Here is a 54,597-nt window from a genome sequence, read left to right as displayed (position 1 = left end):
TCCGTGTGGTTCATGTCGATGACGAGGACCTCGCTGGCCGAATAGTGCTTGTGCACCCAGTCGTCGTAGCCGGACCACAGCGTCCGGTAGTACGCGACGAGGCTCTCGTCCTGTTCGAAATCGCGGCCGCGCAGCCCGATGCGGTGCAGCACCGTCTCGAAGTCCGCCTTGAGGTAGACCATGAGATCGGGTGCCTTGCGGTACGGCAGGCCGTCGATCTCGCGCATCATCTCGTCGAGCAGCCCCTCGTACACCCGCATCTCGAGAGAGCTGATCCGGCCCAGGTCGTGATTGACCTTGGCGAAGTACCAGTCCTCGTAGATGGACCGGTCGAGGACGTTGTCGCCCTGCTTGTACGCGTCCTTGATCGAGGCGAACCGCGTCTGCAGGAAGTAGAGCTGGAGCAGGAAGGGGTAGCGCTTCGCCTGGATCTCCTCGGGGCTCGCCGTGTAGAAGAGCGGAAGGATCGGATTGTCGTCCACGCTCTCGTAGAAGACCTCGCTGCCCAGCTCCTTGGCGATCAGTTCGGCCACACTCGTCTTGCCGATGCCGATCATGCCTCCGACGCAGATCACTGGCATACCTCACTTCTCCCTGGGGGTCTTCTGTTCACGGGCGGGTGAGCCGGGCGCCCCACACCAATGAGACGCCCGCCGGCGGTCACGCGATTCCCCGGGATCTTCATGATGAGCGTCATGTGGTCCCCGTCCGGACCAGGGCCCTGACGCAGGCCGCTCTCCTCGACCGGCCGAACCGTTCCGCAGTCGCCGCGCACAGCGACGCGCCGCAGCCCAGCGGCCGCCTTGAATCTTAAATGACGATCCGCCCCGCGCAGGCCAGGGGAGCGGCGTACGGCAGATGGCGGACGGTACTTGTGGAGCTGCCCTGCGGTCAGCACGCTTGATCCATGACCACCCCCGCCCCCGGTCCGGTCCGGCCTCCTGCGACGGTCCGGGCGGACGACGCGCGCCGGGCCCTGGTGGCGGGATCCGTCGGCAACTTCATCGAGTGGTACGAGTTCGGGATCTACGGCTACTTCGCCACCGTCATCGCGGCCCAGTTCTTCACTCCGGAGGGCGGCAGCGAGGTGGAGGGGCTCGTCAAGGCGTACGCGTCGTTCGCCCTGGCGTTCTTCTTCCGGCCGGTCGGGGCCGCGGTGTTCGGGCGGTTCGGTGACCGGGTGGGCCGGCGGCCCGCCCTCGTCCTGGTCGTCGCTCTGATGACCGGTGCCACGGCAATGATCGGCGTGCTGCCGACGTACGCCTCGATCGGCGCGGCCGCGCCGTGGCTCCTGACATTGCTGCGGATCCTGCAAGGGCTGTCGGCGGGCGGGGAGTTCGGCGGGGCGGTCTCGGTCATGACGGAATGCGCGCCACCGGGCCGCCGGGGCCTGTACGGGGCCTGGCAGTCGTTCACGGTCGCGCTCGGCCTGCTGGCGGGCGCCGCCGTGGCAGTGGTCCTGGCGAGCGTACTGACAGCGTCGCAGCTGCACGGGTGGGGCTGGCGGGTGCCGTTCCTGCTGACCCTGCCCCTCGGGCTCGTCGCCCTGCGGCTGCGGTTGCGGCTGCCCCCGGAAGAGCCGCCCGCCCTCGCGCCGCCCGCCCTCGCGCCGCCCGCCCTCGCGCCGGGCGGCCGTCCCACGGGCGGCGGCGCCGGGCCCGACGGCCGGCCCCGGCCGTCTTCCCGGGAGACGGCCCGGGCCGTGGTGCTGGGCGTCGGACGGATGATGGGCTGGTCGGCGGCCGGCTACACCTTCCTGGTGGTCCTGCCCTCCTACCTGCAGAGCACGCTCGGGACCACCTTCCAGCAGGCACTGCTCGGCACCGTCCTGGCGAACCTGGGATTCGCCGCGTCGATCCTGCCCGCCGGCAGGCTGAGCGACCGGATCGGACGGCGGACGGTGATGGTGGCAGGGGCCCTGCTGGTGGCCGTCCTCGCGCTCCCGCTGCTGCACCTGGTGCAGGACCCCGGCGGGCCGGCGTACGCGAAGGGAGCGGCGCTGTTCGCCGCGGGGGCCGGCGTCGGCCTGATGGCGGGACCGGGGCCCGCGATGCTGGCCGAGATGTTCCCGGCCAGGGTGCGCTGTACCGGGCTCGGGCTGGCGTACGCGCTGTCCAACGCCGTCTTCTCGGGCTGTGCGGGACTGATCATCACCGAGGTGGTCGAGCGCACGGGGAACGTCGACGTCCCCGGGTACTACGCCGCGGCGACCTGCGCAGTCAGCGTCGCCGCGCTGCTGACGCTGCGCGGCGACGATCACCGGCGGGCGCTGCGGTGAGCGCCCTGCGCGTGGTCGGGCTGATGTCCGGCACGTCCTACGACGCCATCGACGCGGCCGCCGCCGACCTCTGCCTCGACGGCGACACGCTGCTGCTCACGCCCCTGGGGATGATCAGTACGGCCTACGACGACGATCTGCGGGCGGACCTGGCCGCGGCCCTGCCGCCCGCCGGGGCGGACCTGGCCACGGTGTGCCGGCTCGACACCCGCATCGGACGGGCCTTCGCCGCGGCGGCGGTGCGGGCGGACGAGGAGCTGTGCGGCGGACGGGCCGACCTGGTGGCGTCGCACGGGCAGACGGTCTTCCACTGGGCCGAGGACGGCCGGGTGCACGGCACGCTCCAGATCGGCGAGGCGGCCTGGATCGCCGAGGCGACCGGCCGGCCCGTCGTCTCCGGCTTCCGCACCCGCGACGTGGCGGCCGGGGGGCAGGGTGCGCCGCTGGTCAGCATCGTCGACGTGATGTGGCTGCGGGGACGGCCCGGAGTGCCGGTCGCGCTCAACCTGGGCGGGATCGGAAACGTGACGGTCGTGCCGGGCGGAGCCCACGGGGCCCACGGGGCGGAGGGGACCGGGGCCGAACCGCTGGCCTTCGACACCGGTCCCGCCAACGCCCTGATCGACGCGGCGGTGCGCGCGCTGGCGGGACGCGACGCCTCGGGCGAGGCCCGCTCGATGGACGCGGGCGGAGCTCTCGCCGCGCGGGGCACGGTCCACCCGCCGCTGCTGCGAAGGCTGCTGGACGAGCCGTACTACGCCCGTCCCGCGCCGAAGACGACGGGCAAGGAACTCTTCCACCTGTCCTATCTGCGCTCGGCGCTGGACTCGTGCGGGCCGCTGCCCGCCGAGGACGTCGTCGCCACGCTGACCCGGCTCACGGCCCGGACCGTCGCCGACGCGATCCGGCCCTTCGGGGCGACCGAGGTGATCGCGTCGGGCGGCGGGACGCGCAACCCGGTGCTGATGGACTGGCTGCGGGAGGAACTGGGCGGGGCCGGCGGGTGCGTGGTGCGGTCCTCGGACGAACTGGGGCTGCCTGCGGGGGCGAAGGAGGCGTACGCCTTCGCCGTTCTGGGCTGGCTCACCGCGCACGGTCTGGCGGGCACCGTCCCCTCGTGCACCGGCGCGCGGCACGCGAGCGTCCTCGGCTCGATCACGCCCGGTGGTCCGGGCCTGCGCCTGCCGCGGCCGCCGGCGACGGCACCGGTCCGGCTGACCGTCGGCGGCGGGGCCGGCACGGACCGGCCGGGCCACGCACGGTGACTCAGCCGGCCCGGTGGCGTCCGTGGCGGGCGCGCCAGCGCGCCAGGAGTTCGGCCGGCGTGCGGGGCGAGGGTGTCGGCTCGGCAGGCCACTGCTCGCTCCGCGTGAGCGGCAGGAACGGCATGAGGTAGCGCGCTCCCCCGATCTCCATGACGCAGAGCGGTTCGCCGCCGGGGATGTCGGGGCGCCCGACACGGACCGTGAAGGGGCGCGGGGCGCCGCCGCCGGGGAGCTCGCCGCGCAGCTCCGTCGCCGCGCGCCGCTCGGTTCGGGTGGAGGACACCACCTTGCCGTCGACGAGCAGCTCGGTACGGCCGCGCCCCGGACCGCGCACGACGGTGATCGAGTGGCCGTCCTGATCGAGGTGGAAACGCTGGTGGGCCCGAGCGTGCACGGCCACCTCCTGGATCCGTCCCGCGACACCAGCGTAGTGCGCGGGGCGGCACCTCACTCGGCCGGCAGCGGCGGCCGGTGCTGCGCCCACGGCCGGACCGCCTCCAGCTGCGCCGCCACCCGCAGGACGCTCACCTCGTCGTCGCGACGGCCGACCAGTTGCACGGCGAGGGGCAGCCCGTCCGCGCCGACCCCCGCCGGGACGGACGCGGCCGGGTGCCCGGTGACGTTCCACAGCGCGGTGTAGGCGACCATCGGGCGCGAACGCACCATGGCCGTCAGCAGTCCGGCCCCGTCCAGCGCGCCCGCCGGGCGGGGGCGCTCCGCGATGACCGGGGTCAGCAGCAGGTCCATGGTGGTGAACATCCGGTCGGCGCGCTCCGCCAGCCGCTCACCCGCCCTGATCCCGCGCTCCACGGCCGATTCGGGGACCAGCCTGGCCAGTGCGAGGACGCTGCGGGTCCGCCGCTCCAGCAGCTCGGGGCGTTCCACTGCGGCGGCCTCCGCCCGGACGCCCCCGCAGAACTGGGCGACGAAGGGGGCCGTCGCGTCGGGGTAGCGGGGGTCGACCTCCCGTACGTCGTGGCCCAGTTCGCGCAGCACCCGTACGGTCTCCAGCAGGGCTTCGACGTGCGCCGGATGCGGGCGCACGCCGGGCACGGCGGGCTTCGCCGAGTAGCCGATGCGCAGCCTGCCGGGCGGGGTCTCCAGGGCACGTACCCAGCCGGTGGCCGCGGGGCCGGGGCCGGCGCTCCATCGGTCGGAGGGGGTGGTGCCGGCGAGGACGTCGTAGAGGAGGGCGGAGTCGCGCACGGTCCGGGTCAGCGGGCCGACGGTGCCGAGGGCGTACCAGAGGTGGGGGTGGGGAGCGGTGGAGACCCGGCCGCGCTGGGGTTTGAGGCCGAACAGACCGCAGCAGGCGGCCGGAATGCGGATGGAACCACCGCCGTCGCCGCCGAGCGCCGCCGGGACCAGGCCGGCCGCGACGGCGGCGGCGCTGCCACCGCTGGAGCCACCGGGGGTGCGGGTGGTGTCCCACGGGTTGAGGGTGCGGCCGTACGCGGCGGATTCGGTGAAGGGCCACTGGCCGAACTCGGGCATCGCCGTCTTGCCGATGACGACGGCTCCGGCGGCGCGCAGGCGGCGTACGGCCTCGGAATCGGCGGTGACGGGGGTGCGGTTGGCGGCGCCGCCGAACGTGGTGACCTGCCCGGCGACGTCCAGTTCGTCCTTGACGGCGACGGGTACGCCGTGGAGGGGGCCGGCGGGCTCCTGAGCGTCGCGGGCGTCGGCCTCGGCGAGCGCCTGGTCGGCCAGGACGATGCGGAAGGATCCGAGGTCCGGGTCGGTGCGGGCGATACGGCGCAGCGCGGCTTCGACGAGGGCGCGGGAGGTGATCTTGCCGGCGCGCACCTGTTCGGCCTGCCGCTCGACTCCGAGGAACATCAACTCCGTGTCGTCCCGGTCCTGTTCCCGGCCCCGGGCCCTGCCCGCCGCGTCGTCCCTGTCGATGGCCACCACGTGTCCCCTCACCCCTTACCTGCCGGTAACTCCGGCCAAGGCTGTCGCTCCGCGACCCGCGCGTCAAGCGTGCGGAGCCGGACTCGGCCCATGGCCGCCGGGGCGGTCGCGGGGGCAGGACGCGGACCCGTACCGGGACGGGGAACGGCGGAATCGCACGCTTGGCTTAGGCTGACCCCATGGTGGGGCACTCAAGTACACGGCAGCGGCTCGTCGTCGCCCTCGTCTCCTTCGTCCTGGCGACCGTCGCGACGGTCGTGGCGGCGGCTTCGTCCACCGGTCAGGCGTCCGACGCGGCCGCACGCCCCGACGGCGGATTCCAGCGGCCCCCCGAGCCGCCCAAGGAGCACGATCTGCGCCTCGGCGTCTCCTACGGTGACACCCTCACCTGGAAGTCCGACGACGGCCTGGCCGCCGCCCTCAACGACGCGGTCGGCCTGGGCACCACCTGGATCCGGGTGGACCTGTCCTGGAACAACATCCAGCCGGACAGCCCGCGCACCTACCAGTGGCAGCGCTTCGACCGGATCGTCAAGGCGGCCCGCGACCGCAACCTCGACGTCCTCGCCACGGTCGCCTACACCCCCGAGTGGGCGCGGGCCGCGTCCTGTTCAGGGCACCGTCCCACGTGTCCGCCGGCCGACCCCAAGAAGTTCGCCGCGTTCGCGAAGCTCGCCGCCCTGCGTTACGCGCCCCAGGGCGTGCACACGTGGGAGGTCTGGAACGAGCCCAACATCCCCCAGTTCTGGTACCCCGAGCCCGACGCGAAGGCGTACACCACCCTGCTGAAGTCCACCGCCGCCTCGCTGCGCGAAGCCGACCCGACGGCGTACGTGCTGATGGGCGGTCTGGCTGCCGTCGGCACCTGGCCGTCGATCAAGTACGTCTCCCACCTGGACTTCCTGGAACAGGTATCCCGGCTCGGCGGCAACAAGGTGGTCGACGCGCTCAGCTACCACCCCTACGCCTGGCCCCAGCTCCCGCACGACGGCAAGGTGTTCAAGGAGATCAGCAGCGCCGGGGAGAACCTGGTCGGCGTCGCAGAGCGGCACGGGACACCCGGCCTGCCGGTGTGGCTGACGGAGACGGGTGCGCCGACCAACGGTCCCGGCAACCCCGCCGCCGACGAGAAGACCCGCACGGAGAACATCACCCACGTCACCGAGGAGTTCCAGGCGCGGATCGCCACCGACACCGTGCCGACCGCCGCGAAGGAGAAGTACGTGGCGGCCGCCTTCTGGTTCGCCCATCAGGACACGGCCACCGGCGACGACAAGAGCCATTCCAAGTACTACGGGCTGCGTCGCTACGACGGTTCCGCGAAGCCCGCGTTCGCCGCGCTCCGGGCGGCCGTCGAGGAGTACGGGAAGAAGCAGCCCCGGTAGCCGCCACGGCCCCCGGTCCGCGCACGGGGCACGGGGCCGGCCGGCGGTCACAGCGAGCGGAAAAGCGCCACGTACCGGGCCAGGAGGCCGTCCCAGGAGAACCGCTCACGCGCGGTACGCAGCCCCGCCTGCCCCAGCCGGTCCGCCAGATCGCCGTTCTCCAGGAGCCGCCGGCAGGCCCCCGCCAGGGCGCCGGGGTCGCCGGGAGGCACCAGCAGACCGGTCCGCCCGTCCTCGACGACGTACGGGATGCCGCCGACCCGCGAGCCGACCACGGGGGTGCCGCAGGCCATGGCCTCCACGAGGACCATGCCGAACGACTCGGCCTCGGTGACGGAGGGCAGGACCAGCACCGCCGCTTCGCGCACCACCCGGGCCAGGTCGGGTCCGGTCAGTTCGCCGGTCGCGGTGACCCGGTCCGCGAGGCCGAGGGACGCGGCCAGGGCGAGGTGGTCCTCGACCGCGTCGCCGCCGCCGACCAGGCGCAGCCGGGCCCCGGGCACTTCGGCCAGGGCGCGGACGAGGACGTCGACTCCCTTCCACGCCGAGGACCGGTCGATGCGGCCGACGTAGAGGAGCGTCGGCGGGCGGGTGGAGGGCGGCGGCCCCGGCGTGAAACGGCCGGTGTCGACGCCCGGACTGATCTCCAGGGCTCCGGGCCGTCCGGCGGCCAGGGAGACCGGGGACACGGCGACCAGGGCGCGGGCCCGTGCGAACACCCGGGGCAGCACCCGGCGTTCGTACACCCCGATGAGGCGGTCGGCGGCGCCGGTGCCGGGGCCGCCCTTGAGCATCGAGCCGGCGTGGTAGGTGAGCACGGCGGGGCGGCGTCCCGCCACGGCCACGGCGATGTCGCCGAGGCCCGGTACGGGGGCGTGGGCGTGGACCACGTCGGCGCCCGTGCGGCGCAGCCAGTACCGGACCTGGAACGGCCACAGGGGACTCAGGGGGGTGTTGGAGAGCCGGAACCAGGCGCCGAGCCGGACGACCCGCACGCCGTTCTCCACGGAGGTGCGGGTGCGCAGCCCGGGGCGGCTGGTGAGGACGACGGCGTCGAGACCGGGCGCGTCGTGCACGGCGCGGGCGACCCGGGCCGCGTACTGCTCGACGCCCCCGAGGTGCGGCGGGTAGTAGGGGGTGACGACGGCCACCGTGCGGGGGTTCACAGGGCGGCCCGCAGCAGGCCGGGGAAGCCGCCTGCTTCGGCGACGTAACCGGGCAGGCGGCGCTGCAGCTGCTCGCGGTAGCCGGAGTCGTCCTGGAGCAGCGGGCCGACGAGCGCCCACAGCCGGGGGTGTGTGACGTCCTCGATGGGCAGCACGTGGGCGCCGAGGCCGAGGTCGGCCATGATGCCGCGGGTCTTGTGCTCGTACTCGATGGCCACGCAGGGCACACCGCTGGTCAGGGAGAAGATCACCGAATGGAAGCGGGTACCGATCAGCAGGGCGCACTCGCGGTAGACGCCCTTGAGTTCGCGGTAGTCCACCCGGTCCTCGATCAGCAGGGGCGCCGTGGTGCAGTGGGCAGCGATCCGGCGCTCCACGATGCGGTCGTCGTCGCCCAGGTAGTCGGTGCTGACCTGCGGGATCAGCACCACGCGGGCTCCGGTGGCCTGGACGGCGTCGATCGTCGCGGCCAAGGCCCGTTCGTACGCGTCCTGAGCGGCCGGGGCCAGCCAGCGCCTGGCCGTGACCCCGACCAGCCGCTGCTCCGGTCCGACGCCGAGCCGGGCCCGCCAGTCGCAGGACGGCGGCGGGTCGAACGCGAAGCCGGAGTCGACGCCCCGGGTGACGACCGCGTCGGCGAGGCCGCAGCCGCGCAGCTGGGCCACGCTGACGTCCTCGCGGGCCAGGACGAGCGGGGACCGGCCGAGGGCGCGGGCGACGAGGCGCCGCTGGATCGACGAGGGGAACGGGCCGTAGGACTGCGGGGCGAAGACGACGGGCACGCCGGCGCGCTGGGCGAGCAGGACGGGCAACAGGACGAAGAAGACGTTCTGGTGGCCGTCGAGCCCCGGGCGGGCCAGGACGTACGCGCCTCCGGTGGACACCACCAGGTCGGCGCCGGTCAGGGCCTCCGCCTCGCGCCGGGCCTCGGCGGGCAGGACCCTGCGCAGGAGAGCGGCCGCGGCGCGGGGCAGCAGGAGCAGGCCGGCGCAGGCCGCCCCGACGTACACCTTCCGCAGTACCCGGCGGGACAGCGACGCGGTTCCGTCGGCGACGTGGCGGCGGATCGAGCCGAGGTTCGGGGCGTCCTCGAACGTGGGGTGGACGGCGGGGTCCTCCATGCCGGCGACGGACACGTCGGCGCCGGGGAACGCCTCACGGATCTGGCGCAGGCAGACGGAGAGCAGCGCGGCGTCGCCCGCGTTCTCCCGGACGTAGGCGTTGATCACCACGATCTTCACGGGCGGTACCTCTCGGCAGGTGATGCGGCGGCGGACGGCGGGGGTTCGGCCGTCGGCCCGGGCAGGCGCACGGCGCGCAGTGGGAGGGTGTCGACGGGGGACCAGCCGGGTCCGGGGTCGACGTCCGGTTGCGGAGGCCGGGGCGCGGAGGGCCGGCCGCGCAACAGGGCGACGGTGGCGAACAGTCCGGCGGCCAGGTTACCGATGCCCCAGGCGCAGCCGACCCAGACCAGCCCGCGTGGTGCCCACCACGCGGACAGGCCGATGGTGGTGCACGCGAGGATGGTGTTGGCGGTGATGAGCTGCTTCATCCGCTGGGCCAGCTTCAGCCCGAAACACGCCCAGGTGTTGAGGGCGACGGCGAGGGCGGCGACGGCGAGCACGCTGAGCAGCCCGCTCGCGGCCGCGGGGTAGCCGCCGCCGAACATCAGCAGGAGCAGCCCGCTGCCGGCCGCGACGACGGCCACGGCGGGCACCTGCACGGCGGCGATGATCTGCGCGGAGCGGCGCAGGAGTTCACCGAACCGGGACGGGTCGGAGGAGACCTCGGCGAAGACGGCCTCGCCCACGGCGGTGGAGACGGAGTTCAGGAGGGCGGCGATCTGGAAGGCGACGAAGTAGTAGCCGGCTTCGGGGGCGCCCAGCTTCTGGAGGACGATCAGCGGAGCGACGAGGACGGGCGCCAGGTTGATCAGGCTGGAGACGTAGCTGGCGACGGAGAAGCGGAGCTGTTCGCGCAGCCGGGTGCCCCGGGCGCGGAAGTCGAACCGGAAGCCGAGGCGGCGCCGCAGCAGGAGCAGGGCAGCGGCTCCGGCGACCGCGTAGCCGATGCCCGCCGAGCCGAGGATGCCTGCCGCGCCGAACCCGGCGAGGGCGACGGGCGCGGCGAGTTTGGCGAGGCCTTGGAGGAACCCGTCGAACAGCACGTTGTACTGCGCCATGCGGGCGCTGATGAAGACCGACTTGACCAGGAGGTTCAGCGAGGCAAAGGCGCAGGACAGGACGAAGAGGGCGGCGAGGTGCGGGTGGTCGCGGACGAACAGCAGCTTGTGTCCGTACCAGGGCAGCCCGAGCAGATAGATCCCGGCGGCCGCGCAGGAGACCAGCAGCACCAGGGCCGTGGACTGGGTGATCTGGCCGTTGCGGGCCCCGCCTTCGGCCGGGAACCGGATCAGGGTGCTGTTGAGCCCGAACATGCTGAGGTAGGACAGCAGCGAGGTCGCGGAGATCAGCGAAGTGGCCAGACCGACCTGCTCGGGCGGGTAGAAGCGGGCGACGACCACCCAGAAGAGGAAGCTCAGCCCGGCCGTCGTGACGGTGGACGCCAGCAGGAAGAACGAGCTCCGGAACATCTGGTCCGCGGGCCGGGCATGCCTACCCACGGCCGGCGTCCCGATAGTGCCCGAGCAGCGCCGTGACGTGCCGGTCCCAGCCGAAGGACGCCTCGGCGAACGCGCGGGCGGCGGCTCCCATCACGGCCCGCCGGCCGGGGTCCGCGACCAGGCCGTCGAGCGCGGCGCGCAGCGCGGAGGTGGTGCGGGGCACCAGCAGGGCGACATCGCGGTCCAGGCCGTAAGGGGCGTATCCGGGGTCGTCGGTCGTGACGACGGGCAGGCCGGAGGCCATGGCCTCCTGGACGGTCAGCGGGAAGCCCTCGGCGGTGGAGGGCAGGGCGAACACGTCGCACGCGCGGTAGGCGTCGGCGAGGTCCCCGGCGGACAGGGCGCCGAGGCGGTGGACGCCGGAGCGTCCGGCGAGGGCCCCGCCGTCCCCGTCCCCGTCACCGGCGAAGACGAGGTCGTACGCGGCGTCCCCGGCGTGGGCGTCGAGGAGGAGGCCGTACCCCTTCTTGGGGACGAGCCGGCCCGCGAAGAGCACCAGGGTGCGTCCGGCCGGCAGACCGAGCCGCGCACGGGCCGCGGCGCGCTCCGCGGGGTCGGCGGGCGGCCGGAACAGGCCGGTGTCCACGCCGTTGGCGAGGTGGTGGCGGGCCTCGGCGCGGGCGCCGAGCCTCCGGACGAACGCGGCGACGTCGGCGTTGACGGTGAGCACCCGGCGGGCGCGGCGGAGCTGAGGCCTGCCCGCGACGGCGTAGACGGCCCGCTGGACGGCGCGTACCAGGGCCGAGGGGTGTGCCACCAGGCCGACGTGCTGGGTCACCACGGTGGGGGTGCGGGTGGCGGCCGCGGCGAGTCCGGCCGCCCAAGAGGAGGCGTAGAGGCAGTCGTGGACGTGGACGACGTCCGCGTGGCGGGCCCAGCGAAGGGCGGCGGGCAGCAGGGCGGGCGAGAACAGCGGGAACGGGACGCCCGACCGGCGCTCCACCACGTTGGACGCGGCGACGCGTACGACACGGACGCCGTCCTCGTGGTGGGTCCCGGCTCGGTCGCCGCTGGTCAGGACGGTGACGTCGGCGCCGTGCCGGGCCAGGTGCAGCGCCTCGTTGCGGACGACGTTCTCGATGCCGCCCAGGTGCGGCGGGTAGTAGTGGCTGACGAGCAGGACCCGGGGCCGGCGCTGGACGTGGTTCACCGGTAGATCACGGCCCCTTCGTTGCTGTAGATCAGGTTCCGTGTGGTGTCGAGGAGGTTGCGCGGATACCGGTACGTCACGAGGTCGCCCCGGAAGAAGACGGTGACCTCGTCCTTGCGGGTGGGGGTGGACCCGAGCAGTACGTAGGACTGGGACCGCAGCAGCGTGGGGTGGACGCTGTCCTGCGTGCGGACGGTGAAGAGGGTCTGCAGACGGCTGAACGAGTACCGGTCGGTCTGCACGACGAGGTCGTCGCCCGCCGCCCGCTGGTTGAGCCACATGGCGGCCCGGCGGTCCTCGGCGTGCGGGTAGTAGATGTCGTAGGAGGGGCCGGAATTGCTGAGCGCGAGCTGCGCGGGGTACCCGCCGAGCGCCTTGGGGACGACCCCGGTCAGGTCGAGCAGCAGCCCGGCGACGAGGACGCACAGGAGGGGGACGGCCCGGCGGCCGGCCCAGCGCACCGCCCACAGGGCGCCGGCGGCGATGAACGGGGCGAAGAACAACAGGCCCTGCTGGAAGGCGCGGAGCACGCTGTAGTCGACCGACAGCTGCGGCACCAGGGTGAACAGGCCCATCATCGCCAGGGCGCCCGTGGTGAGGGTGGTCTGATCGCGCAGGGGCGTGAACGGGCTCCCCCGGCCGCGCAGGGCGATCACGAACCCGACCAGGACCAGGACCTGGAGCAGCAGGGCGGCGGCCTGGCGGAGCACCCCGTTGAGGGCGGGCACGCTCAGGCCGGTGGCGTCCAGCACCCGGCCGACGGGGGTCAGCGGCAGGTTCTCCTTCTCTGCCACGGGCGTGGGGTACTTCGCGAGGCCCTCCAACGACGGGTACGTGCCGGCGGCGCGGTCGGCCCGGGTGTAGCCGAGGGTGTCCTCGCGGTATTCGGCGAGCCGTTCCTCGGGGGTGACCCCGGCGCCGCCGAACAGGCTGTAGCGGGTGTCGGAGGAGCCGCCGCGGGCGTCGCCGGACCCGAACAGGTCGCTCGCGACGACGCGCAGAGTGCTTTCGAGCTGGCCACCGGTGTGGGTGAGGGGACCGGCCCAGAGCAGCGCGAGAACGGCCGGTACGGCCACCGTCCACCAGGTCAGGAAGGTCCGCCTGCGGTCCTGGCCGCGGGCGCGGTGCGGATGGGCACGACCCCGGCGGGAGGCCAGCCGCCAGACCTTGTCCACGGTGAACGCCGTCGCCAGGGTGCCGACGATCACGTAGATCGTCGAGTAGTGCGACAGGACCACTCCGGCCAGCAGCACCGTGAACACCACGCGCCGCAGGGGCAGCGGGCGCCGCGCATCCGTCAGGACGAGCATCGCGCAGGCCAGGAGCAGGAAGGCGATGGCCTGCCGGCCCAGGAACGGCATGTCGGTGAAGAAGGTGGGGAACGCCATGAAGAACACGGCGGAGAGCAGCGCCACGAGCGGGGGCGCCACATTGCGGACCGCGCGGTGGACCAGCACCGGAGTCAGGGCGAACAGCAGCGGCAGGACGGCCTTGAAGACGTAGACGTCCTCGATCCCCGTGAGCCGGAACACGCTGACCGGGAGCAGGGTGATGCTCAGACACGCGTTGTACGGGTCGGTGTAGGCGGAGATGTCCCAGAACCCGCCGCCGAGGGTGAGCCGGTAGTAGAGGTACTCGCGCTGGATGTCGTGCCCGGTGATGTACCAGCCGCGCAGGGAGGTGAGCAGCAGCAGGGTCGCGGAGGCCACGTAGATCCCGGCCTCCAGGACGGCCGGGGAGCAGCGGCCGTGGCGCACCAGCAGGAGCACGACCAGCGCTGCGACGAGGACGAGGGCGGCCGTGCTGACGCCGCCGCCCAAGCCGTTGTTGAGCCTGATCGGACCGGCCACCGAGAGCACCAGAGCGACTCCGGACACCCAGGCCACCGGGCGGGCGCCGCGCAGGGGTGCGCCGCGCACGAGGGGACGTCGTGACTGGGGAGCGAGGGTTCCGAGGACGAGGAGCACCGCGGTGGTCGCCGAGGCCAGCACCAGCCGGGTCAGGGGCCGTCCCACGCCGAGCAGCGGCAGCACGGTGTTGACGCCCAGCGCCACCAGGATGTCGAGGAGCACGGCGAGGCCGGCCGCCAGCAGGAGGGAGCCGCTGCGGGTGGAGACCACCTTGTCGGTGAGGCCGCGCAGCAGCAGTACGGGTGCGGCGAAGAGCAGCCACAGGCCGACCGGCGCGAGCAGGAGGGCGGGGACGCCGGGCAGCGTCTCGACGGCGCAGGCGGGGCCGAGGCTCAGCAGGACGCCGAGCCGTCCGCGGAGCCAGGGGGGCGGGTTCATATCCCCGCCTTCCGGTACACGAGCTCCACCTGCCGGGCGACTTCCTCCCAGGTGTGGCGGCGGGCCCGCTCGGCGCTGCGGCCGGCCAGCCGGTCGCGCAGACCGGGGTCGGACGCGAGGCGGTCCACCGCCGCGGCGAGCGCGGCCGGGTCCGGTGCGGCCAGCAGACCGACGCCGCGGAGCAGCTCCGTGTTGCCGGGGACGTCGGTGGCCAGGACCGGCAGGGCGCCGGCCATGGCCTCCAGCGCGGCGAGCGGCATGCCCTCGCGGTCGGAGGGCAGGACGAAGGCGTCGGCGTCCGCGTAGGCGGCGAGGAGGTCCCCGCCGTGCAGGGGCCCGGTGAACTCGACGCGCTCGCCCAGGCCGAGACGGGCGGCCCGGGCGCGCAGTTCGGCGTCGAGCTCGCCGCCGCCGACGACGCGGAGCCTGACCGGGGCGTCGACCAGGCTGATCGCGTCGAGCAGGCGCGCGAGGTTCTTCTGGGCGCTGAGGCGGCCGACGTAGAGCAGGCGCAGGGGCCGGGTGGCGGTGGACGCGCCGGCCGGGGCGGCGGCGGGGGCGGGCCGGAAGAACTGCGGACCCACTCCGTTGGGCACCACGTGCACGCGCGCGGGCGGCACCCGGTAGGCCTCCTCGACGAAGCGGGCTTGCTGCTCGGTCAGGACGATGACCGCCGCGGCGGCGCGTGCGACGCGTCCGAAGACGTGCTTCTTGTAGGCGGGCAGGAGTCCGCCGAGGCGTCCGCTGGCGTCCACGTCGAGGTGGAAGTGGAGCACGAACGGCTGTCGGCGCAGCCGGGCGGCGAGCGCCACCGTCTCCGGCAGGAGGGCGTGCGCGCAGTGCGCGTGCAGGACGGCGCCGCGCGGCGCGGCCAGGAGCGAGCCGAGGAGCCCGGGCGCGATCGCGGTGTGCGCGAACTCGGTGGCGCGGTGCCTGCGTACGGCCACGCCGTCCTCCCGGGCCCGCCGTGGCGCGCCGCCGGAGCCCAGCGTGGTGGTGACGACGCGGACGTCGTGGCGTTCGGCGAGGCGGCGCGACAGTTGCAGCACGACGCGCTCGAGGCCGCCGAGGTGCGGGGGATAGTACGGGGTGATCTGGAGAACAGTGCGCATCAGAGTTCCGGGGGCGGGCCGAAGCGGAAGTGGAGGGTCTGGGGATGCCCGGTCAGCGAGACCCGGACCAGGGCGACGTCGGTCCCCTTGGCGCGGATCCGCGCCGTGACCGGGACCGCGGCGCCCTGGTGGGGTTCGACCGGGTAGGTTCCGGTCGCCAGCACCCTGCCGTCCGCAGCCTCGACGGTGAGCGTCGCGACCAGTGACCGGGCCCCGGAACCACGGTCGTTCACGGCGAAGGGAACGAGGACGCTCGCCCCGTCGAAGCGGGGGTTCTCGGTGAAGTAGAGCTCGATGAAGGCGGCTTGCCGGCGGGTGAACGAGTCCAGGAGGACCGTCCGCACGGGCGGCAGCGACCAGGCGCCCGCGCACAGGCCGGCAGCGACGGCGAACACCAGGGCCGCTCGGATCAGACGCTTCCTCATGCCGGGGTGTGCCGCCGTTCGTAGCGCGCAGGGCGGTCCTCACCGGGCCGGCGGAAGCGGTGTTCGAAGAGCTGGCGCAGGTTGGCCATGCCGTCGGGCAGCGCGTTGAGCTTCACCTGGCCCTGACGGTCGCGGTATTCGATGGGCACTTCGAGGTACCGGTAGCCGGCCCGGGTGGCGGCGTTCTTGATCTCCTGGGAGAAGGCCATGCCCGTCGACTTCACGTCGACGCCTTCCCAGACGTAGCGCCGGAAGACCCACATACCGGACTGCGAGTCGCGCAGCCCGTTGCGGAACAGGGCCCTGCTCAGGGCGCTCAGCGCGTAGTTGGCGATGGTGTGGGACCACTTCATCGCCGAGCGGTTCTCGCGGCGGAGCCGGTTGGTCGTCATGAACTCGACGTCGGCTTCGGTCAGGGTGCCCAGCAGCTCGGGCAGGGAGTCGAACGGGTAGGTGCAGTCGGCGTCGCCGGTGGCTATGACGTCGCCCTTCGCCGCGTGGAACCCGGCGTGGTAGGCGTTGCCGTAACCGCGCTCCGGCTGCGAGACCACGGTGGCGCCGAGCGAGGCGGCCACCGCGGCGGTGTCGTCGGTGGAAGCGTTGTCCACGACGATGACCTCGGTCTCCCAGCCCAGGGCGCGGAGCGCGCCCGTGGGCACCGAGTTCACCACGGTGGGCAGGTTGGGCGCCTCGTTGAGCGCCGGAATCACGACGGAAAGCGTATTCAATTCATCCCCCGGTGCCGGACTGGAACGACGGCCGTGCGAGCGCCGCGGCAACTGAGGGCCTTCACATCGTGGAGTCTCGGCCGCACACGTGAAGCCGGGCGGTCTGCTGGGTGTTCTCTGGTACGGACGTCAGCCCGGTGTCCGGGCCAGCGGTGACCTTATCCGACTCGCGAGACGCCCACCCACCCGTGTGATCTGCCCGTGACGATCGAACCGGTGCGAATCCGGGCGGAAACGGATCAACCGATGAGCCAGGAACCGACGGGCTTGATCTCCTTGTCCAGCTTTCCGCCCTTCAGGGCGAGAACCTGATCCGCGGTCAGCGGCTTGTCCCACACCAGCACGTGACCGATGACCCCGGCCCAGGGTCCGCTCCAGATCCCGTGGTGGCGGGAGCGGCCGAGCTGCAGCGGCCCCTGGCCCGCCCAGGCGGCCGGCACCGCGGCGCGGCCGGCCTCCTTGCCGTCGACGTACAGCGTCAACGTCTTGGCCTCGGCGTCGTACACGCCGGTCAGCAGGGCCCAGGTGCGGACCGTGTTGGATCCGTCGGAGACGGCGCCCACGGCGGTGGACGCCGCGCCCTTCTCGTCGGTCTGCATCCGGAACACCCAGGCCTTCTTGCCGTTGCTGTCCTCGCGGCCCAGCTCGAAGGAGTACGAGGTGCCGTCGCCCTGGCTGATGGCGAACCGCGATCCGCCGTCGGCCTCGTTGTAGACCCAGGCGGAGACGGTGAAGCTCTTGGACGCGTCGACGACCTGCTCGGCGGCCTGCGCGTAGGAGTTGCCGTTGCTGCGCAGGCGCAGCACGTTGCCGTTGTCCACCTTGCCGAGAACGGCGTCGGGGCTGAGCGCGATGTTGACCTGGCCGGAACGGTCCCGCAACAGGTTCGGCTCGCCCGGGACGGTGGGCGCGTTGGCGTCCGCGGAGTCCTGTCCGGGGGCGGCGGGCGCCCCCTGCGAGGCGCCGGGGCCCGGACCGCCTCCGTCCTTGTCGTTCCTGTCCAGGATGAAGAAACCCGCGCCGATGCCGAGGCCGCACGCCGCCACCCCGATGGCAGCCATCCATATCCGCTTGCGCGTCCGCTGCTGCGACTCCGAACGGTCCGCCATCGCCTGCCAGTCGGGCTGGGGAGAGGGCGTGAACGCGGCCGGCGACGGCGACGGCTGCGGCTGGGGCGCCTGGGGCGCCTGGGGGTAGTGCGGCGGCCCTCCGGCACTCTCCGGCAGGGGCAGCGGCTGCTGGTACGGATTGGGCTGCCCGGGCTGCGGGAAGCCGTAACCGCCGGGCGCCCCCTGGGGGTACCCATAGCTCCCCTGCCCCGCGGCGGGGTCCTGCTGGGGAGTGTTCTCGCGATCCGTACCGTCAGTCATGGGACGGATCGTAAAACATGACCGGCGAGCCGCCACCAGACGGTACGTCACGAGCCACGACGGGCTGCCCGGGCAGGGGCCCCGGCCGCTGACCGCACGGCACTGCCCCGGCACTGCGGCAACCCGCAGCCGAGGGCGACTTACGCAGCCAACCGGGGGGCCTCGGCGCGCGCCGTGGACCCGGCGTGCCACTCGGGCTGCTACTGCTGGGCCGGGCCGGGCGCCGCCCGCCCCGGCCGTCCCCGCACACACGAGGAGCCACGCACATGCCGATCCGCGCCCGCCGAAGCCGCCTCCGCACCGGACTGTCCGTCACCGTCCTGACCGCCGCCGCGCTCGCAGGGCTCCTGCAGCCCGCGCAGGCGGCCGGCGACCCGGGCCCGGACGGCGGCCGCCAGCGCCACGACAAAGGCCTCCAGCGCCAGCTCGACGGGCTGGTCGCCCAGGACGACGGCCCGCCCGGGGTGATCGCCATGCTCACCCGTGGGGACCGTACGGAGGTGTACACCGCCGGCGTCGGCGACATCGAGACCGGCCGCCCACCGCACCCCGACGACCACATGCGCATCGCCAGCATCGCCAAGGCGTTCAGCGGGGCCGTCGCCCTCCGGCTCGTCGACCAGGGCCTGCTCTCCCTCGACGACACCATCGGCGAGCGTCTGCCCGACCAGCCGGAGGCCTGGCACGCGGTGACGCTGCGCCAGCTCCTCCAGCACACGAGCGGCCTGCCGGACTTCTCGGCCGACCCCGGGTTCCTGGAGATCCTCACCGCCGACCCGCGCCACGTGTTCGACCCGCGCACCCTCCTCGACTTCGTGGCCGACGAGCCGCTGCGCTTCGTCCCCGGCTCCCTGTACGAGTACTCCAACTCGGACAACATCGCCGTCGCGCTGATGGCGGAAGCCGTCACCGACCGCCGCTACGAGGACCTCCTCAAGGAGCTCGTGTACCGCCCGCTGGGGCTGCGCCGCACCAGCCTGCCCCTGGGCTACCGGCTCCCGCATCCGTACCTGCACGGCTACGACGTCCAGCCGCCGGCCGCGCCGGAGGACATCAGCGAGGCCGTGGGCGCCTCCGGCGTCTGGGCCTCCGGTGGCATCGTCTCCACCCCGAGGGAACTGGGCACCTTCATCCGCGCCTACGGCGGTCCCGGCCTGCTGTCGGCGCAGACCCGCAAGGAGCAGCTGACCTTCCGTCCCGGCGACTCCTCGGAGCCGGCCGGCCCCGGCACCAACGCCGCCGGGCTGGCGATCTTCCAGTACACCACCCGCTGCGGCGTGCTCTACGGCCACACCGGGAACTTCCCCGGGTACACCCAGCTCGCCGCCACCACGCCCGACGGCACCCGGTCGCTGACCTTCTCGATCAACACCCAGACCAGCAAGGGCAACAAGCCCGCCCTGCTGGCCCGACTGCGCACGGTGCAGGAGAACTTCGTCTGCGCCCTGCTCAAGGGGCACTGAGCCGCGGCGGCTGCGGTTGCTCCGGCGCTCCGGCGCTCCGGCGACCTGGTGGCGGCGTAGGGGGCGTAGCGGCGTGGCGCGAAAACGATCACGCTCGCCCGCGCCGCCACCCGCGGTCCCTATGCTGACGCCATGCTCGACATACCTCTTTCAGCGCTGGAAGTCGCGATGGTGCAGACGGGCACCCGGGCCGCGGACACCCTGCGGGACACCGCGGCCTTCGCCCAAGGACTGGAGCACCTCGGCTACCACCGCATCTGGTACGCGGAGCACCACCACTCGCCGGCGATCGGCGCGTTCCCTCCGGTCGTGCTGACGGCGCACGCGGCCGCGTCGACCTCGGCCATCCGTCTCGGTTCGGGCGGGGTGCTGGCCCCCAACCACGCCCCCATCACGCTGGCGGAGCAGTTCGGCACGCTGGCCGCCCTGCACGAGGACCGCATCGACCTGGGCATCGGCCGCGGTCCCGGCACGTTCGACGACGCCACCGCGCGGGCGCTGCGCCGCGGGGCCGGCCCGGCGACGGATGCCGAGTACCGGGACGACGTGGCCGCGATCCTGTCGTTCCTGGTGGACGAGGTGGCACTGGGTCCGCTGCCGGAGCCGTGGCTGCTGGCTTCCAGCCCCGCGGGGGCCGCGCTCGCCGCGGAACTCGGCCTGCCGGTCGCGGTCGCGCACCACATCCGGCCGGACAACACCCTTGCGGTTCTGGAGAGTTACCGGTCGGTCTTCGCCCCGTCCCGCTGGTGCGAGCGGCCGCGGGTGCTGCTGTGCGTGGAGGCGGTGTGCGCGGAGACGGAGGAGGAAGCCGTCCGGCGCGCGGGGCCGATGAACGTCGTCAAGGCCGGCCTCCTGAAGGGGGAGAGCCAGACGCCCTTCCCCACCCCAGCACGGGCGGCCACCCACCCCTTCACGGAGCAGGAACGGCAGGCGCTGGCGGGCTTCCGCGCCCAGCAGGCCGTCGGCACGCCCGAGACCGTCGTGAAGAGGCTCGCACACCTGGCCGCCGAGACCGGGGCGGACGAGCTGATGCTGGCCACGCCCGTCCACGACCTCGGTGACCGCATCGCCTCGTACGCGCTCATCAGGAAGCACTGCGGAGCCGCGACCGCACCGTAGGCCGGGGCCACCGCCGCCGCTGCGGCGCGCCGCCCGGCGCGACCGGATGAAGGTCCCCGCGGCTCCCACGGGCCCCGCGGCGTCGGCGGACCATGACCGTGACGCTGCTCACACACGACGCCGTACCGCGGAACCGCCACAGCCGTTGGGGCGCCGAGGTTGTCGGCCTCCCACTGGACATCCGTGCGCACCGAAGTGGGCAAAACGGGCCTTTTGGTCGAGGAAGGGCTCCGAACGGATGACCTAGCCTGGATCGACCAGCGAGATCCGGGGGCTGAGGGCAAAGGAAGAGCACGTCCATGCGCATCACCACCAGTTCCGCACGTCGTCGACGGGCGGGCCACGCCGCTGCGGCCGCCCTCCTCGGCCTCCTGGTGGCATCCGGCACTCCGGCGTACGCCGCCACGGACGGCTCGGCGGACCGCCGCGCCCCGGACGCGCCCCCGTTCGGCCACTCCGCACCGGCCGGAACCGCGGGCGCCGCTCAGGGCGCCTCCGGAGTCCCGCTGGGGATCTCCCGGCTGGCGCAGGGCGCGGGCCGCCACGTCGCGATCACCATCGACGACGGGCCGGACCCCCGCTGGACGCCCCAGGTCCTGGAGACGTTGCGAAAGAATCATGTCAAAGCCACCTTCTGCATGATCGGCACCAAGGCGCAGAAATACCCGGAGCTGGTGCGTGCGGTCGCCGCCGACGGGCACCGGCTGTGCGACCACTCCGTCGACCACGACGTGACCATGGACCACAAGCCCGTCGCCTACCAGCGGCAGCAGATCCTCGAGGGCAAGGCCATGATCGAGAAGGCCGTTCCCGGGGTCCCCGTCACCTACTACCGCGCGCCGGGTGGAGCCTTCACCCCCGACAGCCGCGCGATCGCCGCCGCGAACGGGATGCGGCCGCTGGGCTGGAGCGTCGATCCCAAGGACTGGAGCCGGCCGGGCCTGAAGTCCATCCTCTCCACCGTGGAGGGCAAGCTCCCCCAGCAGCCGACGGTCCTCTTCCACGACGGGGGCGGCGACCGCAGCGAGACCGTCGCCGCGCTGAAGGAGTACCTGCCCTGGCTCACCGAGCAGGGCTACAGCTTCTCCTTCCCGGCCCGCACCACCCCGTAGCGCCCGGTCCGGGCCCGCCTCCGCGCTACGCGGGGAGGCGGAAGCCGTTGAAGGGGCCGTCCATGCCGCGCAAGGCCGGACGGGGCCGGGGTGGCAATGACCGCGAGATCGCGGACGGCCACCGCGACCGGATTGCGCAGGACGCCCAGACGCCCGACGCGGCGGGCACGGACACGCACGGCGTCGGTGCGGTCGCGGGGGGCGGGGTGTACGCGCGAGGGCGGCCGGAACGGCGGTGTCCCCGCCGCCCCCGCACTCTCCGGCGGGCAGCAGAGGGGCGAGGACCTCTGCGTCCTCGATGGCCCGGCAGCCGCCCTGGCCGGGCCGGCGCCGAACTGCGGCCGAGCCGTCAACGGGATATCAAGGAGCGTGAAGGCGAGCACGAGGCCCGACAGACGCCACCCGACGGTGAGGAGAACGCCTCGTGGAGTTCGAGGTCAATGGCACCCGGCACGCGGTGGACGTGGACGACGACCCGGCCGCGGTGGAGGTGCTGCGGGACCGGCTGGGTCTGACCGGCACCAAGCTGGTCTGCTCGGGCGGGGTGTGCGGGGCCTGCACGATCCACGTCGACGGTGAGCCCCGGGTGTCCTGCCTGACACCGGCGGTCGCGCTGGCCGGCCGACAGGTCACGACCGTGGAGGGCCTGCCCGACCACCCGGTGGCACGCGCCTTCGCCGGCGAGGACGCCCTCCAGTGCGGCTACTGCACCCCGGGGTTCGTCCTCGAGGCGGCGGCGTTCTTCGAGCGGTGGCGAGCCGCCCACGGCCGCACCCGGCCGGGGCGCGAGCCGATCGCGGACGCGCTCGCGGGTCACCTGTGCCGGTGCGGTGCGTACGAGGGAATCTTCAGCGCCGTGGCCGCGGCCTGCGCGGGGGACTACGACGCGGCGCCGACCAGCGGGGAGGCGCCGGCGGTCCCGCGCGCCGAAGCCCCGGAGAAGATCGACGGATCGGCCCGGTACACCACGGACCTGCGCCCCGAGGGGCTGCTGGAGGGGGTGATCATCCGATCGCCGCACGCGCATGCGCACGTACGCTCCCTCGAGGCCGGGGACGTGCCGCTGGTACCGCTGCTGCCCCCGGACGGCGTAGTGCGGTACGTCGGGCAGCCGGTCGCCGCGGTCGCGGCGCCGGACCGGGCCGCCGCCCGGGCGGCGGCCGCGCGGGTCACGGTGGACTACGAGGTACTGCCGGCAGCCCTGGACGTACGCCAGGCCCGTACCGGCGAGGGCCCGTTGGTCTACGAGGACAAAGCCGCACGCAAGCGGGCGCCGGGTTCCGGCGAGACGCCCCAACTCATGCCCGTCCGCTGGCGCGGCAACCTGCGCGGCCCGTCCGTCATGAGCAAGCGCCCCGCCACGGCCGTGCGCCGAATCACCGAGGCCCGGAGCCGCAACCCCGAGCGAGTGGTCGAGGGCCTCTTCACCACCGCCGCGCAGACACACACACCGCTCGAGCCGCACGCCTGCCTGGCCCGGTGGGTCGACGGCACCCTCCACCTGGAGGTGTCCACACAGTCGGTGAAGCACACCGCCGAGCTCGCCGCCGAGCGCTTCGGCGTGCCCGTCGAACGGGTGGTGGCGCGGGCCGTCCACGTGGGCGGCGGTTTCGGCTGCAAGATGGGGCTGACCTCCGACGTCGTCGCCGCGGGCGAGCTCGCGCGGCTGCACGGCGCCCCGGTGCGGGTGGTACTGGACAGGGACGAGGAGCTCACCGACGGCGGATACCGGCCCGGCACCCGGATCCGGCTGGCGATGGTCGCGGACGAAGCCGGCGATCTGAGTGCGCTGGCCATGGACGTGGACAACGACGGCGGGATCGCGGTGGGCGGCACCGTGGCGGCCCTGGCCCGGTTCATGTACGGCAAGGCCCCCCGCCGGCTCCGCGACTTCGACACGGTCACCCACCGGCCTCCGGGCGCTCCGTTCCGCGGTCCGGGCGGACCCACGATGTGCTGGGCCCTGGAGCAGGCCGTCGACGAGATGGCCCACCGGCTCGGCCAGGACCCGATCGCCCTGCGCCGCCGCTGGGACGGAAACCCCAAGAGGCACGCCCTGTACGACCGGGCCGCCGCGCTTGCGGTCTGGTCGGGCCCCCGCGGCGGCGCCGGGCGGTTCCGCCGCGGCGTCGGCGTCGCGGCGGCCAACTGGCTGTACTTCCTCGATCCCGTCACCGAGGTCGAGCTCACCGTCGAGGACGGGGTCGTCGTCGCCCGCTGCGCCGTGCAGGACATGGGCACGGGCTCGCGCACCGTACTGCGCCGGGCCGTCGCCGCGGGGCTCGGCCTGTCCGAGGGCAAGGTGCGCGCCGAGATCGGCCTGAGCGATGCCGTACACGGTCCCACCTCCGGCGGCAGCCGCACCACGCCCTCCCTCGTGCCCGCCGCCGCGGACGCCGCCGCCCGGCTGCGCGACGCGCTCGGCGGCGGTGACATCGCCGCCCGGCTGGACACGGCGCACGGCCTGCGGGTGACCGGCCGGCGCCCCCGCGACCGCCGGGGCTTCGTGACCCCGTTCACCATGGGCGGTATCGCGATCGGCCGCGGCTTCACCGGATCGGTGCAGGTCGCCGAGGTCGAGGTGGACACACGGCTCGGTCGCGTCCGCCCGCTGAGCGTGTGGAGCGGCATCTCCGCGGGCCGGATCCACGAGGACCGGCTGGCCCGCAGTCAGTGTGAGGGGGCCGTCGTACAGGGCGTCGGCTACGCCCTGTACGAGGAGCGGCGCACCGACCCGGCCACCGGGCGGGTGCTGACCGAGAACCTGGAGGACTACCGCATCCCCGGCATCGGCGACACCCCCGAGATCACCATCCACTTCCACCAGGAGGGCTTCGAGCACGTGCCCGGCGGCGGAGTCGGCCTCGGCGAGATCGCGACCCTGCCCACGGCGGCCTGCCTGGCCAACGCGGTCCACGACGCCACGGGCTGGCGTCCGTACGACATGCCCATCCGCCCCGACCGGCTCCTGGAAGGACTGGGCACGTGAGCACCGAGAACGCCCTCACCGACCTCTCGGCCGCCGTCCTCGCCCGCGGCGGGGAGCTGCGCGCCGGCGGCACCGACACCACCGCCCGGCAGCGCAGCGGTCTCTCTCCGGGGCCCTTCATCGACCTCGGCGGCGCCGGCCACCTGCGCGGCTGCACGCCGTTGCCCGGCGGCGGGCTGCGGATCGGCGCCCTGACGACCCTCGCCGAGCTGGCCGGCGATCCGCAAGTACGCGCCGGCTGGCCGGCCCTGGCCCTGTCGGCCGGGATCGCGGCCACTCCGCAGATCCGCGCCGCCGGCACCTTGGGCGGCAACCTGCTGCAGCGCAACCGCTGTTGGTACTACCGCAATCCTCACTTCAGCTGCCTCCAGAAGGGCGGCACCGGCTGCCCCGCACGTCAGGGCGACCACCAGTTCGGCGTGGTCAGCGGCGACGGCCCGTGCGTCGCCCCGCACCCGTCCACCCTTGCGATGGCCCTGCTCACCTACGCTGCCGAGGTCCAGATCCACGGCGAATCCCCGCGCGCCGTCGCCGACTTGTACGGGGACGGCGACCGGCTCTCCCACGCCGACCACCTGCTGCCGCCGGACAGCATCCTCACCGCGGTCCACCTGCCCGCCCCCCTGCCCGGCGAACGTGCCGCCTGCCACCGGGCCATCAGCCGGGCCCACGCCGAATGGCCCCTGGTCGAGGCCGCCGCCCGGCTCGTGCTCGACGGCTCCACCGTCACACACGCCGCCGTCGCGGCGGGCGGAGTGGCGCGCGTACCGCTGCGGCTCAGGGAGGTGGAGGCCGCCCTCATCGGCCGCGAGGCCACCCCCGACGTCCTCGCCGCAGCCGCAGCGACGGTCCTCGACCGGTGCCGGCCGCTGCCGCAGACCGGCTACAAGACCCAACTGTTCGCCCACACCGTCCTGGAAGCCCTGGAACAAGCCGTCGGCCCGGCTACCACCCCCTAGAGCCCGCTGACCGCACCCGAACAGCGCATCCCCGGTGACACGATGAAGTGGATGCGGTCGGGCCCCGACCCGGGGGAGTGGATCGGGGCCCGACCGTTCACGGTGGTGCCTGTCGTGGGGTTAGCGGCGGAAGGCGTCCTTGGTCTTTTCCTTGGCCTGGCGGGCGTCGCCCTTGGCCTGCTCGGCGCGGCCTTCGGCGGTCATGCGTTCGTTGCCGACGGTGCGGCCGACGGTCTCCTTGGCCTTGCCCTTGGCCTGCTCGACGTGCGCCTTGGCCTTCTGTTCACCCGACATGGGGACCTCCTCGTATCGGAACCGGATTGGTCTGACCACGCTCCTGCTCACATCCGCAGCCCCTAAACGTGGCTGCCGAGATGCCCGGTAGCACCGCTCCGCCGCCGAGCCGGCGGGAACCGCCCGGACCGTTCCTACTTCTTCGCCGCGTCGTCGGCATTGCGCCAGACCGTCAGGTCGACGGTGATGAAGCTGGTCTCTCCCTTAGCGCCCGACCTGCCGCGGAAGGTCGCCAGCGTGATGTGGCCGGCCTTGCTCAGCACGCAGACCTGCGACCCGTCCGTGAGCTGGTCGAGGCCGATCTTCTCGGTGAAGCGGGTGACGGCGCGGCAGGTCTCCAGGGAGCCCTTCTCGGAGTTGTTCAGCAGGACGAGCTTGCCGTTCGCGGTACCGAACTTCTCGTCCCCGAACAGGGTGTCCCGGTAGTAGAAGAGGTCCCCGTGCCCGTAGAGCACGCCGGCGCCGGTCGGTTCCTCGGCCGGGCGCGGCGGGTTGTCGGCGAACATCAACTGGTGGTTCTGGGGTACTTCGATGCCCTGGTACGCGACCGGCTGCGGGTCGGGCCGCTTCTGCGAGCCGCTGCCGCCGCCGGACGCCTTGTCTCCGCCGCCCTGGCCGGCGCCGTCCGGCAGCAGGGACCCGAGGACCACGAGCCCGATGACCGCCGCCGCGACCGTCCCGATGACGATCAGCCCCGTCCGCTTGGGCCGCGGGGGAGCGGGCGGACCGGGAACGAAGCCCTGGGTGTGGAACGGCGGCGGCGTGCTGTGGCCCGGGGCGAACGAGGGCTGCGTGTACTGGGGTTGGCTGAACTGCGGCTGCGCCTGTGGGTACGAGGGCTGCGGGTACGCGTACGGGGGCGGCGTCCGGTAGCCCGGCGGTACGACCCCCGGAGCCCCCGGCGCGGGCTGCGCCGGAGCTGCCTGCGTCGGCGCGGCGGCCACGCCGGTCGGTGTGTACCCGGGCGCGGCGGCGGGTACCGCAGGCGCGCCCGGGGCCGGGGACTGCGGCGAGACCTCGGTCGGAACGGGAGTCGGCGTCGCCGCGGCCGTCGGCGGCTGCGGCGGCGGGGTGGGCGCCGGCGCGGGCAGGCGCAGCCGCTCGGTGATGGAACCGGCGACGGCCTGCGGAAGCCAGTCCTCGCCCTGGCGCAGCGGAGCCTCCGAGGCCGCGTTGCACAGCTCGATGACCTCGGTCAGGGTCGGGCGGTCGGCCGGGTCGCGGCTGAGGCAGCGGGTCACCACCGGCCGCAGCTCCTCGGGCAGGGCGCTGAGGTCGGGGTCCTCGTGCACGATCCGGTAGAGCACCGCGTGCGAGGGCCCGTCGCCGAAGACGGACGCCCCGATCGCGGTGAAGGCCGCGATCTGCCCGAGGGCGAAGACGTCGGTGGCCGGGGTGACCGTGCCGGCCGAGGCCTGTTCGGGCGCCATGAACGCCGGGGTGCCGACGCTGACGCCGGTGCTGGTCAGGGCGGTGGAGTCGGCGGCCCGGGCGATGCCGAAGTCGATGACGCGAGGGCCGTCGGAGGCGAGCAGCACGTTGGCGGGCTTCAGGTCCCGGTGGACGATGCCCGCGCCGTGGATGACGTGCAGCGCCTCGGCGACCCCGACGGTCAGCAGCAGCACGCTGCGCACCGGCAGCGCGCCGTGCCGGGCCACGGCGTGGGCGAGCGAGGGGCCGGGGACGTAGGCCGTGGCCAGCCAGGGCTGGGCGCCCTCGGTGTCCGAGTCGATGACCGGTGCGGTGTAGAGCCCCTGAACCCGCTCCGCGGCCCGCACCTCCTGCTGGAAGCGCCGCCGGAACTCGGGGTCCTCGCTGAACTCGGGCCGGATCACCTTGATGGCGATGGGCCGGCCGCCCGGCGTGTAGGAGAGGTAGACCTTGCCCATGCCGCCCGCACCCAGCACGGCCGCCAGGCGGTAGCCCCCCACGATGGCCGGATCGTCCGCGTTGAGCGGCTGGAAGAAGTCGGCGGAAGGTGCACTGCCCATGGGGACCCATCTCTGATTGCGGCGTCAGCACCTGCCGGCGCCCCGAAGTCAACCGAGAGCGTACCCAATGCCCGCACCCGACCCGCCCCGGGGACCGCCGGTCCGACTCCGGGAGTTGGCGGCTCAGACCACGGTGCCGCGGTTGCGCGGGTCGGCCGCTACCAGCCGAAGCGGCGGTCGACCACGGCCGCGAACTCCTCGAAGGTCAGCACGCGGTCGCCGTTCTGGTCGGCCGCGTCGAAGAGCGCCGAGGAGTCGTGGGTGTCCCCGACGCCCCAGAAGGGGATCGCTCCCTGCGCCGCGAGGGTCGGACCCTTGGAGCGCAGGGCACCGATGACCTCGGCGCGGGTCAGAGTGCCGTCCTGGTCGAGGTCGAGGGCGTCGAACAGGCGCCGGGCCTTCTCGCTCATCGCGTGGTCCTCTCAGCAGTGCGCGGCCCGTCTCCCGGGCGGCGCGTCCTGCACGGGAGGACGTCGTGGGTCCCCGCGGGGTTGCCGCCTGCCGTGTGTCGGTTTCGGCGGGGCGCGGTGGGCTCACGGACGGGCCCCGGCCCCCCGGCGGTTGAAGGGCAGCCTGCCGAGTACGACCGCCATCCCGCAGGTGTCGGTGAGCGCGGAGAAGACCAGGCCGCCCCCGATCGCCGCGGACAGCACTGTGAACGCCGGGTGGACGAGCAGCCCGAGGGCCAGGCCGAGCAGCACACTGACGCCCGCGGTGAAGCGGACCTGGCGTTCCATCGCCCAGACGGCCCGCTTCCGGGGGCCGTCGGGATACTGAAGGCCATGGCCCTCGGCGGTCCAGGCCTGCGTACCGCCCGTCAGGCTCGATGCGGGGATGCCTTGGGAGGCCAGGGTTCCGGCGGCGTTTTCCGAACGGGCACCGGAGGCGCACACGACGAGCAGGGGCCTGTGTCCGGCGGCCCGTCGCAGCTCCGGCAGGCTCCGGGTGAGCCGGTCGAGGGGGACGTTGACGGCGCCCGGCAGGTGGCCGGACGCGAACTCGCCCGGAGTCCGGACGTCCACGACGGTCAGCTCGGGCAGCCGCGGATGCGCCTGACTGACGTCGAGGGGGGTGGGAACGCTCATGGCGGACCTGGTCCTTGGCAGAGGGGGAGAGGGGCTCGGCGGTGCGCCGAGACGGGTTCGGCGCGACGTGCGACGCCGTTGCCATGCCGGGGATGTTAGGCACTGAGGGACGACCCGGCCAGGAGCCGGTGACCCTGCCACGCGATTGCCACGTACCGGCAACAAACCAGCGGGGGACGCGGGGGACGCGGCGGACGCGGCGGACGCCCTCATTCGTGTCCCCGAACGGTCGCCGTGTCACCAGCTGACGTACAGGGCCTGCGGCGAGCGGTGGATCAGGGTGGGCCGCATCTGCGGGCGTGGACGGTCCCGGTCCAGTCGCAGGTCCGGCATGCGGCGAATGAACAGATCGAGTGTCAGCCGGAGTTGATCGCGGGCCAGCTGGGAACCGGGGCAGCCGTGCGGCCCGTACCCGAAGGCGACGTGCTGCCGGTTCCCGGGCCGGGTGATGTCGAACTCACCTGGTCGCTCGTATCGTTCCTGATCGCGGTTGGCCGAGCCGTACGCCACCAGCACGGTGGCCCCCGCGGGCAGTTTCGTCCCGGCGAGCGTCACCGGCCGGGTGGTGGTCCGGCGGAAGGCCTGGATGGCGGTGTCGTACCGGACTGCCTCCTCCACCGCCGCCGGGATCAGGGACGGATCGGCGCGGAGCATCCGCCACTGCCGCCGGTCGCCGAGCAGGTGCAGCAGCATGGTGCCGATGAGGGCGCTCGTGGTGAGGAATCCGGCGATCAGCAGGTTCTGCAGGCTCGTCACCAGTTCGTGGCGCTGTTCGAGGGTGAGCTCGGCGTCACCGGGGGCCAGGGCGGCCACCATGGCCGAGCACATGTCGTCCCGGGGCCGGGCGCGGCGGTCGCGCACGTACCCGTCCAGCAGGTGCTGGAGCGCGACCACATCCTCGGCGGCGGCCACCTGCCCCGCCGGTGACAGCGGCCGGAACAGCAGTTCCTCGGCCCGGTGGCCGCCGTGCACGGCCACGGGCACGTCGGCCGGGTCCAGCCCGAGCAGCCGTCCGACCACCATCCCGGGCAACCGCCGGGCGTACGCCTCCACCAACTCCGCGGACCCGTCCGCCGCGAAGCCGTCCACCAACTCCCGTGCGCACGCGCGGGCGTACGGCAGGAGCGCTGCCACCCGGGCGGCGGACAGCCCCCGGTTCAGCGGGGCCCGGTGCCGCCGGTGGGCCGCGCCGTCGCTGGACACGACGGTGGGCCGGGGTCCGAACCCCCGCGGCAGGACGCCGAGCGCCGCTTCGGAGAGCGGTACGTCCGGCAGGAGGGCGTTGGCCGAGGAGAAGTCCTCCGCGCGACGCAGCACCTCCCGCACGTCCCGGTCGCGCGCCACCAGCCACGCGTCGAACTTGGGTACGTACGTCAGCCCCTCGGCCCGGCGGGCGCGCTCGTAGAGCGGATAGGGGTCGCGGTACAGCTCGTCACGCCGCGCCTGGTCGTCGTGCCACGTCACTGGGACCTCCGGATCACGGTCGGGACCGGGCGGGGGCCACGGCCGCGGGTGACCTCCGGTGCGCCGGGTCATCCTGCCCGAAACCGGCCCGGCCCGGTAGGGCGCCTGCCGCGGGTTCCTCACCGGACCCTCTCCCCGGCCCGGCCCGGCCCGGTGGGCCGGTCGAGTGATGCCCGTGGCGCGGCGCGGCGGAATGCCACGGGCGGGGCAGGAGCCTGTGCGGCCATGAAACGGGCAGTCCGAGCTCCTGGCGGTCGCCGCCATGGTCATCCTCTCGGTCTACCTGCGTCAGCGGGGCTCCCCGGAGTCCAAGCCGGTCGGCGCCGCCCACTCGTCGACGGGGGTGGAGGGGTGATCCCCGGGCGCTTCTCGCCGAGCGGGCCGAGGAGTCGGCACCGTCTACCCCGGGGTGGGCGGGAGCCGGTGCTGGGCCAGATACGCCTCGGCCGCCAGGAGGGCGGCGTGGGTTCCGCGCTGCCCCATCAGCACGCACAGCGTGTATGCGGCGTCATCCAGGTCCCTGCGGGCCCCGGGGTCGTCGGGCGACGAGAGGGCGCGCCGGCGGGCGGCGCGCAGGTGATTGAGGTGGCGGCGTAGCGCGAAGGTGTTCGGAAGGAGGCGGGGCGACGTCCCGGCCACGGGAGCGGGCGGGGTCTGTGCCCGGGCGATGGCCGTGTGCAGGGCCCGCTCCAGGGACGGGACGACGTAGCGGTCGGTGAACATCGCCACGACCGCGTCAGCCATCGTCTGCGGCGTCGTGGCGGCGGCCTGCGCGGTGTCGACGATGATCCGGCGGGCGGTGTCCGCCGTGCAGGGGACGAGTGCCATGAGGACGCCGGTGGCACGGCCGACCGCCGCCTGTGCGGCCATCGGGTCGGCGCCCGTCCCCGTGGGCGCGGGTGTGGCCGCGGGGGATTGGGGTGGTGGTGTGCTGGCCATGGCCGTCCGCTCCTTCGTCCCGCCTCGGACCGGGGCGGTGCCAGAGGGTTCCTGCTGGAATAGCAGGAACGCCGAGTCCACCCGGCCGGGGACACGCCTGCGTCACCCCCTCGGGCGGCGGATGACGCGCCAGGTTGACCCGGGAGGCAAGGGCGGGGCGGCGCGAAGGCGGGCCGGGGGCTCGTGCGCAACCCCCGGGGCCACTTACCGCCAGTTCTGCAGGGCGCGGGGCGGCCTGGCCGAACCCGACGGCCCCCGAGGAGTGAGCGAACGGGCTGGGGGTAGCCGCCGAGTACCCGCCCTTGTGCCTGCGTGCCGGGCCGGACCCGGCGCCCTCACAGACAAGGCGGCTTCGAGGAGGTGCACGTCATGTCCGCATCGAACCCGGCCTCCGACCCCGACCCGCGCCGATGGATTCCGCCGGGCGCCCGAGAAGGAGGCGGCGTCCCGCCGGGCGAAACCCCGCCCGGGGAGTCGAGCACCGGCTCCGGGGCAGGTCCGTACAGGCCGCTGTCCCGCGGCTGGGGCAAGGGACCCCTCGTGGTGATCTGCCTGGTCGCGCTGGTGTTTGCCCTCTTCTTCCTCGCCTACGCCATCATCCTGAACATCTGAGCCCCGGCGGAGCTACCGGAACGCCGGAGGGCGGGGGCCGCCTTGCACTGCGGTCGGCGCGGACGGCCCCGTCGACGCCGAGCCGCGCAGGGCCCGGGCCGCCGACGTGGTGGGCCGACGCCGTCCACGAACAGCCGGCACGCCGGGAGGTACCGCGTACCGGCCCAGCCCGTGCCGTGCGGGTGTCCGCCGAACGGAGTGCTCTGTTCGCCGTCCTGTGTGGGAGGGGGCGGGCCGGGTAGCCGACGTACATGTCTTCACTCAAGACGACCCTCGCCCCCTGGACCGACAGCACCCTTCCCCTCCTGGTCCGCGGCTATGCCTGGCTGCCCGACCGGATGCGTGTCACGCACGGGGGGCCGGTCCGCACCAGACTGCTCGGCCGACCGGCGATCGCGCTGCGCGGCCCGGCCGCCGTGCGCTTCTTCTACGACGAGAACCACATCAGCCGCACCTCGGCCCTCCCCGAACCCGTGCTCGACACGCTCTTCGGGCAGGGCGCCGTGCACACCCTGGACGGCGCCGCCCACCGCGCCCGCAAGGCCATGTTCCTCGCGCTCCTCAAGGACGAAGCGGGGGTGGCCGCGCTGGCCGACCACGTGGCCCTTCAGTGGTCCGTCGCGGTGGGCGACTGGACCGGTGGTCGGCACGTCGTGCTGTTCGACGAGGCCGCGCTGATCCTGGCCCGCTCCGTCTGCGAGTGGACGGGCGTCCGGCTCTCCGAGGAGGCCGTCCGGCAGATGGCCGAAGACTGCACGGCGATGGTCGACGGTTTCGCCACCCCCGGCGCCCGGCACTGGCGCGCTCGCGCCGCCCGCGCCCGCCAGGAGGACGCCCTGGCCGTCCTGGTCCGCGACGCCCGCGAGGGCGAGGAGCTGGCGGGCGACAGTGGCACCGCGTTCGAGGCCGTGGCCTGGCACCGGGACGCCGACGGCCGGCTGCTCGACCCGCACACGGCTGCCGTCGAGCTGCTCAACATCATCCGGCCCACCGTCGCCATCGCCTGGTTCGCCGCCTTCGCCGCGCATGCCCTGCACCGCTGGCCGGCTCACGGTGAGCTGCTCCGTAAGGATGCCGACGGGCAGTACGCACGGGCGTTCGCCCATGAGGTGCGTCGCTTCTATCCCTTCGCCCCGTTCGTCGGCGGCCTCGCGGCGACCGACGTGACCTGGCAGGGCGAAACCATCGCGAAGGACACCCTGGTTCTGCTCGACCTCTACGGTCACGACCACGACCCTGAACTGTGGGAGGCCCCGTACCGCTTCGACCCGCAGCGCTTCGTCGGACGCGAACCCGGCGCCGACGAGCTCATCCCACAGGGCGGCGGGGACCCCGCGCACGGCCACCGCTGCCCCGGCGAGGACATCACCGTCGCCGTACTGGCCACGCTCGCAGCGGAACTCGCCGCCCTCGACGTGCACGTCCCCGATCAGGACCTGTCGATCCCCCTGTCCCGGGTCCCCACCCGCCCACGCAGCGGATTCGTCTTCACCACGGCGGGATGTGACGTGCTCCGTTAGCGAGTGGGCGGTCAGGGGCCGGCGCAAGCACCAACAACGAGGGAGCACCGGCAGGCTCAAGGCCGAGGCGGTCCGCGCGGGTGATCATGGCGTGGCCGGGTAGCCGCCCCATGTGATCACCGTAGGCGTCGAAGAGGAGTACTTGCTGGTGGACCCGGATACGGGTCTGCCCGCTGCCCGTGTGGAAGACGTCCGCCGCACGGCCGGGCTCGGCCCGTTGACCGAGCGCGGAGAGGTTCAGAGCGAGCTGCTCCAGGCCCAGGTCGAGGTGGCCACCCCGGTGTGTTCCAGCCTGGAGGAGGTGGGCGGGCACCTCCTCCGGCTGCGCCACGCGGTGGCCTCGGCCGCAGAGGCGAACGGCTGCCGGACCGCTTCCACGGGCGCGGCACCACTGCGCAGCGCCGCCCGCGTGCCGGTGACACCGAAGCTGCGGTACCTGAGGATGGAGGGAGCGGCGCGGCAGCTCGTCGACGAACAGCTGATCTGCGGGATGCACGTCCATGTGGCCGTCCCGGACCCCGAGACGGGTGTGGCGGTGCTGAACCGGATCCGGGGCTGGCTGCCGACCCTGCTGGCCATGTCGGTCAACTCGCCCCTGTGGGACGGGCAGGACACGGGATTCGCGAGCTGGCGGACCATCGTGTTCAGCCGCTGGCCGGTCAGCGGACCACCGCCGTACTTCGCCGGCTCCGCGGACTACGAAGGCCGACTGCAGGCGCTGCTGGAGTCGGGAGTGATCGCCGACCGGGGCCAGGTCTACTGGCAGGCCCGGCTCTCGGACCGCTACCCCACGGTGGAGGTGCGGTGCATGGACGTCCAGCTCCGCGCCGACGACGCCGTCATGCTGGCCGGTGTCGTCCGGGGCCTGGTCGCGACGGCGATCGCCGAGGAAGAGGCGGGCACCCAGGCGTCCGGGTGCGCGGCGGAGCTGGTGCAGGCCGCCAACTGGCACGCGGCGCGGTACGGACTGAACGGCACCCTGCTGGATCCGCACGGCCGGCCGCACTCCAGCGGTGACGTGCTGTGTTCACTCATGCGCCACATCACTCCGGCCTTGGAGGACACGGGTGACCTGCGGCAGGTGAACGCCCTCCTCCACCGGCTCCTGCGCGAGGGCACGCCCGCCGACCGCCAGCGCCGCGCCGTGACCGAGGGCGGATTCCCGGCGCTGGTCGGCCTGATCGCCGGCGCGGACCCGCCGGACTGATCCCCAGCTGTCGCCCACGCCGCCGCATGGCGCCCGAGGGCCTGGGTAAGCGCGCCGCAGAGTCCATGAGGGAAGAAGGTGGCATGAGCCGCGACCGACGACCGGAGCTTCCGGCCCCCGTGCCGGAGAGCGAAGACCCGGTCACCCCCGACCTGCCCCCGGCCGGCCCCGCCGCGCCCGACCTGCCCGGGAGGGGCGGTGCGGACGACGCAGCTCCCGAAGACCGCCGCCGGGCGCAGGACGCGCCGGAGCAGGCACGTCCCGACGACGACGGAGCCGGGGGGTCTCCCGAGCCCCCGGACTGACGGGCGCGGGTCTCCCGCGTGGGGGACCGTCGTCCCTGCGGCCATGGGGACCTGCGGCCATGGGGACGCCGTCTGCCCAACCAGAATTGCGGGGCAGCCCTTAGGCCGTCTCTTCCGGATCTTGCCGGGCCCGGCCCGCCCGGCACGGCGCCTCGCCGGGTTGTCGGGGCGCCCGAGTAGTCCAGTACACGGGCGCCCCTCCGCCTTGCGATGCACCGCACCGGACGACCCGGGCTCATCCGGCAAGATCCGAAAGAGACGGCCTAGGGGCGGCTGCGCTGCTGGTTGCTGTCCTCGCGGAGTTGATCGGTGTGGCGGGTCATCTCATCGATGCGATCGACCAGTTCGGGGTGTTCGGGCTGGAGGTGGGACCGGCTGTCGGTGAGGGGGCGGACGAGGTGGGCGGCGTCGTGGTGGGCGAGCGCCTGGTTCAGTTCGCCGAGTTGCCGGTCGGCGGTAGCGGGGAGGTCGGTGAGCGCGGTGATCTGTCCGGCGAGGCGGCGCAGGGCGGCGGCGTTGTCACGGGCCCAAGCGGTGACGGTGCGGTCGGCGGCGCGGCGGTCTCGTACGGCTTGGACCCGCTGTTCGCCGGTGTCACCCGCGGAGCCGGGGCGAAGGCGCAGGTAACGGCGTTCGGCGGCCTGGCGGCTGGCGACGCCGAGGGGTTCGGCGAGGTCGGCCCAGCTGGCACCGGCCTCGCGGGCGGTTTCGATCAGTCCGCTCTCCCAGTCGGCGAGCTGTTCGCGCACGTGGCGCAGCAGGAGCAGCGAGGCGAGCGCCGGGTGTGGTCCGTCGTGCGACGGAGCAGTCCGGTGCTCGGGATGGGCGCGCTGTGCGTCGCGCAGGGCCTGGTCGATGGTGTGGAGCGCCGCCGCCGCGGCAACGAAGGAGGCCGGGCCCGGGTGGGGCGGCTGGGTTGGCTGGACTGAAGTCATGACGAGCTCCTCGCTGCGGCTTCGTCGTCGTATAGACGACATGCCCTGTGTGTCGTCGCTTGGGTGACATGGTACAGCGGAGGGCGTGGAGGAGCAGGGGCGGAGCAGGCGCCGGTTCCTGGAACCACAGACCCTCCCCGGCCCGCAGTCGCCCGCCGCGCGACGCGCCCCTCGCGTGCCCTTGGGGTGGCTGCTGCCGCAAGAAGGATCCGTCATCCATAGGGTGACGCCTCTCTTGTCATCCATTGGATGACGTGTTACAAAGGAGGCACGTTGAAGCGCATTGGCAGTTCCTGCCGCAACCAACTGGAGGTGTTTCGCGATGTTGATGCGCACTGACCCCTTCCGCGAATTCGACCGGGTCGCCCAGCAGCTCATGGGCGCGAACGGGACGTGGTCGAAGCCGTCCGTCATGCCGATGGACGCCTATCGGGAAGGTGACACGTACGTGATCGCCTTCGACGTCCCCGGTGTGAGCGCGGAGGCGATCGACATCGACGTCGAGCGGAACCAGCTGACCGTCAAGGCCGAACGGCGCCCCACGGCCAAGACCGAAAGCGTTCAGATGGAACTCTCCGAACGGCCGCTCGGCGTCTTCTCGCGCCAGATCATGCTGGCGGACACACTCGACTCCGAGAACATCGAGGCCGACTACGACGCGGGTGTGCTGACGCTGCGCATCCCGATCGCCGAACGGGCGAAGCGCCGCAAGATCGCCATCGGCGGCGCGGGCGACCGGAAGCAGATCTCCGGCTGATCCCGGCACCGCCGGCCCGAGCGCGGAGGACGGGAGTCCCGTTCCCCCCGGCAGCCCGTCCTCCGCCCCTTGCCGCCACTGGAGGAGCCACACATGACCTTGCGTCAGGAAGCATTCCTCGACCACGTCCGGGAACGGGGCGAATACAACACCCCCGCAGAGGCCGACCGCGCGGCCCGCGTCGTGCTGGCCCTCCTCGGCGCCCACGTCGTCGGCACCGACCGGGCGCAGCTCGCGTCGCGCCTTCCCGAGGCCTACGCACTCGTTCTGCTCAACCCCCTCCAGGCCACCGAACCCCTCTCCGCGGACCGTTTCGTCCGGGCCACCGCGGCCTGGATCGAGGGTGCCTCGCAGGCCACGGCAGCCTGGGATGCCAGCGCCGTCCTCAGCGTCGTTGCCGATGCCGCCGGCGAGGACCTCACCCAGCGCCTCCTGCTCCAGCTCCCGCCCGGCTACGACCTGCTGTTCGGCCGCCCGCAGCACGACTGACGACCCGAGCCCCCCGCGCCTCCCGGCCCCGGCCCGGCAGGCCCCGCGTACCCGCGTATCCCACCCGCCCACACACACGAGAAGGGTGCCCCGAGCCATGCTCCACCAGCCTGAAACCCTCCACCCGGCCCCGGGCATGACGTACGACCAGATGCTGGAGACCGTCCGCTACGAAGGTGCTTACCCCACCCGCGAGCGCGCCGAGGAGGCTGTGTGCAACGTCATGGGAGCCCTCGGCCGCCAGATCACGGGCGACGAGCGCGTCGCCCTGGCGGCCCGCCTGCCGGTGGAGGCCTCCCGCCTGTTGGTCTCGCGAGCCCCCGCAGCCGAGCCCCTCAGCGGATGGGCTTTCGTCAAGGACCTCGCCTCAGCGACCGGAGGCAGCCCGGCGACCGCCCGCTGGGAGGCGGGAGCCGTACTCACCGTCGTCGCCCGCCTCGCCGGCCCCTCCCTGCTGGCCCGGATCCTCAACCAGCTCCCCGACGGCTGGGCCCTCCTCTTCGGTCAGGCACAACTCCTCTCCCGGTCGACCGCGGCCTGAACGGCTCAGTGGCACGCGTCCATGCACCGGCAGCCACCCGTCGGGTTCGGCTCTGGTGCGTGCCGGCCGGTTCGGCCCGTCCCGGGCCGGGTCGCCTTCCATGAAGACCCGGTGCCCGCCGTCGAAGGTCGGCCCGCCCACGGTCAACAGCAGCCGACAGCCCTGCCGCTGCGGCGCACCCTCGGCGGCCCTTCGCCGCCGGTGCGACACTGGCGACGTGACGGACAGCGATCGGCAAACGGACCGGCGTGTGGAGCGGGCCATCCTGGAGCTGCTGGAAAGCCGTGGCCCCACCGCGACGATCTGCCCGTCGGACGCGGCGCGAGCGGCGTACGAAGGCGGCGGCGACGGCTGGCGCGCGCTCATGGAACCGGCACGCCGTGCGGCCCGGCGGCTGGTCGCGGCCGGCGAGGTGGAAATCACCCAGGCCGGCCGCCCCGTCGACCCGGCAACAGCCCGCGGTCCGATTCGTATCCGCCGCGCCCGCTGACAGGGCTGCCGCCCACGGGGTTGATTCCGGCGAACGCCACGAAGGCGGCTGCCCCCCCACCCGCCGCGGCATTTCGTGCCTGCCCCGCGGGGTGCCCGGTACGATCCGTCATCCGCTGGTCGCGCTGGGTACGGCGAGCGGGTTCCGCGGGGCCTTCTTCTTCGCCGCTTCCAGCCGGTCGCCGAGTTCGACGAGCCGCTTGCGTCCCATGGCCTTGCGGACGTCGGGGAACCACTCCTGTTCCTCTTCCTCGACGTGGTGGCGGACGTTCTCCATCAGGACGCTCATCTTGGCCTTGAAGCGTTCGTCGGAGGCGTCCATGTCTTTGAGCTCGGACAGCATCCACACCACGACGTGATGCTCCTCGATGCTCTCCAGAATGTGGTCCGTGGTGTCGGGGGCGGCCTCGCGGGCGGCGGGGTAGAAGACCTGTTCCTCGATCCAGGCGTGCACGGTCAGTTCTTCGATCACCTCGTCGGCGATCTTCCGCCGTTCGGTGTGGGCGTCATCGTCGCTCTTCTCGAAGCTCTTGAACAGCTTCTCGACCGTCTTGTGGTCCTCGCGCAGCAGCACGATCGCGTCCATCGCCGTCTCCCGGGTCGTGGCGTACGGGCATCGGTGCCGAGCGGGCACCGTCGCAACGATCGCCCGCTCGCGTGCCGAGGATCGCTGCTTGGGGCGCAGGACACACGGGGAGACCGCCCGCTTGGACCAGCCCCCACGAAGACCGCGCCCTCGTGCGGACCGCTGGGGGCGCAGGGGCGCGGACACCGAACGGGGCGGGCAGGAGCAGAGCGTCCGCGAGCGCCAGTGCTGGGGTCCGGGTGGCCCGAAATATGGGCTCGTTCGAGGAGTTCACGGGAGATCGCCGGGGCCGACGAGTGGTGGCGGGCACGGATGAGATGCCCCAGCGGGAGCCGGGCAGGCGCGAGGCCCCCGGCTCTCGTGGCCCGGTCTGACCGGGCGACCGCACGCCAGGGTGCCTGAATGACGTCGTCCTGGCCGGGCAGACGCCGTACGGATCCGGTGGATCCGCAACAGACGTCGCATCGAGTCGAGTGAAGGAGTCACCATGCCTCGCGGTTCAAGTCCCAAGCGTGAACGTCAGTACGAGCACATCAAGGAGAGCGCCGAGCAGCGCGGCGAGAACACCAAGCGTGCGAAGGAGATCGCCGCGCGCACCGTCAACAAGGAACGTGCCCGCTCCGGAGAGTCGAAGACCGCGAGCCGCTCCTCCACACAGGACATGTCCTCGTCCAAGCGTGGCGGACAGCGCTCTCACAGCGGCTCTCAGGGCCCCACGAAGGAGCAGCTCTACAACGAGGCGAAGCAGCGGGGCATCGACGGCCGTTCGAAGATGGACAAGGCCGAGCTCAAGCGGGCTCTCGGACGCTGACCGGCGCGGGGATGCCGGCGGTCGGAGCGCCGCGGGGCGCGCCCCGGCGCCCGCAGTACGAACCGTCGGCATCGGCCCGGTCGCGTAGGAGCGCACCGTGCCGGAAGCAAGGGCCGGGACTCCGGGCCCGGCCCCTCGCAGGGGTGCGGAATCCGGGCAAATCGCCGCAGCCGGGCCGTCCGAGCATGCCGCGGATCAGGTGCAGGTTGTCGACCTGCACGGCGGCGGCGCTGGCCTGGTGGGACGGGTAGAAGCCCTGGAGGACCGTGGAGAGGAGCCGTCCGGCCTGCCCGAGGAGAAGGGCCGCGGCTCGGATCTGCCGGGAACCGGCCACCTGATGTTCGAGGCGGTCGTAGCCCGCCACGTGGGCTTCGATGTACGCGGGGGGTCGATCCAGCCGCCTGCGATCACCTCGTGGAGGAGACCGTTCATGGATCGCGGCGGCCTCCGGCACCGGGCCCGGCCGCGGGAGGACCGGCGGTTCGGGCCCGGCGAGACGGTCCAGGACCCGGCTCCGCAGGGGGTGTCCCGGTTCCGCGGTGCGCCGGACGGTACGGCCCACGCGCAGCCGTCCCCGGCCGGGGCCGCATGTACGGCCGGTTCGCGGGAACCCGGCAGGGCGGGGGCGATCGAGCAGGAGGGAACAGTAAGCGATGGCATCAGCAGCCTCGTTGCCGGAGGACTCCGTCCGGGCCGGCACGCGCACGGTCACCACAGCCGTGCCGGCCCGTCTCGACCGTCTGCCGTGGTCCCGGTGGCACTGGATGATCGTGATCGGCCTCGGCACCGTCTGGATCCTCGACGGGCTCGAGGTCACCATCGTCGGCAATGTCGCCGGCCGTCTCGCAGAGGAAGGCAGCGGCCTCGACATCACCGCCGCCCAGGTCACCGGTGTCGCCGCCGCCCTCTACGTGGCGGGTGCCTGCTCCGGGGCGCTGTTCTTCGGCTGGCTGACCGACCGCTACGGCCGCAAGAAGCTCTTCATGGTGACCCTGGTCGTCTACCTGGGCGCGACCGCGATGACCGCGCTGTCGTTCGAGTCCTGGTGGTTCTTCCTCTTCCGCTTCCTCACCGGCTTCGGTATCGGCGGCGAGTACGCGGCCATCAACTCGGCGATCGACGAGCTGATCCCGTCCCTCTACCGGGGCCGGGTCGACCTCATCATCAACGGCAGCTACTGGCTGGGCGCGATCGGCGGCGCCCTGCTGTCCGTGGTGATGCTGGACACCGGCATCTTTCCCCAGGACCTCGGCTGGCGGCTGAGTTTCGCCCTCGGTGTCGTCCTCGGCCTGGTCATCCTGCTCGTACGCCGGCACGTTCCGGAGAGTCCGCGCTGGCAGTTCATCCACGGCAAGGAGGGGGACGCCGAAGAACTGGTGTCGTCCGTGGAGCAGCGGATCGAGGAGGAGAAGGGCGAGCGGCTCCCGCCGCCGGCCGGTGAGATCACCATCCAGCAGCGCAAGAGCATCGGCTTCGGCCTGATCGCCAAGACGGTCTTCGGCCGCTACCCGCGCCGCGCGATCCTCGGCCTGTCGCTCTTCATCGGGCAGGCGTTCCTCTACAACGCCATCACCTTCGGCTTCGGCACCATCCTCACGACGTTCTTCGACGTGCCGACGGGCCACACCGGCTACTACTTCGCCGTGATCGCCGCGGGGAACTTCCTCGGGCCCCTGCTGCTCGGAAAGCTCTTCGACACGCTCGGGCGCCGGATCATGATCTCCTCCACGTACCTGCTCTCGGGTGTGCTCCTGTTCGGTACGGCCTGGCTGTTCGACCGGGGTTCCCTCACGGCGACGACGATGACGGTCTGCTGGTGCGTGGTGCTGTTCTTCGCGTCGGCGGGCGCCTCCAGTGCGTACCTGACCGTCTCGGAGGTGTTTCCCATGGAGACCCGCGCCATGGCCATCGCCTTCTTCTACGCCCTCGGCACCGCGGCGGGCGGCATCAGCGGCCCGCTGATCTTCGCCGGCCTCACCGAGTCGGGTGTGGTCGGCGACACCGCGCTCGCCTTCCGGATCGGCGCCGCACTGATGTGCGCCGCCGGCCTCGTGGCGGTGTTCCTGGCGGTCAAGGCCGAGCGGCGCTCGCTGGAGGACATCGCCGAACCCCTGTCGGTGGCGAAGCCGGCTCCGTCCTCCGGCTCCGGCTGACCGCCGTCTTCGCCCAGAGCGCCGGCGGCCGGTCGCGGCCACCGCCGCAGGGCCCGCTGCGGCCACCGCCGCAGACGGGGTCCCCGGTCGGCCGGCGCGCGGCCGGTCGGGGACAGTCCGGCGGGTGCGCGGTGTGTCTGCGCGGCCGGTGGAGCCCCGGTCCCCTTCAATGGCGCGGCATGACCTTCTCCGCACTGCACCAGCCGCCGGCCCGCGCCGAGGCCCCGTACACCCGCCGGTCGGTCCTCACGGGAGCCTTCGCCCTGGCCGCTGCCGCGGCACTGCCGCTCGCCGCGGCGGGGCGGGCGTACTCCGCCACCGCCCCGGACATCATCGGCTGCGCCGCCTGGGGTGCGCGCGCGGCGTCCGAACCGGTCGTCGTCCTGGCCAACCGCCCGGAGCGGATCATCGTCCACCACACGGCGACGGCGAACGTGACGGACTACTCGAAGCAGCGCGCCTTCGCCCTCGCCCGCGCGATCCAGACCTACCACATGGACGCGCAGGGCTGGATCGACACGGGTCAGCACTTCACCGTCAGCCGCGGAGCCTTCGTACTGGAGGGACGCCACAACAGCCTGGCGGAGCTGCGCACCGGCACCCGCCAGGTGCGGGCGGCGCACTGCGTCGGCCAGAACACGGTGTCGATCGGCATCGAGAACGAAGGCACGTACACCTCGCAGACCCCGCCGACGGCGCAGTACGAGGCACTGGCCGACCTGTGCGCCCACATCTGCGACCAGTACGGCCTGCCCGCGTCGGAGATCTACGGCCACCGCGACTTCAACGCCACCTCCTGCCCCGGCGACCGCCTCTACGCACTGCTCCCGACCCTCCGCAAGGACGTCGCCGCCCGCCTCGGCACGGCTGTGGCGGAGCCGGAGGAGGCCGCCGATCCCCTCGGGGACCTGGTCCGCCAGGCCACCGGTCGGCCGGCCTCGACGTACGCGGAATACCTCCCGGCAGGTCTGCTGCCCTGACGGTCGGCCGCCCCCGGCCCGGGACACGGCGCCGTGCGCTCCGGCGGCGGGGGGCCTGTCCGCCAAACGAACACCAGCGTTCCTTCGTTTCCGGAGCTGTACGCCGCCCCGGACCCGGATAGCGTCGATGCACGAGTGGCCGCCGGCGAAGGACCACACCACCCGTGCATGGACGGAAGGACCGAGATGAACCCGCTGGCCGACCGCGGTCCGCACAGCGTCACGGTCGCCACACGCGTCGACTGCAGCGTGGTCACCCTCACCGGTGACATCGACCTGGACCACGTCGACGCGTTGAACAGTGCGCTCCTGGGGGCGTGCGCCGATCCCGGTGCTCCGGAGCGCGTGGTCGTCGACCTCACGCGGCTCAGGTTCTGCGACTCCGCCGGCCTCAACGCCCTGTTGCGCGCACGCTCGTTGTGCGAGTCGAACGGGCGCACCCTGATCCTCGCCCATCCCGGCCCGCAGTTCTACCGCCTGCTGTGCCTCACGGGTACCGATCAGCTGTTCCACCTCAGTCTTCCCGAGCCGGGCGAGACGGGCGAGGGGCCGGCCCGTACGGCGCCCTGACCGCCGCCGTCCTGTGTGTCAGCGGGTTCCGACGGTTCTGAGGGTGACGGAGGGCGCCACGCCGTACGCCTGACGGTAGGCGGCGGCGAAGCGGCCCTGGTGGGCGAAGCCCCACCGTCCGGCGACGGCGGCGACGCTCGTGGTGCCGGACGGCTCGGCGGAGCGGAGTTCGGCGTGGGCGCGGGCCAGCCGGACGCGGCGGAGGTGGCCGAGCGGCGTGGTGCCGGCGTGGCGGGTGAAGGCGTACTGGACCGCGCGCGGGGTGACGGGGACGGAGGCGGCGATGTCGGCGAGCGTGATGTCGCGGTGGGCGTTGGCCTCGATGAACGAGAGGGCGCGGCGCAGGGTGTCGCTGTGTGCGTCGCGGGTGTCGGGCGGGGCGGGCCTGTCGGCCCGGGCGGTGTTCGGCAGGGTCCCCAGCACCGTGGCCGCCAGGTGCTGGACGGCCGTGGACACCAGTAGTCCGCCGTCGTCGGCGCAAGCGGCGGTCTCGTCGAGGACGTGGTCACGGAGGTAGGCGACGGCCGCGCCGAGCCGCCGGTTCTCGGCCGGACCGACCGGCCGGGCCCCGGTGATCCGCACGTCCTTGTCCCCCGGCAGGGAGGCGACCCGGTTCAGCAGGCCGGGGTCGAACATCGTGATCGTGTACCGGGCCGCGCGGACCTGTCCCTCGTAGGGCCGGTCGTGGGGGGCGAGGAGGAAGGTCTCGCCGGGACCGTAGACCTCCTCGCGGCCGCCGGTGGTGTCCACGATGCTGCCGCTGTGCATCGTGACCAGACACACCTTGCCCAGGCAGCCCGCGTCGTAGCCCATCGTGTAGCCGAACGACAGACGGTCCACGCTGAGCCCGCCGGCCGCTGTACGGGAGATCCGCGCCCGGGTGTCGGAGGGGCGGCCGTGGATCTGCATGGGGGTGTAGGCGGAGGACAGGAACGCCTCTGTGGCCTCGAGGTCCCCGCTGTCGAAGAAGAGGTGCGTCATCCGGGCCCTCACTCACCGGTCTGCTCGGCGTGGTCTGCCGACGTCATCCGTCGCTCAGTATGCCGTGGTCCGGGCAGGAGGGGCGGGCCGCGGGGGTGCCTGGTCGGCCGGGCCGTGTGCGGTGGGTGTGGGGGAGTTCGGGACCCACAGGGGCGGCGCGGGGCCGCGGGCGGCCGCGTGCATCAACTCGCTGTCAGCTCAGGCGGGTTGATGCCCATCGGCTCCTCCGCGCCCTGCACGGGGCGGGGTTACAGCCGCCAGTACGTACCGGCGCGGGAGTCGACGTGCACCACGTGGCTGCCGACGCGCACCACGTGGTGGTCCGGGCCGGACCAGGAGCCGCAGGCGCCGTCGGCGGCGGGCAGCGGGGTCCAGATTTCGAGGAAGGTGGAGCCGTCCGGGTTGGTGCCCCGCTCGACGAGGTTCGCACCGTCCCACCGGAAGGTGCCGGCGTCTTCGCCGGGCTCGCCCGTGAGGTGGTGGAAGTGCACGTGCGAGCCGTCGAAGGACGTCGTCCCGGCGAACCCCCGGCTGTCGGCGTAGTACGACCCGGCCTGCAGCCACACCACTTCGCGGTCCTCGACGAGGGGGCCGCCGCCTCGGCTGATGCCGCGCCGCAGCCAGGCGCCCTGCTCGGGCACCGGGATGCCGGAGCCGGCCGGTACGTGCCCGGCGGGTACGCGCCCGGCCGGGCCGGGCTCAGGCGCGGTCATCGGCGGCGGGCTCGTCCACGGCCAGGAGCGTCAGCGGTACGTTGCCGCGTACGGCCTGCGAGTACGGGCAGACCGCGTCCGCCCGGTGCAGCAGGGGCTGGAGGTCCGCCGCCCGCCACCCCGGCAGGCTGACGGTGAGCGTCACCGCGAGGCCGTAGCCCGCGGGTGTGTCCGTGGTGCCGAGCTGCACCTCGCAGGCCACCTGTGCGGCGGAGGCGTCCGCCCCGAACTCGGCGGCGACCTCCGCGAGCGCGGAGGTGAAGCAGGCGGCGAAACCGGCCGCGAACAGCTGCTCGGGGTTGGTGGTGCCGGGCACCTTCTTGCGCGGCGGGGCGAGGCGGACGTCCAGGCGTCCGTCGTCCGTGCGGACGGATCCGGTACGTCCCCCCGCGGCGTGCGCGGTCGTCCGGTACAGGCTGCGGGTGAGTGGCACGGTCATGGCGTTCGGCCCATCTTGCTCGACGAGGACGCTGCCCGGGTGCGGACAGCGGACGGCGCTGCTCGTGCAGCACCTCGCGCGTCGTCGTGCGTAACCGGGTACGGCGCATCTCGTCCGGGGCCTTGGACCGGCCGCCGGACAATCTAGCAACGCAGTCCGTCGTCCGGAGCATCCGCCGCGGTGAAGTTCCTCACCCGTTGCCGGCCCGGCCCGGCCGTCGCCCTGGCCGCGGCCGCTTCCTACACTCACCCCGTGGATGCGATGAGATGTACCTACTGCGGTGGCGGTGGCCTGGAGCCGGGTTTCGTCGAGGATGCCGGGGAGGGGGCCCGGGGGTACGCGCGCTGGATCGCCGGGCCGCTGGAACGCGGCCTGTTCGGCGGCGCCAAACGGCTGGGCAGGCCCCGGCGCCGCATCGAGGCGTACCGCTGCCCGCACTGCGGCCACCTGGAGCTCTTCGCGACCGAATCCGTCTGACGGCCGGCCACCGGGCCGCGGCGGTCCCGCCGCGGCCCGGACAGGCCGGACCGTACGCGCCCGTACGTGCGCCCGCGCGCCTCCGCACGCCCCCGCAGGAGGTGGTGACGGCGGGCCGCCGTCCCACGACCATGACCGTCGTCAGCACAGTCCGGAACAACTCACTCGTCACGGGGGAACGATGGGAAGACGCTGGCTGGTCACGGGATGCTCCTCCGGCCTCGGGCTCGCACTGGCCACGGCCGCGGCCCGGGCCGGGGACGAACTGGCGGTCACCGCCCGCAAGACCGCCGACCTGGAGGACCTCGCCGCCGCCTGGCCCGGCCGCATCGTCCCGATCCCGCTCGAACTGCGCGACGCCGCCTCCTGCGAGGAGGCCGTCCGTACCGCCGCAGACCGTCTCGGCGGCATCGACATCCTCGTCAACAACGCAGGCATCGGCCTGTTCGGTGCGGTCGAGGAGGTCTCGGACGCCGAGTTGCGCGACCAGTTGGAGACGTTGGTCGTGGGCCCGTGGCGGCTCACCCGGCTCGTCCTGTCGCTGATGCGGGCCCAGGGCCACGGCCACATCGTCAACATCTCCTCCGTGGTCGGCCGGATCGCGTTCCCGGGCCTGGCCGCCTACGTCGCCGGGAAGCACGCCCTGGAGGGCATGAGCCAGACACTGGCGGTCGAGGCCGCCCCGCACAACATCCGCGTCACGGTGGTGGAGCCGGGCATGTTCGCCACGCGCTACGGCACGTCCATGGCGCGGGCGCACCGCCGGATCCCGGCCTACGACGTGACCAACCGCGAGATGCTCGAAGGGGCCCGCGGTCTCGCGGAGAATCCCGAGACCGGGCGCCCCGAGGACTTCGCCGCGCGGGTCCTCGACATCGTCGCCGCCCAGGGCCCGACACCGCTGCGGATCCCGGTCGGCGACGACGCGTACGGCTACCTGGACCTGGCCGAGCAGGCCTCCCGCGAGGAGTTCGCCGCGGCCCGGATCCTCACACAGGGCCCGCCTCCGCCCCCGCCGCCGGCCTGACGGCGGGGTGTGCGGCCCGCAGTCAGCGCGCGTGGTGCTGGACGTTCCGCTGACGGGGCACCCGGGTCAACCGGGGAGCGCCCGAGCGGCGGTGGTCGGCTCGCTGTCGACGGCCCGGGAAGGGGTTGCGCCGTACGGTGGCGCCGGGGGCCGCGATCAGAAGGCCGACAAGTGCGAGAACCGCGACGAGGATGAGCACGGTAACGAGGTTCATGTTCCTGCCTTCCGTCGGGTATTGACTGCCTGTCACTACATCTTGTTACCGAATTCCGAGCCGTTAAACACAGAGGGTGACTGGACATGTCGTCGGAGGCCGTGCCGGCGATGCCGGTCCGGCCCTCGCGGGCACGGCACTTGGCGCCTTGCCCGCACCTGTTCCCGCCCCTGCAGACCTCACGACGGGGAAGGAGTGCCGGGGCGGGCCGGCAGTGCAGTGCCGCAGCCGGAGCAGTAGCGGGCGTCGGCCTCGATCGCGTGCCGGTGACACCGGCCGCACACCAGGTGCAGTTCGCACGAGGGGGCCCCTGCCGCGGGATTGGCCCCTCCGATGCTCATTCCGGGACGCCTGCGGTGCACGGTCAGCACGAGCAGTCCCTCGGGACCGGCCAGCAGCGCCCGGGACGTGCCGCGCGGCAACAGGCCGAGGAATCCGGGGGAGAGCCGGCTCCGGGCCCCGTCGAGGGTGAGGGTGCCGGTGCCCGCGACGACGACCAGCATCACGTCGACCTCGCCCTCGGTGTGGGCCGCACCGCCGGTGCCGGGGAGGTGGCGCACCAGGTTCGCGTCCAGCTGCCGGTCGACCCCCTCCAACCGCCACAGCGCGCCGCTCTGCCCCTGTGTCACTGCCGCGGCCAGGCCCGCGACCGTTACGAACTCCATCCGCCGCCCAGGTTCCATCGACGTGCCCTTCGTGCCCCAGCCGTTCCCTGCCACACCAGCATGATCACCCATCCGGCACCGCGGCGGGGGCGGTCCGGGCGGCTGAGCGGACGAAGCCGAATGCGCCGGCGGAAGCCGCAGGGCGGCTTTGCCGGCGATCGGCCAGTGGTGGGGCTCGTGTTCGCCACCCCGCGGCGCCCCGTCGTCGTGGCCCGGGCCGACGGCCGGCGCGGGTCGGGCCCGGGCAGGATCCGGCAGAGACCTAGAGCCAGCCGTTGCGCCGGAAGGCGCGGTGGAGGGCGCCGGAGGCGACGGCCATGAGGGCCACGGCCAGCGGGTAGCCGTAGGTCCAGCCGAGCTCCGGCATGTGCTCGAAGTTCATCCCGTACACGCCGGCGACCATCGTGGGGATCGCGAAGATCGCCGCCCAGGCCGAGATGCGCCGCATGTCGTCGTTCTGCCAGGTGCCCACCCGGGCCTGCTGCGCGCCGAGGACGGAGTCCAGCAACTCGTCCAGGGTCCTCACCTCGATGGCCGTGCGGTCCAGATGATCGGCCACGTCACGCACGTACGGCGCGATCCTCGGCTGGCGGTCGTCCCCTGCGGGCCCTGCCGCCCCGCCCGGCCCGCCCAGGAGCCCTTGCACCACCGGGACGAGCGGCTGCACCGCGTCCCGGAACTCCCGGACCTCCCGCTTCAGTGAGTAGATGCCCTCGGTGTGGTCCACGCGCGACGTCGAGAAGACCTGGTCCTCCAACCGGCCCAACGCGGCGCGCACCCGGCCGGCCGCGTCGCTGTAGGCATCGACGACGACGTCCAGCACCGCGTGCAGGACGGCCCAGGGGCCGAGGCCGACCATGTCCGGATCGCCGTCGAGCCGGCGGGCGGCCTCGACACAGGGGTCGACCGTTCCGTGGCGCACGGTGAGGACGCAGCGGGGCCCGGCGAAGAGCATCATCTCGCCGGTCTCCACCGCCCCTTCCTTCTCGACGTACCAGAGGGTCTTCAGCGCCACCGACAGGATGTCGCCGAACCGCTCGAGCTTCGGGCGCTGGTGTGCGTGTACCGCGTCCTCGACGGCCAACGGGTGCAGGCCCAGCTCGTCGGCCAGCTGGACCAACTCGTCCTCGGGCGGATCGACGAGACGCACCCAGGCGAACTCGCCGTCGCCCAGACCCCGCACCCGTTTGAGGATCCGGCGGCAGCCTTCGTCCGGCAGTTCGCACTCCATGCTGTGCGACCGGCCCGAGTTCATGTCGTACACGACGCATTCCATCTCCCGCGCATGCTTCACAAACCCGGGTTCATGCGTTTTCGGTCGCCCCGGCTCCACCGGGACCGGCCGGCCGGCGCTCAGTGCCCAGGGCGAACGCCGGCTGCGGCGCGCACCGGTCGCGGGGACGCGACAGCCGTCACCGGGCGACGATCTGTGACGGAAGTCTGACGTCGTGCCGGTCTCCCTGGTGTCCCGCACTCCTGGGTGCTGCAATCAAGGGGTGACGACAGACCATCCCGACTTCGAGGGTGCCCCCGTCGGTCGCCGTCTGGTGCTCGGCATGCTCGGGCTCGGCGCCGGGGGCCTCTTCGCCGCCCCGCACCTGCAGCGCGGGATGGAGGCCTTCCTCGGGGCCGCCTCGGGCAAGGACCCGACCGGGCTCACGGGACTGCTCCCCAACGGGGGCGGCTTCCGCTACTACTCCGTCGCCACCTCCGTGCCGCGGAAGAACGAGCAGAACTACCGGCTCACCGTGGACGGTCTGGTCGAGCGCCCCGCGACGTACACCCTCGACGCCCTGCGCGCGCTGCCGCAGACCCGGGTCGTACGGGACGTCCAGTGCGTCACCGGCTGGCGGGTCCCCGAGACCGCCTTCTCCGGCGTCAGGTTGTCCCGGTTGCTGGACGCCGCCGGTGTCGGTCCCGGGGCCAGGGCGATCCGCTTCACCTGCTTCGACGGCACGTACAGCGAGAGCCTCACCCTCCCGCAGGCCCGGCGCGAGGACGTGCTGGTCTGTCTGCAGATGCAGGACGAGCCGGTCAGTCACTCGCACGGCGGCCCGGTCCGGCTCTATGTCGCGCCGATGTACTTCTACAAGTCGGCGAAATGGCTCTCCGGGATCACCGTCACGTCCGAGGTGCGACCCGGCTACTGGGAGGAGCGGGGCTATGACGTCGACGCCTGGGTCGGCGGGTCGAACGGACGCAGTGACACCCCCACCGTCTGAACCGGCCCGGAGGGTCGCCAGGTTCAGCCGGGCCGAGCGTTGGGTCCACCGCACGACGGCCGCACTGACGCTGCTGTGCGTGGCGACCGCGGCCGCGCTGTACGTACCGCAGCTCGCCGAGCTGGTCGGCCGCAGGGAGCTCGTGGTGACCGTCCACGAATGGGCCGGGATCCTGCTGCCCGCCCCCTTCCTGCTGGGTCTGGCCTCTCCCGCCCTCCGGGCCGATCTGCGCAGGCTGAACCGGTTCGGACCGCACGACAGGAGGTGGCTGGGGGCGGTGCGGCGGCGCGACCACCGGCGCGGGGCCCGGCCCGCGGGGAAGTTCAATGCCGGCCAGAAGGTCTATGCGTCGTGGATCGCAGGCGCTGCCCTGGTCATGCTGGCGACCGGTCTGCTGATGTGGTTCACACACCTGGCTCCGCTGGTGTGGCGGACCAGCGCCACCTTCGTGCACGACTGGCTGGCCCTGGCCATGGGGGTGGTGCTGGCCGGGCACATCAGGATGGCGCTGGCCGACCCGGAGGCACGGAGGGGAATGCGTACCGGATCCGTGGAGCGCCCCTGGGCGGAGCGGGAGCACCCGTTGTGGCTGGGGGAGGAGCCGGAGGACGAGCTCGCGCAACGGCCGGAGGAAGGTGCAGAGGCCGGATGAGCGGAGCCTTGTGGCCGGCTCGTGCGTCGGTCTTCCGGCGCGGGCCGGTCATGAGGGGCCGCGCGACTCCGCCGGTGCGCCCCCGTTCGGTCCTGCGACCGCGCGGGGGTGCATCACCGAGGCCGGCGGCCCTGGGACACGGTGAACGCCACGAGGAATCCGGCGAGTGCCGCCCAGACGGCGCCTTCGGGGCCGGCGTGCAGCCAGCCCAGCACCCCCAGGGCCACGGCCGTGAGTGCTCCCGTGAGGACCGCGCGGGGGTCGCGGAGGAACATCCACTGGCGACGGCCGCTGCCGGGCTCCCGGAGTTCGGCGAGAGCGGTTCTGATGACCAGGGCAGCGACGACGACCGTCACGGCGATGAGGGTCGCTCCCATGGGTGCTCCCGATGTCAGTTCTCGGTTGACGGCTGCGGGCTCGGCGGCGGTGAGGGAGGCGATGAGCAGGGCCACCAAGCCTATGCCCGCGAAGCCCGAGGAGCCGATGACGTCCGTCCGGGCGAGGCCGGGGTCGAGCCGGGCCCCGGTGACCTGGGAGGCGAGGCAGGCCGGACCGTTTTTTGTCCGCAGGGCAGAAGCCTTGCCCAGAGCAGCGCCGTGCGGGGTAGCCTCCACGAAAAGGGGCCCAGCTCCGGAAGAACTTTTCCGAAAGCGTGCGTTCGGAGCGCGTTGCACTCGGAATCGACCGGAACTCGCGGCCCCGCGGGCACCATGGACCTGCCGTCGTCTGCGCACCGCGCACTCCCTGGAGGGACACACGTGAAGGACTCGAAGGACAGGCTGGAAGCACTGCGGGCCGAGATCGAGCGCCGCAATCCCGCGCAGCCCGAGTTCCACCAGGCGGTACGGGAGGTCCTCGAGACCCTGGCCCCCGTCTTCACCGCCCGGCCCGAGTACGCCGACCCGGCCGTGGCCCTGGTGGAGCGGCTCACCGAGCCCGAGCGGCAGATCCTCTTCCGCGTCCCGTGGCAGGACGACCGTGGTCGGGTTCACGTCAACCGCGGCTACCGCGTCGAGTTCAACAGCGCGCTCGGCCCGTACAAGGGCGGCCTGCGCTTCCACCCGTCGGTGGACATCGGTGTGGTGAAGTTCCTCGGCTTCGAGCAGATCTTCAAGAACGCCCTGACCGGCCTCGGGATCGGCGGCGGCAAGGGCGGCAGCGACTTCGACCCGCACGGCCGGTCGGACGCCGAGGTCATGCGGTTCTGCCAGTCCTTCATGACGGAGCTGCACCGGCACATCGGAGAGCACACCGACGTGCCCGCCGGGGACATCGGTGTCGGCGGCCGCGAAATCGGCTACCTCTTCGGCCAGTACCGGCGCATCACCAACCGCTGGGAGGCCGGCGTCCTGACCGGGAAGGGGCAGGGCTGGGGCGGCTCCGCGATCCGGCCGCAGGCCACCGGCTACGGCAGCGTCCTGTTCGCCGCCGAGATGCTGCACGTGCGCGGCGAAGCCCTCGACGGCCTGACCGCGGTCGTCTCCGGCTCCGGAAACGTCGCCCTCTACACCGTCGAGAAGCTCCAGCAGCTCGGCGCGAACCCGCTGACCTGCTCCGACTCCCAGGGCTACGTCGTCGACGACAAGGGCATCGACCTCGCGCTGCTGAAGCAGATCAAGGAGGTCGAGCGCGGGCGCGTCAGCGAGTACGCGGCGCGGCGCGGATCCTCGGCGCGGTTCGTGCCCGGCGGCCGGGTCTGGGAGGTCCCCGCGGACGTGGCCTTCCCCTCCGCGACGCAGAACGAACTCGACGCGCAGGACGCCCGCACGCTCATCGCGAACGGCGTCAAGGCGGTCTCCGAGGGCGCCAACATGCCGACCACGCCCGAGGCCGTACGGATCCTGCAGGAGGCCGGGGTCGCGTTCGGGCCCGGCAAGGCCGCCAACGCGGGCGGGGTCGCGGTCAGCGCCCTCGAGATGAGCCAGAACGCCGGGCGGGTGGCCTGGAGCGCGCAGCGGGTGGAGGACGAGCTCGCCGCCATCATGCGCTCGATCCACACCGTCGCGCACGAGACCGCGGAGCGGTACGGCGCCCCGGGGGACTACGTCACCGGCGCGAACATCGCCGGCTTCGAGCGGGTAGCGGACGCGATGCTGGCGCAGGGCGTCATCTGATCCGACGATCGCGGCGCGGGCACGGGGGCGGGCACCGGCGTGGACCGGCCGGCGGGCCGTCCCCGCAGGCGGTACCGGGGCCTGCCGCCTTCGACCTCGCCTTCGACCCCGTCCGCGGGCGCGCTCGCGGGCGCCTGATGCGCGGCGAGGTCGAAGGCGGTCAGCACGCGGCGGGTCAGAACACGACGACCGTGAACGGGTTGTCCGTGTAGTTGCCGTTGAGGTCGTAGGTGTAGACCGTGACGGCGTCCGGGCCGCAGACGCCGTTGGGGGTGGTGCTGAAGCTGCGGCGGTTGGAATTGGGCAGCTCGACGGAGACGACGCTGAACGCCAGGTTGACCTCTTCGCTGACGTTCACGCAGTACCGGCCGGTGTTGACGTGACGCACCCAGTCGATGTTCTTCGCCCGCCTCAGCGCGCCGGAGGCGGTGACGTCCGCGGCGGCCTGGACGTAGGGGGAGGTGATCGGCCTCGGGTCGGCCGCGGCGGCCGCGGGGACGGTGAGGGCCCCGGTCAGGGCGAGAGCGGCCGGCAGTACGGGGATGAAGCGGTGCATGACTGACACTCCCTGCGAAGGCGCCCTACGGCGAGTTGCGGACGATCCACCCACACTCGACCGGCGCGCACCACGCTGCGGTCGCCACGCCGGTCCGGCATGGGCCAACTGGAGCCGAAGGTCACCCGGGTGGCCCGGACGGTACGCCCGTCGGGGGGCGTCGTCCCGGCCCGTTCTCGTGCGAGGCAGACCCACTGTGGCGCCCAGAGGACTCCGGCAGAGCACTGCGGGGTCCTCGGGGCCCGGCCACCTGCGACAGCACCGCCGCGGCCCGCTCGGCACCGTCGAGGACCTGCTGCGCGGCCACACCGCCTCCTTCGCCGGTCGTGACGGCGGTTTCAACACCTCCACGGGCAACGGCGGCAGGACGGTTCGGGCGGTTGCGCTACCAGGCCGGGCGCGGGTCTTGACGTTCGGTCGAGAAGCCTGCCGGCACCTTGGCTCCTCCGTCCGTCCGCCCAAGAAATCCCGGGCTCGGCGAGTATTCATCGGTCAGCCGTGCTGGGGCGTGGAACCGCTGGAGACCCGGGTGCGGTTCCTCGGCCAGCGCGCCGTCGTACATCATCCACAGGCCGAAGCAGTCGTCTTCCTCATCGTGGATCAGCACCTGCACCTGCTCGGGGTGGGGCCAGGGAAGCGACTCCGGGTGCTTGAGCAGACCGGAGTGCGTGTACTGCCTGAAGAACTCGATGACCCGTCCGCCGACGAACAGGCCGAGCGGCTCGGCCCTGCCCCTCTCCCGGGGCGGGGCCGTCACCGTTGAGAAACTCGAGGCCGCCGGCCCAGCTGTCCTCGGTGAGGGCGGAAGAGGCCCAGCTGTCGGGCCGGGCCTCGGGTGTCGCCGCTCACCCCGTGATGAACCATGCTGCGGCGGCCGTGGCCACCGCCGCCGCAGCGGCCACCGCGCTCCAGATCACCGACGTGCGGTGCCACAACGGGACCGCCGCGGCCGCAGGGGCGACAGGGACGGGTGGGGCCTCCGGTACCGGCGTCCCGCCGGGGTCGTGGGTCGCGGTGGCCCGACTGTTCGATCCGTGGTCCGCCTGGGCGACGGGCGCCGTCAGGTGCAGCCTGGCGTCGCCCTGGATGTGGATGCTGATGACCGGCCCCCGGGAGGGGTCCCCGGGGTTAGCTTGGGAGCTCACGTACTTCTCCTTCTGAGGGGGCGTGAGGTCCGGAGCGGCGGGGCTTGCCCGCCAATGGCCGCTCCGGCCGATGGTGCGCCCGGTGGGGACGTGGTAGCCGCCACGGCCCCACCGGCGTGTCATGGCGGTTTCACCGCCTCCGCCGGGCGGAGCCCGGATTCGCGTCCGGTGGCCCTGCCACGTCCGCCGCTTCATTCCGCTTCGTCCACGCCTTCGGCTGTCAGGTGGAGCTCCCGGGCCAGGCGCCGTCGCGCGGAGTGGGAGAGGGAACGGACCGTGGACGGGGAGACGCCGAGCAGGTTCGCGGTCTCGCCGCTG

57 protein-coding genes, 1 pseudogene and 1 riboswitch (2 of these 59 running past the window's edge) are annotated in these 54,597 nt (G+C 73.2%); of the genes and pseudogenes, 26 read left to right on the top strand and 32 right to left on the bottom strand.

What is annotated here, in order from left to right:
* Positions 1-581 carry the 5' portion of a deoxynucleoside kinase gene (locus ACGFZK_RS10300; protein ID WP_393848417.1) on the bottom strand. Its footprint begins 82 nt before the window's first position, so only the first 581 of its 663 coding nucleotides appear in the window; it begins with the start codon at positions 579-581; its stop codon lies off the left edge, out of view.
* Positions 582-907: 326 nt separating this feature from the next.
* Between ACGFZK_RS10300 and ACGFZK_RS10295 the strand changes: the two genes are divergently transcribed.
* On the top strand, positions 908-2,278 hold the full coding sequence (locus ACGFZK_RS10295) for an MFS transporter (RefSeq protein ID WP_393848416.1): 1,371 nt from the start codon (positions 908-910) through the stop codon (positions 2,276-2,278).
* Positions 2,279-2,283: 5 nt separating this feature from the next.
* Positions 2,284-3,543 carry an anhydro-N-acetylmuramic acid kinase gene (locus ACGFZK_RS10290; RefSeq protein ID WP_393848502.1) on the top strand — a complete coding sequence of 420 codons (1,260 nt, stop codon included), beginning with the start codon at positions 2,284-2,286 and terminating at the stop codon, positions 3,541-3,543.
* Between the two features lies 1 nt (position 3,544).
* On the opposite strand, the gene ACGFZK_RS10285 is transcribed toward ACGFZK_RS10290, so the two are convergent.
* Both ACGFZK_RS10285 and ACGFZK_RS10280 read right to left on the bottom strand, forming a co-directional pair.
* Positions 3,545-3,937 (bottom strand): hypothetical protein, encoded by a 393-nt coding sequence (locus tag ACGFZK_RS10285; protein ID WP_393848415.1) that lies wholly within the window; start codon positions 3,935-3,937, stop codon positions 3,545-3,547.
* 53 nt (positions 3,938-3,990) lie between these two features.
* Positions 3,991-5,454: an amidase gene (locus ACGFZK_RS10280; protein ID WP_393848414.1), complete on the bottom strand. Its 1,464-nt coding sequence runs from the start codon at positions 5,452-5,454 to the stop codon at positions 3,991-3,993.
* Positions 5,455-5,636: 182 nt separating this feature from the next.
* Between ACGFZK_RS10280 and ACGFZK_RS10275 the strand changes: the two genes are divergently transcribed.
* Positions 5,637-6,842 (top strand): cellulase family glycosylhydrolase, encoded by a 1,206-nt coding sequence (locus ACGFZK_RS10275; RefSeq protein WP_393848413.1) that lies wholly within the window; start codon positions 5,637-5,639, stop codon positions 6,840-6,842.
* 47 nt (positions 6,843-6,889) lie between these two features.
* On the opposite strand, the gene ACGFZK_RS10270 is transcribed toward ACGFZK_RS10275, so the two are convergent.
* From ACGFZK_RS10270 to ACGFZK_RS10230, 9 genes are all read right to left on the bottom strand, one after another.
* On the bottom strand, positions 6,890-8,008 hold the full coding sequence (locus ACGFZK_RS10270; protein ID WP_393848412.1) for a glycosyltransferase family 4 protein: 1,119 nt from the start codon (positions 8,006-8,008) through the stop codon (positions 6,890-6,892).
* Complete coding sequence (locus tag ACGFZK_RS10265; RefSeq protein ID WP_393848411.1) at positions 8,005-9,249, bottom strand: polysaccharide pyruvyl transferase family protein; 1,245 nt, start codon at positions 9,247-9,249, stop codon at positions 8,005-8,007. Before ACGFZK_RS10265 ends, ACGFZK_RS10270 begins: the two co-directional genes overlap by 4 nt.
* Positions 9,246-10,631 carry a lipopolysaccharide biosynthesis protein gene (locus ACGFZK_RS10260; protein WP_393848410.1) on the bottom strand — a complete coding sequence of 462 codons (1,386 nt, stop codon included), beginning with the start codon at positions 10,629-10,631 and terminating at the stop codon, positions 9,246-9,248. Before ACGFZK_RS10260 ends, ACGFZK_RS10265 begins: the two co-directional genes overlap by 4 nt.
* Complete coding sequence (locus tag ACGFZK_RS10255) at positions 10,624-11,781, bottom strand: glycosyltransferase family 4 protein (RefSeq protein ID WP_393848409.1); 1,158 nt, start codon at positions 11,779-11,781, stop codon at positions 10,624-10,626. The genes ACGFZK_RS10260 and ACGFZK_RS10255 overlap by 8 nt, the downstream gene beginning before the upstream one ends.
* A complete protein-coding gene (locus tag ACGFZK_RS10250) occupies positions 11,778-14,069 on the bottom strand; it encodes a hypothetical protein (RefSeq protein WP_393848408.1) in 2,292 nt (763 codons plus the stop codon). The genes ACGFZK_RS10255 and ACGFZK_RS10250 overlap by 4 nt, the downstream gene beginning before the upstream one ends.
* Positions 14,066-15,181, bottom strand: coding sequence for a glycosyltransferase family 4 protein (locus tag ACGFZK_RS10245; RefSeq protein WP_393848407.1), 1,116 nt, complete (start codon positions 15,179-15,181; stop codon positions 14,066-14,068). Before ACGFZK_RS10245 ends, ACGFZK_RS10250 begins: the two co-directional genes overlap by 4 nt.
* Complete coding sequence (locus ACGFZK_RS10240) at positions 15,181-15,606, bottom strand: hypothetical protein (protein WP_393848406.1); 426 nt, start codon at positions 15,604-15,606, stop codon at positions 15,181-15,183. The genes ACGFZK_RS10245 and ACGFZK_RS10240 overlap by 1 nt, the downstream gene beginning before the upstream one ends.
* Positions 15,603-16,316, bottom strand: coding sequence for a glycosyltransferase family 2 protein (locus tag ACGFZK_RS10235; RefSeq protein WP_393848405.1), 714 nt, complete (start codon positions 16,314-16,316; stop codon positions 15,603-15,605). The genes ACGFZK_RS10240 and ACGFZK_RS10235 overlap by 4 nt, the downstream gene beginning before the upstream one ends.
* A 257-nt stretch (positions 16,317-16,573) precedes the next feature.
* Positions 16,574-17,704, bottom strand: coding sequence for a LamG domain-containing protein (locus ACGFZK_RS10230; protein WP_393848404.1), 1,131 nt, complete (start codon positions 17,702-17,704; stop codon positions 16,574-16,576).
* Positions 17,705-17,970: 266 nt separating this feature from the next.
* Here ACGFZK_RS10230 and ACGFZK_RS10225 point away from each other — a divergent pair, with 266 nt between their 5' ends.
* The 5 genes from ACGFZK_RS10225 (at position 17,971) to ACGFZK_RS10205 (ending at position 25,346) form a co-directional block, all read left to right on the top strand.
* Positions 17,971-19,167 (top strand): serine hydrolase domain-containing protein, encoded by a 1,197-nt coding sequence (locus tag ACGFZK_RS10225; protein ID WP_393848403.1) that lies wholly within the window; start codon positions 17,971-17,973, stop codon positions 19,165-19,167.
* 132 nt (positions 19,168-19,299) lie between these two features.
* Positions 19,300-20,286, top strand: coding sequence for an MsnO8 family LLM class oxidoreductase (locus ACGFZK_RS10220; protein ID WP_393848402.1), 987 nt, complete (start codon positions 19,300-19,302; stop codon positions 20,284-20,286).
* A 299-nt stretch (positions 20,287-20,585) separates the two neighbouring features.
* Entirely contained in the window at positions 20,586-21,398 is an 813-nt protein-coding gene (locus tag ACGFZK_RS10215) for a polysaccharide deacetylase family protein (protein WP_393848401.1), read from the top strand.
* A 424-nt stretch (positions 21,399-21,822) separates the two neighbouring features.
* On the top strand, positions 21,823-24,387 hold the full coding sequence (locus ACGFZK_RS10210) for a molybdopterin-dependent oxidoreductase (protein WP_393848400.1): 2,565 nt from the start codon (positions 21,823-21,825) through the stop codon (positions 24,385-24,387).
* Positions 24,384-25,346 (top strand): FAD binding domain-containing protein, encoded by a 963-nt coding sequence (locus ACGFZK_RS10205; protein ID WP_393848399.1) that lies wholly within the window; start codon positions 24,384-24,386, stop codon positions 25,344-25,346. The genes ACGFZK_RS10210 and ACGFZK_RS10205 overlap by 4 nt, the downstream gene beginning before the upstream one ends.
* Positions 25,347-25,466: 120 nt before the next feature.
* Here the strand turns inward: ACGFZK_RS10205 and ACGFZK_RS10200 are convergent, their stop codons facing one another.
* The 5 genes from ACGFZK_RS10200 to ACGFZK_RS10180 all read right to left on the bottom strand — a co-directional run bounded on the left by ACGFZK_RS10200 (position 25,467) and on the right by ACGFZK_RS10180 (position 30,180).
* The gene (locus ACGFZK_RS10200; protein ID WP_393848398.1) at positions 25,467-25,640 is read right to left on the bottom strand and encodes a CsbD family protein; all 174 of its coding nucleotides are present in this window, start codon (positions 25,638-25,640) and stop codon (positions 25,467-25,469) included.
* Positions 25,641-25,774: 134 nt separating this feature from the next.
* A complete protein-coding gene (locus ACGFZK_RS10195) occupies positions 25,775-27,631 on the bottom strand; it encodes a serine/threonine-protein kinase (RefSeq protein ID WP_393848397.1) in 1,857 nt (618 codons plus the stop codon).
* A 158-nt stretch (positions 27,632-27,789) separates the two neighbouring features.
* Complete coding sequence (locus ACGFZK_RS10190; RefSeq protein WP_393848396.1) at positions 27,790-28,041, bottom strand: EF-hand domain-containing protein; 252 nt, start codon at positions 28,039-28,041, stop codon at positions 27,790-27,792.
* Between the two features lie 123 nt (positions 28,042-28,164).
* Positions 28,165-28,716 (bottom strand): rhodanese-like domain-containing protein, encoded by a 552-nt coding sequence (locus tag ACGFZK_RS10185; RefSeq protein WP_393848395.1) that lies wholly within the window; start codon positions 28,714-28,716, stop codon positions 28,165-28,167.
* A gap of 237 nt (positions 28,717-28,953) precedes the next feature.
* Complete coding sequence (locus tag ACGFZK_RS10180) at positions 28,954-30,180, bottom strand: cytochrome P450 (protein ID WP_393848394.1); 1,227 nt, start codon at positions 30,178-30,180, stop codon at positions 28,954-28,956.
* A gap of 229 nt (positions 30,181-30,409) precedes the next feature.
* Between ACGFZK_RS10180 and ACGFZK_RS10175 the strand changes: the two are divergent.
* A pseudogene (locus tag ACGFZK_RS10175) lies at positions 30,410-30,535 on the top strand (DUF6766 family protein); the annotation flags it as partial.
* A gap of 44 nt (positions 30,536-30,579) precedes the next feature.
* Here ACGFZK_RS10175 and ACGFZK_RS10170 read toward each other — a convergent pair.
* Positions 30,580-31,119: a DUF5133 domain-containing protein gene (locus ACGFZK_RS10170; RefSeq protein ID WP_393848393.1), complete on the bottom strand. Its 540-nt coding sequence runs from the start codon at positions 31,117-31,119 to the stop codon at positions 30,580-30,582.
* Between the two features lie 369 nt (positions 31,120-31,488).
* On the opposite strand from ACGFZK_RS10170, the gene ACGFZK_RS10165 reads away from it, so the two are divergent.
* The 4 genes from ACGFZK_RS10165 (at position 31,489) to ACGFZK_RS10150 (ending at position 34,763) form a co-directional block, all read left to right on the top strand.
* The gene (locus ACGFZK_RS10165; protein WP_393848392.1) at positions 31,489-31,731 is read left to right on the top strand and encodes a DUF6480 family protein; all 243 of its coding nucleotides are present in this window, start codon (positions 31,489-31,491) and stop codon (positions 31,729-31,731) included.
* Between the two features lie 251 nt (positions 31,732-31,982).
* On the top strand, positions 31,983-33,251 hold the full coding sequence (locus ACGFZK_RS10160) for a cytochrome P450 (RefSeq protein WP_393848391.1): 1,269 nt from the start codon (positions 31,983-31,985) through the stop codon (positions 33,249-33,251).
* Between the two features lie 112 nt (positions 33,252-33,363).
* Complete coding sequence (locus tag ACGFZK_RS10155; protein WP_393848390.1) at positions 33,364-34,458, top strand: glutamate--cysteine ligase; 1,095 nt, start codon at positions 33,364-33,366, stop codon at positions 34,456-34,458.
* A gap of 83 nt (positions 34,459-34,541) precedes the next feature.
* Positions 34,542-34,763 carry a hypothetical protein gene (locus tag ACGFZK_RS10150; protein WP_393848389.1) on the top strand — a complete coding sequence of 74 codons (222 nt, stop codon included), beginning with the start codon at positions 34,542-34,544 and terminating at the stop codon, positions 34,761-34,763.
* Between the two features lie 263 nt (positions 34,764-35,026).
* Here the strand turns inward: ACGFZK_RS10150 and ACGFZK_RS10145 are convergent, their stop codons facing one another.
* Positions 35,027-35,698 carry an HSP18 transcriptional regulator gene (locus ACGFZK_RS10145; RefSeq protein WP_393848388.1) on the bottom strand — a complete coding sequence of 224 codons (672 nt, stop codon included), beginning with the start codon at positions 35,696-35,698 and terminating at the stop codon, positions 35,027-35,029.
* A gap of 322 nt (positions 35,699-36,020) precedes the next feature.
* On the opposite strand from ACGFZK_RS10145, the gene ACGFZK_RS10140 reads away from it, so the two are divergent.
* The 4 genes from ACGFZK_RS10140 to ACGFZK_RS10125 all read left to right on the top strand — a co-directional run bounded on the left by ACGFZK_RS10140 (position 36,021) and on the right by ACGFZK_RS10125 (position 37,975).
* Positions 36,021-36,455: an Hsp20/alpha crystallin family protein gene (locus ACGFZK_RS10140; RefSeq protein WP_393848387.1), complete on the top strand. Its 435-nt coding sequence runs from the start codon at positions 36,021-36,023 to the stop codon at positions 36,453-36,455.
* A 93-nt stretch (positions 36,456-36,548) separates the two neighbouring features.
* Positions 36,549-36,944 (top strand): DUF2267 domain-containing protein, encoded by a 396-nt coding sequence (locus tag ACGFZK_RS10135; RefSeq protein WP_393848386.1) that lies wholly within the window; start codon positions 36,549-36,551, stop codon positions 36,942-36,944.
* 97 nt (positions 36,945-37,041) lie between these two features.
* A complete protein-coding gene (locus tag ACGFZK_RS10130) occupies positions 37,042-37,485 on the top strand; it encodes a DUF2267 domain-containing protein (protein WP_393848385.1) in 444 nt (147 codons plus the stop codon).
* A gap of 217 nt (positions 37,486-37,702) precedes the next feature.
* Positions 37,703-37,975 (top strand): DUF3253 domain-containing protein, encoded by a 273-nt coding sequence (locus ACGFZK_RS10125; protein ID WP_393848384.1) that lies wholly within the window; start codon positions 37,703-37,705, stop codon positions 37,973-37,975.
* Between the two features lie 108 nt (positions 37,976-38,083).
* Here the strand turns inward: ACGFZK_RS10125 and ACGFZK_RS10120 are convergent, their stop codons facing one another.
* Entirely contained in the window at positions 38,084-38,560 is a 477-nt protein-coding gene (locus ACGFZK_RS10120) for a hemerythrin domain-containing protein (RefSeq protein ID WP_393848383.1), read from the bottom strand.
* Positions 38,561-39,047: 487 nt separating this feature from the next.
* Here ACGFZK_RS10120 and ACGFZK_RS10115 point away from each other — a divergent pair, with 487 nt between their 5' ends.
* Positions 39,048-39,371 (top strand): plasmid stabilization protein, encoded by a 324-nt coding sequence (locus ACGFZK_RS10115; RefSeq protein ID WP_393848382.1) that lies wholly within the window; start codon positions 39,048-39,050, stop codon positions 39,369-39,371.
* Here ACGFZK_RS10115 and ACGFZK_RS10110 read toward each other — a convergent pair.
* On the bottom strand, positions 39,349-39,735 hold the full coding sequence (locus ACGFZK_RS10110) for a hypothetical protein (RefSeq protein WP_393848381.1): 387 nt from the start codon (positions 39,733-39,735) through the stop codon (positions 39,349-39,351). The genes ACGFZK_RS10115 and ACGFZK_RS10110 overlap by 23 nt on opposite strands.
* 289 nt (positions 39,736-40,024) lie before the next feature.
* Between ACGFZK_RS10110 and ACGFZK_RS10105 the strand changes: the two genes are divergently transcribed.
* The 3 genes from ACGFZK_RS10105 to ACGFZK_RS10095 all read left to right on the top strand — a co-directional run bounded on the left by ACGFZK_RS10105 (position 40,025) and on the right by ACGFZK_RS10095 (position 43,074).
* A complete protein-coding gene (locus ACGFZK_RS10105; protein WP_393848380.1) occupies positions 40,025-41,524 on the top strand; it encodes an MFS transporter in 1,500 nt (499 codons plus the stop codon).
* Positions 41,525-41,703: 179 nt separating this feature from the next.
* The gene (locus ACGFZK_RS10100; protein ID WP_393848379.1) at positions 41,704-42,504 is read left to right on the top strand and encodes a peptidoglycan recognition family protein; all 801 of its coding nucleotides are present in this window, start codon (positions 41,704-41,706) and stop codon (positions 42,502-42,504) included.
* Between the two features lie 168 nt (positions 42,505-42,672).
* Positions 42,673-43,074: an STAS domain-containing protein gene (locus ACGFZK_RS10095; RefSeq protein ID WP_393848378.1), complete on the top strand. Its 402-nt coding sequence runs from the start codon at positions 42,673-42,675 to the stop codon at positions 43,072-43,074.
* 18 nt (positions 43,075-43,092) lie between these two features.
* On the opposite strand, the gene ACGFZK_RS10090 is transcribed toward ACGFZK_RS10095, so the two are convergent.
* From ACGFZK_RS10090 to ACGFZK_RS10080, 3 genes are all read right to left on the bottom strand, one after another.
* Positions 43,093-44,055, bottom strand: a complete 963-nt coding sequence (locus ACGFZK_RS10090; RefSeq protein WP_393848377.1) for an AraC family transcriptional regulator — start codon at positions 44,053-44,055, stop codon at positions 43,093-43,095.
* 248 nt (positions 44,056-44,303) lie between these two features.
* Positions 44,304-44,768 carry a hypothetical protein gene (locus tag ACGFZK_RS10085; RefSeq protein WP_393848376.1) on the bottom strand — a complete coding sequence of 155 codons (465 nt, stop codon included), beginning with the start codon at positions 44,766-44,768 and terminating at the stop codon, positions 44,304-44,306.
* Positions 44,755-45,207, bottom strand: coding sequence for an Ohr family peroxiredoxin (locus ACGFZK_RS10080; protein WP_393848375.1), 453 nt, complete (start codon positions 45,205-45,207; stop codon positions 44,755-44,757). Before ACGFZK_RS10080 ends, ACGFZK_RS10085 begins: the two co-directional genes overlap by 14 nt.
* Positions 45,208-45,282: 75 nt before the next feature.
* Positions 45,283-45,345, bottom strand: a riboswitch (guanidine-III (ykkC-III) riboswitch).
* 123 nt (positions 45,346-45,468) lie between these two features.
* Here ACGFZK_RS10080 and ACGFZK_RS10075 point away from each other — a divergent pair.
* Both ACGFZK_RS10075 and ACGFZK_RS10070 read left to right on the top strand, forming a co-directional pair.
* Complete coding sequence (locus ACGFZK_RS10075; RefSeq protein ID WP_393848501.1) at positions 45,469-45,684, top strand: hypothetical protein; 216 nt, start codon at positions 45,469-45,471, stop codon at positions 45,682-45,684.
* Positions 45,685-45,865: 181 nt separating this feature from the next.
* Positions 45,866-46,711: an SDR family oxidoreductase gene (locus ACGFZK_RS10070; protein ID WP_393848374.1), complete on the top strand. Its 846-nt coding sequence runs from the start codon at positions 45,866-45,868 to the stop codon at positions 46,709-46,711.
* A 22-nt stretch (positions 46,712-46,733) separates the two neighbouring features.
* Here ACGFZK_RS10070 and ACGFZK_RS10065 read toward each other — a convergent pair whose 3' ends face one another.
* From ACGFZK_RS10065 to ACGFZK_RS10055, 3 genes are all read right to left on the bottom strand, one after another.
* Positions 46,734-46,925: a hypothetical protein gene (locus ACGFZK_RS10065; protein ID WP_393848373.1), complete on the bottom strand. Its 192-nt coding sequence runs from the start codon at positions 46,923-46,925 to the stop codon at positions 46,734-46,736.
* A 179-nt stretch (positions 46,926-47,104) separates the two neighbouring features.
* Positions 47,105-47,590 carry a hypothetical protein gene (locus tag ACGFZK_RS10060; RefSeq protein WP_393848372.1) on the bottom strand — a complete coding sequence of 162 codons (486 nt, stop codon included), beginning with the start codon at positions 47,588-47,590 and terminating at the stop codon, positions 47,105-47,107.
* A gap of 262 nt (positions 47,591-47,852) precedes the next feature.
* A complete protein-coding gene (locus tag ACGFZK_RS10055; RefSeq protein ID WP_393848500.1) occupies positions 47,853-48,845 on the bottom strand; it encodes a magnesium and cobalt transport protein CorA in 993 nt (330 codons plus the stop codon).
* Between the two features lie 301 nt (positions 48,846-49,146).
* On the opposite strand from ACGFZK_RS10055, the gene ACGFZK_RS10050 reads away from it, so the two are divergent.
* Entirely contained in the window at positions 49,147-49,812 is a 666-nt protein-coding gene (locus ACGFZK_RS10050) for a molybdopterin-dependent oxidoreductase (protein WP_393848499.1), read from the top strand.
* A complete protein-coding gene (locus tag ACGFZK_RS10045; RefSeq protein ID WP_393848371.1) occupies positions 49,754-50,464 on the top strand; it encodes a cytochrome b/b6 domain-containing protein in 711 nt (236 codons plus the stop codon). The genes ACGFZK_RS10050 and ACGFZK_RS10045 overlap by 59 nt, the downstream gene beginning before the upstream one ends.
* A 113-nt stretch (positions 50,465-50,577) precedes the next feature.
* Here the strand turns inward: ACGFZK_RS10045 and ACGFZK_RS10040 are convergent, their stop codons facing one another.
* The gene (locus ACGFZK_RS10040) at positions 50,578-51,078 is read right to left on the bottom strand and encodes a hypothetical protein (protein WP_393848370.1); all 501 of its coding nucleotides are present in this window, start codon (positions 51,076-51,078) and stop codon (positions 50,578-50,580) included.
* Positions 51,079-51,174: 96 nt separating this feature from the next.
* Between ACGFZK_RS10040 and gdhA the strand changes: the two genes are divergently transcribed.
* A complete protein-coding gene (gdhA, locus tag ACGFZK_RS10035) occupies positions 51,175-52,578 on the top strand; it encodes an NADP-specific glutamate dehydrogenase (RefSeq protein ID WP_393848369.1) in 1,404 nt (467 codons plus the stop codon).
* 175 nt (positions 52,579-52,753) lie between these two features.
* Here gdhA and ACGFZK_RS10030 read toward each other — a convergent pair whose 3' ends face one another.
* The 4 genes from ACGFZK_RS10030 to ACGFZK_RS10015 form a co-directional block, all read right to left on the bottom strand.
* Entirely contained in the window at positions 52,754-53,134 is a 381-nt protein-coding gene (locus tag ACGFZK_RS10030) for a hypothetical protein (RefSeq protein WP_393848368.1), read from the bottom strand.
* 385 nt (positions 53,135-53,519) lie between these two features.
* The gene (locus ACGFZK_RS10025; RefSeq protein WP_393848367.1) at positions 53,520-53,891 is read right to left on the bottom strand and encodes a hypothetical protein; all 372 of its coding nucleotides are present in this window, start codon (positions 53,889-53,891) and stop codon (positions 53,520-53,522) included.
* Between the two features lie 88 nt (positions 53,892-53,979).
* Positions 53,980-54,279: a hypothetical protein gene (locus ACGFZK_RS10020; RefSeq protein WP_393848366.1), complete on the bottom strand. Its 300-nt coding sequence runs from the start codon at positions 54,277-54,279 to the stop codon at positions 53,980-53,982.
* Positions 54,280-54,470: 191 nt separating this feature from the next.
* Positions 54,471-54,597 carry the end of a sigma-70 family RNA polymerase sigma factor gene (locus tag ACGFZK_RS10015; protein WP_393848365.1) on the bottom strand. The gene runs 1,202 nt beyond the window's last position, so the window shows 127 of its 1,329 coding nt (coding positions 1,203-1,329); its start codon lies beyond the right edge, outside the window — the gene reads right to left on this strand; its stop codon occupies positions 54,471-54,473.

This window comes from Streptomyces sp. NPDC048257 (assembly GCF_043201855.1).
Lineage (GTDB): Bacteria > Actinomycetota > Actinomycetes > Streptomycetales > Streptomycetaceae > Streptomyces.
Note: the sequence above shows the minus strand (reverse complement) of the source record. Positions and strands in the feature narration are given on the sequence as shown.

Coding starts and splice junctions, on each gene's coding strand:
- ACGFZK_RS10230 (WP_393848404.1), bottom strand. CDS start 17,704: ATGACTGACGGTACGGATCGCGAGAACACTCCCCAGCAGGACCCCGCC.
- ACGFZK_RS10160 (WP_393848391.1), top strand. CDS start 31,983: ATGTCTTCACTCAAGACGACCCTCGCCCCCTGGACCGACAGCACCCTT.
- ACGFZK_RS10185 (WP_393848395.1), bottom strand. CDS start 28,716: ATGAGCGTTCCCACCCCCCTCGACGTCAGTCAGGCGCATCCGCGGCTG.
- ACGFZK_RS10145 (WP_393848388.1), bottom strand. CDS start 35,698: ATGACTTCAGTCCAGCCAACCCAGCCGCCCCACCCGGGCCCGGCCTCC.
- ACGFZK_RS10105 (WP_393848380.1), top strand. CDS start 40,025: ATGGCATCAGCAGCCTCGTTGCCGGAGGACTCCGTCCGGGCCGGCACG.
- ACGFZK_RS10060 (WP_393848372.1), bottom strand. CDS start 47,590: ATGGAGTTCGTAACGGTCGCGGGCCTGGCCGCGGCAGTGACACAGGGG.
- ACGFZK_RS10220 (WP_393848402.1), top strand. CDS start 19,300: ATGCTCGACATACCTCTTTCAGCGCTGGAAGTCGCGATGGTGCAGACG.
- ACGFZK_RS10100 (WP_393848379.1), top strand. CDS start 41,704: ATGACCTTCTCCGCACTGCACCAGCCGCCGGCCCGCGCCGAGGCCCCG.
- ACGFZK_RS10165 (WP_393848392.1), top strand. CDS start 31,489: ATGTCCGCATCGAACCCGGCCTCCGACCCCGACCCGCGCCGATGGATT.
- ACGFZK_RS10065 (WP_393848373.1), bottom strand. CDS start 46,925: ATGAACCTCGTTACCGTGCTCATCCTCGTCGCGGTTCTCGCACTTGTC.
- ACGFZK_RS10295 (WP_393848416.1), top strand. CDS start 908: ATGACCACCCCCGCCCCCGGTCCGGTCCGGCCTCCTGCGACGGTCCGG.
- ACGFZK_RS10200 (WP_393848398.1), bottom strand. CDS start 25,640: ATGTCGGGTGAACAGAAGGCCAAGGCGCACGTCGAGCAGGCCAAGGGC.
- ACGFZK_RS10095 (WP_393848378.1), top strand. CDS start 42,673: ATGGACGGAAGGACCGAGATGAACCCGCTGGCCGACCGCGGTCCGCAC.
- ACGFZK_RS10240 (WP_393848406.1), bottom strand. CDS start 15,606: ATGAGGAAGCGTCTGATCCGAGCGGCCCTGGTGTTCGCCGTCGCTGCC.
- ACGFZK_RS10070 (WP_393848374.1), top strand. CDS start 45,866: ATGGGAAGACGCTGGCTGGTCACGGGATGCTCCTCCGGCCTCGGGCTC.
- ACGFZK_RS10090 (WP_393848377.1), bottom strand. CDS start 44,055: ATGACGCACCTCTTCTTCGACAGCGGGGACCTCGAGGCCACAGAGGCG.
- ACGFZK_RS10215 (WP_393848401.1), top strand. CDS start 20,586: ATGCGCATCACCACCAGTTCCGCACGTCGTCGACGGGCGGGCCACGCC.
- ACGFZK_RS10130 (WP_393848385.1), top strand. CDS start 37,042: ATGCTCCACCAGCCTGAAACCCTCCACCCGGCCCCGGGCATGACGTAC.
- ACGFZK_RS10170 (WP_393848393.1), bottom strand. CDS start 31,119: ATGGCCAGCACACCACCACCCCAATCCCCCGCGGCCACACCCGCGCCC.
- ACGFZK_RS10150 (WP_393848389.1), top strand. CDS start 34,542: ATGAGCCGCGACCGACGACCGGAGCTTCCGGCCCCCGTGCCGGAGAGC.
- gdhA (WP_393848369.1), top strand. CDS start 51,175: ATGGACCTGCCGTCGTCTGCGCACCGCGCACTCCCTGGAGGGACACAC.
- ACGFZK_RS10045 (WP_393848371.1), top strand. CDS start 49,754: ATGACGTCGACGCCTGGGTCGGCGGGTCGAACGGACGCAGTGACACCC.
- ACGFZK_RS10115 (WP_393848382.1), top strand. CDS start 39,048: ATGCCTCGCGGTTCAAGTCCCAAGCGTGAACGTCAGTACGAGCACATC.
- ACGFZK_RS10190 (WP_393848396.1), bottom strand. CDS start 28,041: ATGAGCGAGAAGGCCCGGCGCCTGTTCGACGCCCTCGACCTCGACCAG.
- ACGFZK_RS10250 (WP_393848408.1), bottom strand. CDS start 14,069: ATGAACCCGCCCCCCTGGCTCCGCGGACGGCTCGGCGTCCTGCTGAGC.
- ACGFZK_RS10245 (WP_393848407.1), bottom strand. CDS start 15,181: ATGCGCACTGTTCTCCAGATCACCCCGTACTATCCCCCGCACCTCGGC.
- ACGFZK_RS10055 (WP_393848500.1), bottom strand. CDS start 48,845: ATGAACTCGGGCCGGTCGCACAGCATGGAGTGCGAACTGCCGGACGAA.
- ACGFZK_RS10050 (WP_393848499.1), top strand. CDS start 49,147: ATGCTCGGGCTCGGCGCCGGGGGCCTCTTCGCCGCCCCGCACCTGCAG.
- ACGFZK_RS10275 (WP_393848413.1), top strand. CDS start 5,637: ATGGTGGGGCACTCAAGTACACGGCAGCGGCTCGTCGTCGCCCTCGTC.
- ACGFZK_RS10120 (WP_393848383.1), bottom strand. CDS start 38,560: ATGGACGCGATCGTGCTGCTGCGCGAGGACCACAAGACGGTCGAGAAG.
- ACGFZK_RS10080 (WP_393848375.1), bottom strand. CDS start 45,207: ATGACCGTGCCACTCACCCGCAGCCTGTACCGGACGACCGCGCACGCC.
- ACGFZK_RS10140 (WP_393848387.1), top strand. CDS start 36,021: ATGTTGATGCGCACTGACCCCTTCCGCGAATTCGACCGGGTCGCCCAG.
- ACGFZK_RS10195 (WP_393848397.1), bottom strand. CDS start 27,631: ATGGGCAGTGCACCTTCCGCCGACTTCTTCCAGCCGCTCAACGCGGAC.
- ACGFZK_RS10075 (WP_393848501.1), top strand. CDS start 45,469: ATGAGATGTACCTACTGCGGTGGCGGTGGCCTGGAGCCGGGTTTCGTC.
- ACGFZK_RS10135 (WP_393848386.1), top strand. CDS start 36,549: ATGACCTTGCGTCAGGAAGCATTCCTCGACCACGTCCGGGAACGGGGC.
- ACGFZK_RS10085 (WP_393848376.1), bottom strand. CDS start 44,768: ATGACCGCGCCTGAGCCCGGCCCGGCCGGGCGCGTACCCGCCGGGCAC.
- ACGFZK_RS10030 (WP_393848368.1), bottom strand. CDS start 53,134: ATGCACCGCTTCATCCCCGTACTGCCGGCCGCTCTCGCCCTGACCGGG.
- ACGFZK_RS10225 (WP_393848403.1), top strand. CDS start 17,971: ATGCCGATCCGCGCCCGCCGAAGCCGCCTCCGCACCGGACTGTCCGTC.